Origin of the sequence: Streptococcus sp. 1343 (assembly GCF_013277355.1) — a bacterium.
GTDB lineage: Bacteria > Bacillota > Bacilli > Lactobacillales > Streptococcaceae > Streptococcus > Streptococcus pseudopneumoniae.
This window is the reverse complement of sequence record NZ_VMMT01000071.1, coordinates 1-45657: the sequence shown is the minus strand read 5'-3', so window position 1 is coordinate 45657 and position 45657 is coordinate 1. Positions and strand designations below refer to the sequence as shown.

General features: G+C 41.8%; 44 protein-coding genes, 2 pseudogenes and 1 riboswitch. Of the genes and pseudogenes, 29 read left to right on the top strand and 17 right to left on the bottom strand.

What is annotated here, in order from left to right:
• Together HT709_RS10000 and treR are read right to left on the bottom strand one after the other, a co-directional pair.
• A pseudogene (locus HT709_RS10000) lies at positions 1 to 564 on the bottom strand (transposase family protein); the annotation flags it as partial.
• A 154-nt stretch (positions 565 to 718) separates the two neighbouring features.
• The gene (gene treR / locus HT709_RS09995; protein WP_023936305.1) at positions 719 to 1429 is read right to left on the bottom strand and encodes a trehalose operon repressor; all 711 of its coding nucleotides are present in this window, start codon (positions 1427 to 1429) and stop codon (positions 719 to 721) included.
• 297 nt (positions 1430 to 1726) lie between these two features.
• Here treR and treP point away from each other — a divergent pair, with 297 nt between their 5' ends.
• Positions 1727 to 3694 carry a PTS system trehalose-specific EIIBC component gene (gene treP, locus HT709_RS09990; RefSeq protein WP_172925732.1) on the top strand — a complete coding sequence of 656 codons (1968 nt, stop codon included), beginning with the start codon at positions 1727 to 1729 and terminating at the stop codon, positions 3692 to 3694.
• Here treP and HT709_RS09985 read toward each other — a convergent pair.
• Positions 3691 to 3834: a hypothetical protein gene (locus HT709_RS09985; protein WP_078934280.1), complete on the bottom strand. Its 144-nt coding sequence runs from the start codon at positions 3832 to 3834 to the stop codon at positions 3691 to 3693. The two genes, treP and HT709_RS09985, sit on opposite strands and share 4 nt — an antisense overlap.
• Positions 3835 to 3906: 72 nt before the next feature.
• On the opposite strand from HT709_RS09985, the gene treC reads away from it, so the two are divergent.
• Positions 3907 to 5532 carry an alpha,alpha-phosphotrehalase gene (gene treC, locus HT709_RS09980; RefSeq protein ID WP_166731961.1) on the top strand — a complete coding sequence of 542 codons (1626 nt, stop codon included), beginning with the start codon at positions 3907 to 3909 and terminating at the stop codon, positions 5530 to 5532.
• Positions 5533 to 5968: 436 nt separating this feature from the next.
• Positions 5969 to 7252: a trigger factor gene (gene tig, locus HT709_RS09975; protein WP_166731962.1), complete on the top strand. Its 1284-nt coding sequence runs from the start codon at positions 5969 to 5971 to the stop codon at positions 7250 to 7252.
• Between the two features lie 47 nt (positions 7253 to 7299).
• Here the strand turns inward: tig and HT709_RS09970 are convergent, their stop codons facing one another.
• The 3 genes from HT709_RS09970 to rnhC form a co-directional block, all read right to left on the bottom strand.
• Positions 7300 to 9666: an ATP-dependent RecD-like DNA helicase gene (locus HT709_RS09970; protein ID WP_166731963.1), complete on the bottom strand. Its 2367-nt coding sequence runs from the start codon at positions 9664 to 9666 to the stop codon at positions 7300 to 7302.
• A gap of 295 nt (positions 9667 to 9961) precedes the next feature.
• Entirely contained in the window at positions 9962 to 10576 is a 615-nt protein-coding gene (gene lepB, locus HT709_RS09965) for a signal peptidase I (protein ID WP_001083986.1), read from the bottom strand.
• A 3-nt stretch (positions 10577 to 10579) separates the two neighbouring features.
• Positions 10580 to 11461: a ribonuclease HIII gene (gene rnhC / locus HT709_RS09960; protein ID WP_172925731.1), complete on the bottom strand. Its 882-nt coding sequence runs from the start codon at positions 11459 to 11461 to the stop codon at positions 10580 to 10582.
• Between the two features lie 86 nt (positions 11462 to 11547).
• On the opposite strand from rnhC, the gene zapA reads away from it, so the two are divergent.
• The 3 genes from zapA (at position 11548) to HT709_RS09945 (ending at position 14834) form a co-directional block, all read left to right on the top strand.
• Positions 11548 to 11850, top strand: a complete 303-nt coding sequence (zapA, locus tag HT709_RS09955; protein WP_000002019.1) for a cell division protein ZapA — start codon at positions 11548 to 11550, stop codon at positions 11848 to 11850.
• The gene (locus tag HT709_RS09950; protein ID WP_000624509.1) at positions 11847 to 12395 is read left to right on the top strand and encodes a CvpA family protein; all 549 of its coding nucleotides are present in this window, start codon (positions 11847 to 11849) and stop codon (positions 12393 to 12395) included. Before zapA ends, HT709_RS09950 begins: the two co-directional genes overlap by 4 nt.
• A gap of 102 nt (positions 12396 to 12497) precedes the next feature.
• Positions 12498 to 14834, top strand: coding sequence for an endonuclease MutS2 (locus HT709_RS09945; RefSeq protein ID WP_050261412.1), 2337 nt, complete (start codon positions 12498 to 12500; stop codon positions 14832 to 14834).
• Between the two features lie 48 nt (positions 14835 to 14882).
• Here the strand turns inward: HT709_RS09945 and HT709_RS09940 are convergent, their stop codons facing one another.
• Positions 14883 to 15812, bottom strand: a complete 930-nt coding sequence (locus tag HT709_RS09940) for a helix-turn-helix transcriptional regulator (RefSeq protein WP_050207992.1) — start codon at positions 15810 to 15812, stop codon at positions 14883 to 14885.
• Between the two features lie 159 nt (positions 15813 to 15971).
• On the opposite strand from HT709_RS09940, the gene HT709_RS09935 reads away from it, so the two are divergent.
• The 6 genes from HT709_RS09935 to HT709_RS09910 all read left to right on the top strand — a co-directional run bounded on the left by HT709_RS09935 (position 15972) and on the right by HT709_RS09910 (position 23526).
• Positions 15972 to 17210, top strand: coding sequence for an endo-beta-N-acetylglucosaminidase (locus HT709_RS09935; RefSeq protein WP_023936324.1), 1239 nt, complete (start codon positions 15972 to 15974; stop codon positions 17208 to 17210).
• A gap of 54 nt (positions 17211 to 17264) precedes the next feature.
• On the top strand, positions 17265 to 18326 hold the full coding sequence (locus tag HT709_RS09930) for a hypothetical protein (protein ID WP_023936326.1): 1062 nt from the start codon (positions 17265 to 17267) through the stop codon (positions 18324 to 18326).
• A 61-nt stretch (positions 18327 to 18387) separates the two neighbouring features.
• Complete coding sequence (locus HT709_RS09925) at positions 18388 to 19845, top strand: DUF6287 domain-containing protein (protein WP_023936328.1); 1458 nt, start codon at positions 18388 to 18390, stop codon at positions 19843 to 19845.
• Positions 19846 to 20142: 297 nt separating this feature from the next.
• A riboswitch (glycine riboswitch) is annotated at positions 20143 to 20231 on the top strand.
• A gap of 90 nt (positions 20232 to 20321) precedes the next feature.
• Positions 20322 to 21644: a sodium:alanine symporter family protein gene (locus HT709_RS09920; RefSeq protein ID WP_138700085.1), complete on the top strand. Its 1323-nt coding sequence runs from the start codon at positions 20322 to 20324 to the stop codon at positions 21642 to 21644.
• A gap of 323 nt (positions 21645 to 21967) precedes the next feature.
• Positions 21968 to 22516 carry a carboxymuconolactone decarboxylase family protein gene (locus HT709_RS09915; protein ID WP_172925730.1) on the top strand — a complete coding sequence of 183 codons (549 nt, stop codon included), beginning with the start codon at positions 21968 to 21970 and terminating at the stop codon, positions 22514 to 22516.
• A 110-nt stretch (positions 22517 to 22626) separates the two neighbouring features.
• Positions 22627 to 23526 (top strand): TDT family transporter, encoded by a 900-nt coding sequence (locus tag HT709_RS09910; protein ID WP_172925729.1) that lies wholly within the window; start codon positions 22627 to 22629, stop codon positions 23524 to 23526.
• A 24-nt stretch (positions 23527 to 23550) separates the two neighbouring features.
• Here HT709_RS09910 and serS read toward each other — a convergent pair whose 3' ends face one another.
• The 3 genes from serS to HT709_RS09895 all read right to left on the bottom strand — a co-directional run bounded on the left by serS (position 23551) and on the right by HT709_RS09895 (position 26777).
• A complete protein-coding gene (gene serS / locus HT709_RS09905) occupies positions 23551 to 24825 on the bottom strand; it encodes a serine--tRNA ligase (RefSeq protein ID WP_050207996.1) in 1275 nt (424 codons plus the stop codon).
• Positions 24826 to 25038: 213 nt separating this feature from the next.
• On the bottom strand, positions 25039 to 25410 hold the full coding sequence (locus HT709_RS09900) for a DUF956 family protein (protein WP_000079353.1): 372 nt from the start codon (positions 25408 to 25410) through the stop codon (positions 25039 to 25041).
• Between the two features lie 2 nt (positions 25411 to 25412).
• The gene (locus HT709_RS09895; protein WP_138702250.1) at positions 25413 to 26777 is read right to left on the bottom strand and encodes an aspartate kinase; all 1365 of its coding nucleotides are present in this window, start codon (positions 26775 to 26777) and stop codon (positions 25413 to 25415) included.
• Positions 26778 to 26964: 187 nt separating this feature from the next.
• Between HT709_RS09895 and HT709_RS12095 the strand changes: the two genes are divergently transcribed.
• The 14 genes from HT709_RS12095 to HT709_RS09830 all read left to right on the top strand — a co-directional run bounded on the left by HT709_RS12095 (position 26965) and on the right by HT709_RS09830 (position 37802).
• On the top strand, positions 26965 to 27087 hold the full coding sequence (locus tag HT709_RS12095; protein ID WP_264175810.1) for a hypothetical protein: 123 nt from the start codon (positions 26965 to 26967) through the stop codon (positions 27085 to 27087).
• Between the two features lie 59 nt (positions 27088 to 27146).
• The gene (locus HT709_RS09890; RefSeq protein WP_000400065.1) at positions 27147 to 27932 is read left to right on the top strand and encodes an enoyl-CoA hydratase; all 786 of its coding nucleotides are present in this window, start codon (positions 27147 to 27149) and stop codon (positions 27930 to 27932) included.
• Between the two features lie 93 nt (positions 27933 to 28025).
• Positions 28026 to 28460, top strand: a complete 435-nt coding sequence (locus HT709_RS09885) for a MarR family transcriptional regulator (protein WP_000386348.1) — start codon at positions 28026 to 28028, stop codon at positions 28458 to 28460.
• Positions 28460 to 29434, top strand: a complete 975-nt coding sequence (locus HT709_RS09880; RefSeq protein WP_000852944.1) for a beta-ketoacyl-ACP synthase III — start codon at positions 28460 to 28462, stop codon at positions 29432 to 29434. The genes HT709_RS09885 and HT709_RS09880 overlap by 1 nt, the downstream gene beginning before the upstream one ends.
• 58 nt (positions 29435 to 29492) lie before the next feature.
• Positions 29493 to 29717 (top strand): acyl carrier protein, encoded by a 225-nt coding sequence (locus HT709_RS09875; RefSeq protein ID WP_000257838.1) that lies wholly within the window; start codon positions 29493 to 29495, stop codon positions 29715 to 29717.
• 222 nt (positions 29718 to 29939) lie between these two features.
• Positions 29940 to 30914, top strand: a complete 975-nt coding sequence (gene fabK / locus HT709_RS09870) for an enoyl-[acyl-carrier-protein] reductase FabK (RefSeq protein ID WP_023936336.1) — start codon at positions 29940 to 29942, stop codon at positions 30912 to 30914.
• The gene (fabD, locus tag HT709_RS09865; RefSeq protein ID WP_023933124.1) at positions 30907 to 31827 is read left to right on the top strand and encodes an ACP S-malonyltransferase; all 921 of its coding nucleotides are present in this window, start codon (positions 30907 to 30909) and stop codon (positions 31825 to 31827) included. Before fabK ends, fabD begins: the two co-directional genes overlap by 8 nt.
• A 33-nt stretch (positions 31828 to 31860) precedes the next feature.
• Positions 31861 to 32592, top strand: coding sequence for a 3-oxoacyl-[acyl-carrier-protein] reductase (fabG, locus tag HT709_RS09860; RefSeq protein ID WP_050200973.1), 732 nt, complete (start codon positions 31861 to 31863; stop codon positions 32590 to 32592).
• 21 nt (positions 32593 to 32613) lie between these two features.
• Positions 32614 to 33849 (top strand): beta-ketoacyl-ACP synthase II, encoded by a 1236-nt coding sequence (fabF, locus tag HT709_RS09855; RefSeq protein WP_000774063.1) that lies wholly within the window; start codon positions 32614 to 32616, stop codon positions 33847 to 33849.
• A gap of 2 nt (positions 33850 to 33851) precedes the next feature.
• Complete coding sequence (gene accB / locus HT709_RS09850; protein ID WP_001052244.1) at positions 33852 to 34337, top strand: acetyl-CoA carboxylase biotin carboxyl carrier protein; 486 nt, start codon at positions 33852 to 33854, stop codon at positions 34335 to 34337.
• On the top strand, positions 34334 to 34756 hold the full coding sequence (gene fabZ, locus HT709_RS09845) for a 3-hydroxyacyl-ACP dehydratase FabZ (RefSeq protein ID WP_000565515.1): 423 nt from the start codon (positions 34334 to 34336) through the stop codon (positions 34754 to 34756). Before accB ends, fabZ begins: the two co-directional genes overlap by 4 nt.
• Positions 34757 to 34767: 11 nt before the next feature.
• Positions 34768 to 36135, top strand: a complete 1368-nt coding sequence (gene accC / locus HT709_RS09840; protein WP_000488675.1) for an acetyl-CoA carboxylase biotin carboxylase subunit — start codon at positions 34768 to 34770, stop codon at positions 36133 to 36135.
• Positions 36136 to 36171: 36 nt separating this feature from the next.
• Positions 36172 to 37038 (top strand): acetyl-CoA carboxylase, carboxyltransferase subunit beta, encoded by an 867-nt coding sequence (gene accD, locus HT709_RS09835; RefSeq protein WP_023933131.1) that lies wholly within the window; start codon positions 36172 to 36174, stop codon positions 37036 to 37038.
• Complete coding sequence (locus HT709_RS09830; RefSeq protein ID WP_172925728.1) at positions 37035 to 37802, top strand: acetyl-CoA carboxylase carboxyl transferase subunit alpha; 768 nt, start codon at positions 37035 to 37037, stop codon at positions 37800 to 37802. Before accD ends, HT709_RS09830 begins: the two co-directional genes overlap by 4 nt.
• Positions 37803 to 37915: 113 nt before the next feature.
• On the opposite strand, the gene nusB is transcribed toward HT709_RS09830, so the two are convergent.
• From nusB to gatC, 6 genes are all read right to left on the bottom strand, one after another.
• A complete protein-coding gene (gene nusB, locus HT709_RS09825) occupies positions 37916 to 38341 on the bottom strand; it encodes a transcription antitermination factor NusB (protein WP_000203649.1) in 426 nt (141 codons plus the stop codon).
• Positions 38334 to 38723, bottom strand: coding sequence for an Asp23/Gls24 family envelope stress response protein (locus HT709_RS09820; protein ID WP_172925727.1), 390 nt, complete (start codon positions 38721 to 38723; stop codon positions 38334 to 38336). The genes nusB and HT709_RS09820 overlap by 8 nt, the downstream gene beginning before the upstream one ends.
• Before the next feature lie 21 nt (positions 38724 to 38744).
• On the bottom strand, positions 38745 to 39305 hold the full coding sequence (efp, locus tag HT709_RS09815) for an elongation factor P (protein ID WP_000568643.1): 561 nt from the start codon (positions 39303 to 39305) through the stop codon (positions 38745 to 38747).
• A gap of 130 nt (positions 39306 to 39435) precedes the next feature.
• Positions 39436 to 40878, bottom strand: a complete 1443-nt coding sequence (gene gatB / locus HT709_RS09810; protein ID WP_001008686.1) for an Asp-tRNA(Asn)/Glu-tRNA(Gln) amidotransferase subunit GatB — start codon at positions 40876 to 40878, stop codon at positions 39436 to 39438.
• Positions 40878 to 42344, bottom strand: coding sequence for an Asp-tRNA(Asn)/Glu-tRNA(Gln) amidotransferase subunit GatA (gatA, locus tag HT709_RS09805; protein WP_000143716.1), 1467 nt, complete (start codon positions 42342 to 42344; stop codon positions 40878 to 40880). The genes gatB and gatA overlap by 1 nt, the downstream gene beginning before the upstream one ends.
• Positions 42344 to 42646: an Asp-tRNA(Asn)/Glu-tRNA(Gln) amidotransferase subunit GatC gene (gatC, locus tag HT709_RS09800; protein ID WP_000705411.1), complete on the bottom strand. Its 303-nt coding sequence runs from the start codon at positions 42644 to 42646 to the stop codon at positions 42344 to 42346. Before gatC ends, gatA begins: the two co-directional genes overlap by 1 nt.
• 212 nt (positions 42647 to 42858) lie before the next feature.
• Here gatC and HT709_RS09795 point away from each other — a divergent pair, with 212 nt between their 5' ends.
• The 3 genes from HT709_RS09795 (at position 42859) to HT709_RS12245 (ending at position 45484) form a co-directional block, all read left to right on the top strand.
• Positions 42859 to 44403 (top strand): peptide chain release factor 3, encoded by a 1545-nt coding sequence (locus HT709_RS09795; RefSeq protein ID WP_001025442.1) that lies wholly within the window; start codon positions 42859 to 42861, stop codon positions 44401 to 44403.
• Between the two features lie 595 nt (positions 44404 to 44998).
• A complete protein-coding gene (locus HT709_RS12250; RefSeq protein ID WP_001810144.1) occupies positions 44999 to 45097 on the top strand; it encodes a hypothetical protein in 99 nt (32 codons plus the stop codon).
• A 150-nt stretch (positions 45098 to 45247) separates the two neighbouring features.
• Complete coding sequence (locus HT709_RS12245) at positions 45248 to 45484, top strand: glycosyltransferase (protein ID WP_255209663.1); 237 nt, start codon at positions 45248 to 45250, stop codon at positions 45482 to 45484.
• Positions 45485 to 45510: 26 nt separating this feature from the next.
• Here HT709_RS12245 and HT709_RS09780 read toward each other — a convergent pair.
• A pseudogene (locus HT709_RS09780) lies at positions 45511 to 45650 on the bottom strand (ISNCY family transposase); the annotation flags it as partial.
• Positions 45651 to 45657: the final 7 nt, after the last annotated feature.

The following is a 45657-nucleotide window of genomic DNA, read 5'->3' as shown; positions in this document are numbered from 1 at the left end:
GAACAGTGATGATATTGAGCTTATCAAAATCTTGCGCAATAAAGCTCATCTCCATCTCCCGATTGAAACAGTCACTCCCCGGACTGTTTCAACGTCCCAAGACATAATCTTAGGCAGATTTCTAAAATTACACTCAAAGTGGAAGTCATTGAGCTTTCGAATGACAGTTGAAGTTGAGATGGAAAGCTGATGGGCAATATCGGTCATAGAAATCTTTTCAATTAACTTTTGAGCAATCTTTTGGTTGATGATACGAGGGATTTGGTGATTCTTCTTGACGATAGAAGTTTCAGCGATCATCATTTTTGAACAGTGATAGCACTTGAATCGACGCTTTCTAAGGAGAATTCTAGTAGGTATACCAGTCGTTTCAAGATAAGGAATTTTAGAAGGTTTTTGAAAGTCATATTTCTTCAATTGGTTTCCGCACTCAGGGCAAGATGGGGCGTCGTAGTCCAGTTTGGCGATGATTTCCTTGTGTGTATCCTTATTGATGATGTCTAAAATCTGGATATTAGGGTCTTTAATGTCTAGTAATTTTGTGATAAAATGTAATTGTTCCATATGATTCTTTCTAATGAGTTGTTTTGTCGCTTTTCATTATAGATCTTATGGGACTTTTTTTCTACAATAAAATAGGCTCCATAATATCTATAGGGGGGTACCCACTACAAATATTATAGAGCCGAAAAAGGCTGAGATCTAGTGTCTCAGTCTTTTATTTCTTGCGCTTTGCAAAATCTACAAAGTGAAATTTTTCTAATTTATGGCGACTTTCGGTAAACTGAAATTGGCGTCCGTCTTGGAGATAGACTTTTGATTTAATCGAAACGACATAAGGGTCTTTGCCAATGTCCATGAGAATCTTGTCTCTGTCATTTGAGTGGTCAATGGTTATTTCCTTTTGAGCATAATCAATAAGGAGTTTGAGGTCGTCCTCTATATAAGAATAGATGGACTGCTCAGCAATTTGGCGAGTGATATTTGGGATTAGTTCCATATCCAGATAGTCCGTATCCAGAACGGATACCAGATCATCCACCACACGCTGGCGGACCACCTTCCAAACCATACGAAATTCTGGGAAGCCAGTTATTAGTGAGGATTTTTTATCAATAATAATCTTGTCCAGACTGACCACGTTGGTTTTAGAGCGCAGTCCAAGTTCTTGAACTAGTTCTTGGTAGCTGGTTAGGTTGGATACAGGGAAATTGACGGTTTCTTCTTTGACGACTTGAGAACCTTGCCCTCTTATCTTTTTGATCAATCCTTCCTCTTGGAGGAGAGACAGAGCCTTTCGGACGGTATCACGACTCACTTGATATTGCTCCATGAGGTCATGCTCGCTAGGAAGGAACTCTCCGACAGCGTAAGTCTCGTTTTGAATGGTTTCGTTGATTTGCTTAAATAGTTGTTGATATTTCTTTATTTGGCTTCCTTATACTCTTCGAAAATCTCTTCAAACCACGTCAGCTCTATCTGCAACCTCAAAACAGTGTTTTGAGCAACCTACGGCTAGCTTCCTAGTTTGCTCTTTGATTTTCATTGAGTATTAAATGGCTTTTTAGTCTAGTTCAATGAACACCTGTATCTATTTTACCATACAAGTGCTAGAAAAATGACAAAAAATCCTCTTTTTACATCAAACAAGTTGCAGACAAGTTTGGTATCGTTTACAATATTCTTATCAAATCAAACTTGCTTTGACAAGTATAAGGAGAATCAAATGGGAAAATTTGAACAAGAAGCCAAGAATCTGCTTCAGGCAATTGGAGGCAAGGAAAATGTGACTGCCGTAACCCACTGTGCGACACGGATGCGGTTTGTTTTAGGAGATGATAAGAAGGCTAATGTCAAGGCTATCGAATCAATTCCAGCTGTTAAAGGAACTTTTACAAATGCAGGTCAATTTCAGGTGATTATTGGGAATGACGTGCCCATTTTTTATAATGATTTTACAGCTGTTTCAGGCATTGAGGGTGTTTCCAAAGAAGCAGCCAAGTCTGCAGCTAAGAGTAATCAAAACGTGGTCCAACGTGTCATGACCACTCTGGCGGAAATCTTTACTCCGATTATTCCAGCCTTGATTGTTGGTGGATTGATTCTTGGTTTTCGTAATGTCTTGGAAGGTGTGCATTGGTCTATGTTGGATGGCAAGACCATCACGGAATCCTCTCAGTTTTGGGCAGGGGTTAATCACTTCCTCTGGTTGCCGGGTGAAGCTATCTTCCAGTTCTTACCAGTAGGGATTACCTGGTCTGTCTCTCGTAAGATGGGAACCAGCCAAATCTTGGGAATTGTTCTCGGAATCTGTTTGGTATCGCCTCAGTTGCTCAATGCCTATGCGGTTGCTTCAACGCCAGCAGCTGATATTGCGGCAAACTGGGTTTGGAATTTTGGTTACTTTACTGTTAATCGTATCGGTTACCAAGCCCAAGTTATTCCAGCCTTGCTTGCAGGTTTGAGTCTGTCTTATCTTGAAATTTTCTGGCGCAAGCATATTCCAGAAGTGATTTCCATGATTTTTGTGCCTTTCTTGTCATTGATTCCAGCTTTGATTTTGGCTCATACTGTTTTGGGACCAATTGGTTGGACAATTGGTCAAGGACTTTCATCAGTTGTATTGGCAGGTTTGACGGGTCCAGTTAAATGGCTCTTCGGTGCGATTTTTGGTGCCCTCTACGCTCCATTTGTCATCACAGGTCTACATCATATGACCAATGCTATTGATACACAATTGATTGCGGATGCTGGTGGAACTGCCCTCTGGCCTATGATTGCTCTTTCTAATATTGCCCAAGGTTCGGCCGTATTTGCTTACTATTTCATGCACCGTCATGATGAGCGTGAGGCTCAGGTTTCACTTCCTGCCACTATTTCAGCCTATCTTGGTGTTACAGAACCAGCCCTCTTTGGGGTCAATGTCAAATACATCTATCCATTTGTAGCTGGAATGACTGGTTCAGCTCTTGCAGGCATGTTATCCGTTACTTTTAATGTAACTGCGGCTTCTATTGGTATCGGTGGTTTGCCAGGTATCCTCTCTATTCAACCTCAATACATGTTGCCATTTGCAGGAACTATGCTAGTCGCTATTCTTGTTCCAATGCTCTTGACTTTCTTCTTCCGCAAGGCCGGTCTCTTTACAAAAACAGAGGACGATACGGACTTGCAGGCAGAATTCGTTGCTCAAGAAGAAGCAGAATTTGTGAGCCATGAACCAGTAGAAAATACTCCAGTAGAAATTGTTAGCCCACTTGAAGGACAAGTAAAAGAACTAAGTCAAGCAACTGATCCAGTCTTTGCTTCAGGTGTCATGGGGCAAGGTCTGGTCATTGAACCAAGTCAAGGTGAGTTGACTTCTCCAGTCAATGGGACAGTTACGGTTCTTTTCCCTACCAAGCATGCCATCGGTATTGTCTCTGACGAGGGGGTGGAATTACTCATTCACATCGGTATGGATACAGTAGGTCTTGATGGCAAAGGATTTGAGAGTCTTGTAGCCCAAGGAGATCATGTCAAAGTTGGTCAGAAACTGATTCGTTTTGATATGGATGTCATTAAGGCTGCAGGTCTCGTAACAGAAACTCCTGTCATTATTACCAACCAAGATGCTTATACAGCGACCATCATTGGAATTTATCCGACAACTATCCAAGCTGGAGAAGCTCTCATGGTCGCAACACGAATCTAATACTCTTCGAAAATCTCTTCAAACCACGTCAGCGTCGCCTTACCGTAGGTATGGTTACTGACTTCGTCAGTTCTATCCGCAACCTCAAAACAGTGTTTTGAGGTTGCGGATAGCTTCCTAGTTTGCTCTTTGCTTTTCATTGAGTATAATTGAAATAAAACAAACAGGGACGGAAGACAGCTTCCTCCCTTTTATCAGAAAAGGAGAAACAGATGACTCTTGATAAAGGAAAAGTAGTCTATCAAATCTATCCAAAATCTTACAAAGACACCACTGGCAATGGTATTGGGGACTTACGTGGGATTATCGAAAAAATCCCTTATCTAGCCAGGTTGGGCGTGGATATGGTCTGGCTCAATCCGTTTTACCCAAGCCCTCAACGGGATAATGGTTACGATATTTCAGATTATATGGCAGTAGATCCTCTTTTTGGTGATATGACTGATTTTGAGGAAATGGTGCGTGTTGGTAAAGAACACAAGATTGACTTTATGCTGGACATGGTCCTCAATCATTGTTCGACAGAGCATGAATGGTTTCAGAAAGCCTTAGCTGGGGACAAGTATTATCAAGACTTTTTCTTCATCCAAGACCAACCAACAGATTGGCAGTCTAAGTTTGGTGGCTCTGCATGGGCGCCCTTTGGGAATACAGGGAAATACTACCTTCACCTCTTTGATGAGACCCAGGCTGACCTTAACTGGCGCAATCCCAATGTCCGTAAGGAGCTTTTCAAGGTTGTTAATTTCTGGCGCGACAAGGGTGTCAAAGGTTTCCGATTTGATGTAGTCAATTTGATCGGTAAGGACGAGGTTTTAGTGGACTGTCCTGAAAATGAAGGGAAGCCAGCTTATACAGACAAGCCCATCGTTCATGACTATTTGCGTATGATGAACCAAGCCACTTTTGGATCCGACGATAGCTTTATGACAGTTGGAGAAATGTCTTCTACCACCATGGAAAACTGTGTCCTCTATTCGTCGCCTGACCGTCAGGAATTATCCATGACCTTTAATTTTCATCATCTAAAGGTGGACTACAAGGATGGACAAAAGTGGACCTTGGCTCCCTTTGATTTTGAAGAGTTGAAAAGACTTTACCATAGCTGGGGCAAGGAGATGAGTGATAAAGATGGGTGGAGCGCCCTCTTTTGGAACAATCACGACCAACCACGCGCTTTGAACCGTTTTGTTGATATTCAAAACTTCCGCAAGGAAGGAGCCACCATGCTGGCAGCCAGCATTCACCTGTCACGTGGAACACCTTATATCTATATGGGTGAGGAAATCGGGATGATTGACCCAGACTATGATTCTATGGCTGATTATGTGGATGTCGAATCGCTCAATGCTTATCAGATGCTCTTAGAAGAAGGAAAGAGTCAGGAAGAATCCTTCCAGATTATTCAAGCTAAGTCGCGCGATAATTCACGAATTCCCATGCAGTGGGATGCTTCTGAAAATGCAGGCTTCACAGTAAGTACTCCTTGGCTCAAGGCAGGAAAATCCTACCCTCACATCAACGTTGAAAATGAAATCCAAGGCCCGATTTTCACCTTCTATCAAGACTTGATTCGACTTCGCAAAGAAATGCCTATCATCTCAGAAGGAAGTTACAAACCAGCCTTTGAAGATAGCAAACAAGTCTATGCTTTTGAACGCCAGTATGAGGATCAAAAGTTACTAGTGCTCAATAACTTTTATGCTACAGAAGTGGAAATTGACTTACCTCTAGCCTACCAAAATGGACAGATTTTACTTTCAAACTATAAAGATGCAGAAGTGTATGAAAAAATTCTACTCAAACCTTGTCAAACACTGGCTATCTATGTAAATTAAACTTAGCAAGGAGACCTCTTTTTCAGAAAAGCAGGGTTCTTTTTGCTGTCTATTCCATCCTTGAAAGTGTAGAACAAACTGTCAATCGAAAGTGATTATGTCCCAAAAAAAATGGTGAGATTGAGGGCAATTATTTTGCTTTCATTTGACAAGAGGAACCCTTGAAGCAGTTTTGTCAGCTAAACCAAGGCTAATCTTAGCCTTGGCTTGTCAGCCTAACAGCATCAAGCCTCTTATCAAATGAAATCGAGGGCTAGCTATCAGCTAGTTAAAACATCTAATTTTTAGGAGGGCTGGGTGACTAACTTCATTATAGAACTTTCATTTAGTTAGCAAAAAGGCTTGTTGTCTATAATTGTCTGCATTAGTCTAGATTTTATTTATAGAAAATGTTATAATAGACTGTATTTAAAAAATTTTAAGGAGAAATGACAGAATGTCTGTATCATTTGAAAACAAAGAAACAAACCGTGGTGTCTTGACTTTCACTATCTCTCAAGACCAAATCAAACCAGAATTGGATCGTGTCTTCAACTCAGTTAAGAAATCTCTTAATGTTCCAGGTTTCCGTAAAGGTCACCTTCCACGTCCTATCTTCGACAAAAAATTTGGTGAAGAGTCACTTTACCAAGATGTTATGAACGCTCTTTTGCCAAATGCTTATGAAGCAGCTGTAAAAGAAGCTGGTCTTGAAGTCGTTGCTCAACCAAAAATTGATGTAACTTCAATGGAAAAAGGTCAAGACTGGGTTATCACAGCTGAAGTCGTGACAAAACCTGAAGTTAAATTGGGTGACTACAAAAACCTTGAAGTATCAGTTGATCTAGAAAAAGAAGTAACTGACGCTGACGTTGAAGAGCGTATTGAACGCGAACGCAACAACTTGGCTGAATTGGTTATCAAAGAAGCTGCTGCTGAAAACGGCGATACTGTTGTGATTGACTTTGTTGGTTCTATCGATGGTGTTGAATTTGATGGCGGAAAAGGTGAAAACTTCTCACTTGGACTTGGTTCAGGTCAATTCATCCCTGGTTTCGAAGACCAATTGGTAGGTCACTCAGCTGGCGAAACTGTTGATGTTATCGTAACATTCCCAGAAGACTACCAAGCAGAAGACCTTGCAGGTAAAGAAGCTAAATTCGTAACAACTATCCACGAAGTAAAAGCTAAAGAAGTTCCAGCTCTTGATGATGAGCTTGCAAAAGACATCGACGAAGAAGTTGAAACACTTGCTGAATTGAAAGAAAAATACCGCAAGGAATTGGCTGCTGCTAAAGAAGAAGCATACAAAGATGCAGTTGAAGGTGCAGCAATCGATAAAGCTGTAGAAAACGCTGAAATCGTAGAACTTCCAGAAGAAATGATTCACGAAGAAGTTCACCGCTCAGTAAACGAATTCCTTGGAAACTTGCAACGTCAAGGTATCAACCCTGACATGTACTTCCAAATCACTGGAACTACTCAAGAAGACCTTCACAAACAATACCAAGCAGAAGCTGAGTCACGTACTAAGACTAACCTTGTTATCGAAGCAGTTGCCAAAGCTGAAGGATTTGACGCTTCAGAAGAAGAAATCCAAAAAGAAATCGAGCAATTGGCAACAGACTACAACATGGAAGTTGCTCAAGTACAAAGCTTGCTTTCAGCTGATATGTTGAAACATGATATCACAATCAAAAAAGCTGTTGAATTGATCACAAGCACAGCAACAGTTAAATAATCTTAATAAACAAAAATCCCACCTGAATTGGTGGGTTTTCTGATGCACTATTTTTCAAAAATCTCTTTGAGGTCTGTGTCTGTAATCCCAATCATAGCTGGAATACTGGTCCAGTTTTCTTCGGTTAGGATGTAGGATTTTTCAGAGTTACTTGATGTGACTGTTTCAGAGACCGCTGGTTGCTTTTCTTCAACATTCTCCAATAAATCACTGAAGCGTTTAATCAGATAGGTTTTTCGGGCAGTTCCAATGTGTTGGGTGGCATAATCGAAGGCCTGTAATTCGCCTAGTAAGATAAGCTTGCTTTTGGCGCGTGTAATGGCTGTATAGATGAGATTGCGCTCCAGCATACGCCTACTAGCACTGGTGATCGGTAGGATGACAACAGGGAACTCACTTCCCTGTGATTTATGGATGCTCATGGCATAGGCCAGGCGAATCTTGTACCATTCGTTACGTGGGTAAGAGACTTCATTGCCATCAAAATCAATAACAATCTCGTCTTGTTTCGACTCGGTGTATTTACCAGGAATCAGGTCTGTGATGGCTCCTAAATCTCCATTAAAGACATTGATTTCAGCATCGTTGACCAAGTGAATGACCTTATCTCCCTTACGATAGTGGCACTGGGGAGCTTCAAAACTGAGTTGGTCTTTTTGTGGTGGGTTCAGGAGGTCTTGCATGAGTTGGTTGATGGCATCAATCCCTGCCGTCCCTCGGTACATGGGAGCCAGAACTTGGATATCACGGGCAGGAATGCCACTTCTGAGGGCAGCGCCTAAGATTTTCTCAATCGTAGCAGGAATATGGCCACTAGCAATTTCAAAGTAGGAACGGTCAGCTTTTTTCTGGGTGAAATCGGCTGGCAAGATGCCCTGTCGGATTTGACTAGCTAGGGTGACGATGGTTGATTCTTCGCTTTGCCGATAAATTTTTTCCAAGCGAGTCTGAGGAATTAAAGGAATATGAAGGAGGTCAGCTAGAACTTGTCCAGGGCTGACAGACGGTAGCTGATCGCTATCTCCCACGATGAGAATCTTACTGTTAGAAGAGATGTTGGAGAAGAGTTGATTGGCCAGCCAAGTATCCACCATGGAAAATTCATCCACGATAATAAAGTCAGCATCCAGATAATCTTCCAGATGACTAGTATCATCGTCACCTGTCATTCCCAAGTGGCGATGTATGGTCGCGCTAGGCAAACCTGTCAATTCATTCATGCGACGAGCAGCTCGACCAGTTGGAGCAGCAAGAAGAATGGGCAGATTGCTTTTCTTCCTGAAGTCAAGTCCTTCTAAAAGGGCATAAACAGCGATGATTCCATTGATAACAGTTGTCTTACCAGTACCAGGCCCACCTGTCAGGATAAAGACCTTGTTCTGGATAGCGTCACAAATAGCTTGTTTTTGAATGTTATCATACTCAATCCCCAGTTCTTGCTCGACAGTAGTGATATGCTTTTGAATAGTTTCTAAATCTTGTCTCTTCTGTTCTCCTTTTTCAAGGATACGAATCAAGTGACTGCGGATACCTTCCTCAGCGAAAAAGAGGCTGTTGTCAAAGATCTTGGTATCAATCTGCTGAACCTTGTCTTCTTCGATCAGGTAGGAGAGCTCTTGGGCAACTTGGCTGGGGTCTAGTTCCACGGGACGGGAAGACTCAAGGAGAGTAAGGGTTTGTTCCAGCAAATCCCGTGCTTCAACATAGGTGTCCCCTGTTTCCATACAGGCCTGAAAAAGACTGTGAACTAGACCGGCGCGGAAGCGTTCAGGAGCCTGACTTTCGATGCCTAGTTCCTCAGCTAGTTGGTCAGCAATGGTAAAGCCCAAACCCTTGATATCCTCAACTAGCTGGTAGGGATAATTTTCAACCACATCAAGGGTTTCTTCCTTGTAAAAGTCTTGAATCTGAAAGGCTAGTTTGTTGGGAATGCCGTAGTTGGCTAGTTTGGCCAAAACCATCTCCGTTCCGTAGTTGAGACGGAGAGTGGAGACGAAAGCCTCGCGATTTTTGGCAGAGAGCCCTGCGATGCCTTCTAACTTTTCTGGGTGTTGCAAAATTTCGTCAATGGTATTGTCGCCATAGGTGTCCACTATTTTCTGAGCTGTCTTGAGACCAATTCCCTTGAAATGGCTACTTGAAAAGTACTTGACCAAGCCCTTGCTAGTTGGTTTTGCACGTTCATAACGGTTGATTTGCAGTTGTTCCCCATACTTGGAGTGCTGGACAATTTGCCCCCAAAAAGTGTAGTCTTCGCCCCCAATCACATCAGCCATGGTGCCGGTGACAATAATTTCAAAATCATCAAAATCCTCTGCGTCTGTATCGTCGATTTCTAGGAGGAGGATACGATAAAAATTACTGGGATTTTCAAAAATAATCCGTTCAATGGTTCCTGAAAAATAAACTTCCATAAGATTCCTTTGCATAAATAGGTGAGAGTTAACTTTGTATCTATTTTATACTCAATGAAAATCTCTTCAAACCACGTCAGCTTCGCCTTGCCGTATATATGTTACTGACTTCGTCAGTTCTATCTACAACCTCAAAGCAGTGCTTTGAGCAACCTGCGGCTAGCTTCCTAGTTTGCTCTTTGATTTTCATTGAGTATAACTTTGTTTCTATCTTAATCAAACTGGATAGTGAATAATCATATTCTCACGATAGAAGAAGAGGCTGAGATTGCTGACTCTCGGCCTCTTCGATTTCTTAAAATGTTCCGATACGGGTGATTGGCCAGAAGCGGAATTTAGCTTCCCCTGTGATATCTTTTGCTTTGAAGGTACCTACGTGGCGGCTGTCGCTCGAAACCAAGCGGTCGTCTCCGAGGAGAAGGTATTCTCCTTCTGGAACTGTAAAGCTAAAGTTGGTGTTGTAGTTGACATCAACTGTGAAGGCTTGAGCTTTTTGAGCGATACTTCTAAAGAAAGTTCCTTTATTTCCTTCAAATCCCTTGCCTGAGTAGGTGCTTTGGAGTTTGTCATCCTTGAAGCGTTTGATATAGTCAGCTAGATAAGGTTCATCTGTCTCTTTGTCATTGATGTAAAGTTTATCATTTTCGTAACGGATGGTATCGCCAGGCATTCCGATGACGCGCTTGACGATGTCCTTATTGCCATCTTCCTCATGGGCCACCACGATATCAAAACGGTCAATAGGGAGGTGCTTAACGACAAAGAGAATTTCGCCATCCGCTAGGGTAGGATCCATGGAGTGTCCTTCTACGCGGACATTACTCCAAAAAAAGATACGACTTAAAGCTAGTAATGACAGAATCAGGAGGAATAATCCCCACTCTTTTAGGAAATTTTTAAATGAATTCATAACTTACCTTTCTAAGCGTTTTTTCGCTTTTTCAGTATTTTTAAAGTGCAATTTGGCGCAGAAGTTGAGTCCCTGCATACCATAGGCTTGTAAAATCTGGCTAGCTACCTTATCAGAAGCTGTTCCAGCTCCACTTGGAAGTTGATAACCCAGTTCTCGTCCTAGATTTTCTAGATTTTCCAGAAAGAGATCACGCGCAATGATAGAAGAAACTGCGACAGCCAAGTATTCGCCCTCAGCCTTTTCTTCTAAGCTGATAGGATTGCTGAAACGATTGGCCTCTTGTGCCAAGTACTTGTCATAATTTTTAGCACTGGTAAAGGCATCAATCACAATTTTCTCAGGTTGAACGCCTTTTTGAAGAAGGAGATAGATAGCCTGGTTATGGAGGGCAACCTTAACCGAAACAGCATTGTAGCGGTCTCCGATGACCTCGTTGTACTTGCTTGGTGAGAGAAGCAGTGCCTGGTGCTGGATTTTGTCCTTGAGGATAGGGGCAATCTGACGAATCTTTTGGTCGGTCAGAGTTTTAGAATCCCCCACACCGAGTTTTCGCAAGAAAGCATGCTGGTCAGGTGTGACAAAGGAAGCCACAACTGCAAGTCCACCAAAGTAGGAACCATTTCCCACCTCATCTGTCCCAATCAAAGGAAGATTTTGTCCGCTGGTTTCCTCTACAACTTGATAGCCAAAGAAACGAGCATATTTCTCAGCTCTTTCACCCTGAAGCAAGACCTTTCCAGAAGTATAGATAGAAACCGTTGCCTGAGGCAGTCTCAAAAAGTAGCGGATATAGGGATTCTTACTAGGAGCCAGACTGGTTTGATAGTGTTCAAGAAAAGCCTGAATCTTCTTTTCACTTGGTGTGAGTGTTATACTTGCCATAGTTTCTATTGTACCATAAAAGCAGGCAAATTTGTAAAAACTGACAAAATTAGCGAATTTTGGTATAATATCGTGAGGTGAATTTTATGGCAAATCTAAATCGATTCAAATTTACATTCGGGAAAAAATCATTAACCTTGACAAGCGAGCATGATAACCTTTTTATGGAGGAAATCGCCAAGGTTGCGACAGAAAAATACCAAGCAATTAAAGAACAAATGCCTAGTGCAGACGATGAAACCATCGCTCTTTTGTTGGCAGTCAACTGTTTATCAACTCAGCTCAGCCGTGAGATTGAATTTGACGATAAGGAGCAAGAGCTAGAAGAACTCCGTCACAAGCTTGTGACTTGCAAGCAAGAACAGAGCAAGATTGAGGACTCCTTATGATTTCACTCCTTCTTCTATTGGTCTTGGCTTGGGGATTTTATATCGGCTATCGGAGAGGCCTGCTCTTACAGGTTTATTACCTGATTTCAGCTATGGCATCTGCTTTTATGGCTGGTCAGTTTTACAAGGGGCTTGGCGAGCAGTTTCACTTATTGCTCCCTTATGCAAATCCGCAGGAAGGTCAGGGAACTTTCTTTTTCCCATCGGATCAACTCTTTCAGTTGGATAAGGTCTTTTATGCAGGGATCGGCTACTTGCTTGTATTTGGGATTGTCTATAGCATCGGTCGTTTGCTTGGTCTCCTATTACACTTGATCCCTAGTAAAAAATTGGGTGGTAAGTTGTTCCAAGTTTCAGCAGGTATCTTGTCCATGTTGGTGACCTTATTTGTCTTGCAAATGGCCTTGACCATCTTGGCGACCATCCCCATGGCAGCTATACAAAATCCTCTTGAAAAGAGTATCGTCGCAAAACACATCATCCAGAGCATACCAGTAACAACCAGTTGGCTCAAACAAATCTGGGTGACAAATTTAATCGGATAAAAAGGGCAGGAGTTTTCCTAGCCCTTTGTTTACAGATTGACTAGAATCTATCAGAATGTAAAAAGCTACCACACCTAGACATTCAAAGATAAGGAAATAAAGATGAATAAGAAAATATTAGAAACATTAGAGTTTAATAAGGTCAAGGCCTTGTTTGAGCCCCATTTGTTGACCGAGCAGGGCTTGGAGGAATTGAGACAGCTAGCTCCAACTGCCAAAGCAGATAAAATCAAACAGGCTTTTGCTGAGATGAAGGAAATGCAGGCTCTTTTCGTTGAGCAACCGCATTTTACCATTCTCGCAACTAAGGAAATTGCAGGAGTCTGCAAGCGGCTGGAGATGGGGGCAGACCTCAATATTGAGGAGTTCCTACTCTTGAAGCGCGTGCTTCTGTCTAGCCGAGAGCTGCAAAGTTTTTATGCCAATCTGGAAAATGTCAGCTTGGAAGAATTAGCCCTTTGGTTTGAGAAATTACATGATTTTCCGCAATTACAAGGAAATCTCCAAGCCTTTAATGATGCAGGTTTCATTGAAAATTTTGCCAGTGAAGAATTGGCGCGAATCCGCAGAAAAATCCATGATAGCGAGAGTCAGGTACGCGATGTTTTACAGGACCTGCTCAAGCAAAAAGCGCAGATGTTGACAGAAGGGATTGTTGCTAGCAGAAATGGCCGTCAGGTTTTACCAGTCAAAAATACCTACCGCAATAAGATTGCAGGTGTCGTTCATGATATTTCTGCTAGTGGAAATACCGTCTATATCGAACCCCGTGAGGTGGTCAAACTGAGCGAAGAAATTGCCAGTTTGCGAGCAGATGAGCGCTATGAAATGCTTCGCATTCTCCAAGAAATTTCTGAGCGTGTTCGCCCTCATGCGGCTGAGATTGCTAATGACGCTTGGATTATCGGTCATCTGGACTTGATTCGTGCTAAGGTTCGCTTTATCCAAGAAAGGCAAGCAGTCGTTCCTCAGATATCAGAAAATCAAGAAATTCAACTGCTCCATGTCTGCCATCCTTTGGTCAAAAATGCCGTTGCAAATGATGTCCATTTTGGACAAGATTTAACAGCTATTGTCATTACAGGTCCCAATACAGGTGGGAAGACCATCATGCTTAAAACTCTGGGCTTGACACAGGTGATGGCCCAGTCCGGTCTGCCGATTTTAGCAGACAAGGGAAGTCGTGTTGGTATTTTTGAAGAAATTTTTGCTGATATTGGCGATGAGCAATCTATTGAGCAGAGCTTGTCTACCTTCTCTAGCCACATGACCAATATTGTGGATATTCTTGGCAAGGTCAACCAGCATTCGCTCTTGCTCTTAGATGAGTTGGGGGCTGGTACAGATCCCCAAGAGGGAGCCGCTCTTGCCATGGCTATTCTGGAGGACCTTCGCCTGCGTCAAGTCAAGACTATGGCGACGACCCACTATCCAGAACTCAAGGCCTACGGTATTGAGACAGCCTTTGTGCAAAATGCCAGCATGGAGTTTGATACTGCAACTCTACGCCCGACCTATTGCTTTATGCAAGGAGTTCCTGGTCGAAGCAATGCCTTTGAGATTGCCAAACGTCTAGGCCTATCTGAAGTTATCGTAGGGGATGCCAGTCAGCAGGTCGATCAGGACAATGATGTCAATCGTATCATTGAGCAACTGGAAGAGCAGACGCTGGAAAGCCGTAAACGCTTGGACAATATCCGTGAGGTGGAGCAAGAAAATCTCAAGATGAATCGTGCTCTTAAAAAACTTTACAACGAGCTCAATCGTGAAAAGGAAACTGAGCTTAACAAAGCGCGTGAACAAGCTGCTGAGATTGTGGACATGGCCCTCAGTGAGAGTGACCAGATTCTCAAAAATCTCCATAGTAAATCTCAACTTAAACCCCACGAAATCATTGAAGCCAAGGCCAAGCTGAAAAAATTGGCTCCTGAAAAAGTAGATCTATCTAAAAACAAGGTCCTTCAAAAGGCCAAGAAAAAACGAGCTCCCAAGGTGGGAGATGATATCGTGGTTCTCAGTTATGGACAGCGTGGTACCTTGACTAGTCAACTCAAGGATGGCCGTTGGGAAGCCCAAGTCGGTTTGATTAAGATGACCTTGGAAGAGAAAGAGTTTGGCCTTGTTCAAGCCCAGCAAGAAAAACCAGTCAAGAAGAAACAGGTCAATGTTGTGAAACGAACTTCTGGGCGAGGACCTCAAGCTAGACTGGACCTTCGAGGCAAGCGCTATGAAGAAGCCATGAATGAGCTAGATGCCTTTATAGACCAAGCTTTGCTTAATAATATGGCTCAAGTAGATATCATCCATGGTATCGGAACAGGTGTTATCCGTGAAGGTGTCACCAAATATCTACAAAGAAACAAACATGTCAAGAGTTTCGGCTATGCCCCACAAAATGCTGGAGGCAGTGGTGCGACTATTGTTACCTTTAAAGGATAAGAAAAGCCTGAGGAAATATGTGATTCCTCAAGCTTTTTGATTTCTAGCCTAGACATCTAAAGGTTGTCCAGTGTGATTGAGTTGTGTGACAGTGACGAAGAAGTCCTCTCTCATTCGAGTCAGAAGTTGATTTGGATAAATTTTTTCAAAGTTATCAAGACTAGCAAAGATATGCTTAGCTAGTTCTAGACCTCTGACATCATCTTGTCTGAGAAAATTATTAGCCCGTTCCATGGAAAGATTAATCATCTCTGTCATCTTGGTACTCAATAGAGGGAAGGCATTAATTACTTCCAGAGTCTTCATTGCTAAATTCTCAGCCTTATCATAGTAGCCATTGACAGAATAATGCTTGATAGCAGTTCTTAAGCAGGCAATGTAGTAGTCAGCAGTACGGATTGAATGGTATTCAGTCTGTTTTTTTAGAGTATCTAATAAGTGGTAGAGCCTGTAATCTAAAAATTCGATTGAAAAGTGAGGAAGGATAGATGAAAAGATATTCACCTCAATTTTATTCCAATCATCTAGTTCACTAAGATAGCTCTTGATATATTCTAGTTCTTGATAGTCTTTTGGAGTCAGAAAAGAATCACCAATAATATTCGCAATAGCAAATTTATTGACTACACGATTGGCAATCACATAGTGTTCAGCGATTCCAGGATTTTCCAGAGGCTGATTAATCAAGCTAAGGATCTTTTTAAATTCACGCTTATAGGCCAAATCAGCAACTTGAGCCTGTAATTTATGAAATTTAGTTGGAAACATCTGCGTTTTGAGACTATCAAAGGTCTCCTTATCAATTCCAATATTAGACAGAATCTCTTCAAATTTTTGAATGGTTATTCGAGATTTCCCTTGCTCAAACTGACGTAAAAAATGTGGAGTCACTGTAGTTCCAGCAGCTTCCTTCTGAGTAAACCCTCTCTCCTCACGGATGGCCTTATAAACTAATCCATAAACACTTTCATCTTGCATCCTAAATCTCCTCAAGTCCTTTTTTCCATTCTATCATAATTCTACCAATTTTTAAGGTAATTGTTCAATAAAGGTAAATATAGATACGCTTTTCGTAAATAAGGTAAATAGCATGCTATACTGTAACCGTAAACAATAAAATTTTAAAGGAGATTTTTGATGATGAAGTCAAAAACAGTTTTAGTAATTAGCCTAGCGGCTGCAACATTTGGATTGGTCTCTCTTGTGGACACAGCAGGAGTTCTACCTTTTTCAGCGCAAACAGTGCAGGCTGACACACAAACGCTGACTCCAACTGCTAAATATTATATTCTTGTTCCAAAAGGTTCAGAAGTATTTAAAGGATGGAAGGGAACTGCTAATCGTCCCATTATTTGGGCTACAAAAACCACTCCAGAATTATCTTATTTCGAAGAAACTGCTCGAAATTATATAGCTCTTGAAAATAAGTCTGGTGCCAATTACATAGAGTGGAAGGGGACTGTAGAAGAGTTTAAAGAGGCTGTTAAGAAGTTGACTGGTAAAACAACAGCTTCCTCAACTCCAAAGACTTTTAACCAATCAACAACGAGTCAAAAAGATGGCTGGTCAGGTTCGTCCTACTACCAAAATGGTAGCAAAGTTACCAGTAAGTGGATTTTTGATAAGAACTATAATTCCTACTTCTACCTAGATGCTTCAGGTAATTATGTTCAAAATGCTTGGGTAGGAAACTACTACCTCAAGTCAGGTGGATATATGGCTAAAAGCGAGTGGATTTATGATAAGAATTATGGTTCATATTACTACCTAACGTCGGAAGGAAGTTACGCCCGTAATACTTGGGTGGGTAACTATTATCTCAAGTCAAACGGCAAGATGGCTAAAGGTGAATGGATTTATGACAGTAACTACAGCTCTTACTATTACTTAACATCAGAAGGAAGCTATGCTCGTAACACATGGGTGGGTAACTATTATCTCAAGTCAAATGGTAAGATGGCAGTGAATGAGCGTACACCAGATGGTTATCAAGTTGATGGATCAGGTAAGTGGATCCGCTCTAAGGGAACTCATACAGCCAGCAGTTCACAAGCAACATCATTAGGAATAAGCCTTTACCATGTCAATGATGCTATGACCTATATCGATATTGCTCTACCTAGTACTCCATCTTCATCTTATCAAGTAGCCTATGATTTTGCCTTAATTGATGTAAATACAGGTAAGGTTTCTACAGATGCTCATTTTACTGCTACTTACAGTCCAAGTCTACGTGTTTTTCAAACTCGTCACTTCTTTAGTGCAACTCCAGATGGAAGTTATCTCTTTGTTATCAAAGGAAAAGGACAAGATGGTAAGGTATATGATGGACAATCTGTTGTCTTTCGTGTAAAGAATCATCGTTTTGTCGGATAGATAAATGTTGCACTTTAAACAAATAAAGACTAAAAAATAAAGGAAATTAAAAACATGAACAAAAAGAAATTATTAGTATGTGCTTTGGCACTTTCAACAGTCGGAGTATTGTCAACTATTGACACAGCGGGAGTTCTACCTTTTTCAGCAAAAACAGTGCATGCTGATGACATTGTTGCAGTTGGTAATGTTGATCACAAGGTCAATCTAAGTTTGGTTGGTTATGATAAAAATCGTGGCGTTTCTGTCACTTTTTCAACTGATAGTGTTAATCCTAATTTTGTTAATAATTGGAATAGTAAGCAAGATTCTATTATTGTAAGAACGAAGCTTGTTAATGCTAAAACAAAAGAGGTTGTGGATAATGACACCGGAGCAAGTGTTAGATTGAGATCCTATGATTTAACAAAAAGCAGCATTGACTCTTATTCATATGAATCGATTCCTGATGGTGAATACAAATATGAAGCCTATGTAAGTGAATTTTATATTGATTCTCAGACTAAGCTTCGTCATCAATACAAAGGAGAATCTCCTATTTTTAGTATTAAAGACGGTAAATTTGCTGGTCTAGTATCTTCAACACAATCATCTACAACACCAACAACTACTGAAACTCCAAAACAATCTACTAACTCTACCTCAGGTCAGACTGGTTGGTCAGGTTCTTCTTACTATAAAGCTGGTGTTAAAGTAGTCAATCAATGGATTTTTGATGTTCAGTACAATTCTTACTTCTACCTAAATGCTTCAGGTAACTTTGTTCAAAATGCTTGGTCAGGAAGTTATTACCTCAAATCAGGTGGCTACATGGCTAAGAGCGAATGGATTTATGACAATAACTATAAATCATACTATTACTTGACAGCAGAGGGCAGATATGCGCGTAATGCTTGGGCTGGAAGTTACTACCTCAAATCAGATGGTAAAATGGCTAAGAGTGAGTGGATTTATGATAGTAGCTACAAATCTTACTATTACCTAACATCAGAAGGAAGCTATGCTCGTAACACATGGGTAGGTGACTACTATCTCAAGTCAAATGGTAAGATGGCAGTCAACGAACGTACCCCAGATGGCTACAAAGTAGATGGCTCAGGTAAGTGGGTTAAATAGAATAAAAGTAGTGAAAGGAATTAGCACAGGCTGGTTCCTTTCTCTTAGATAAGGGAGAAATATGAAAAAGTTACTATTAACCACAACACTTTCACTGACACTAGTTCTAGGAGGTTGTCAGTATCTACCTTGGAATAAAAGCGCGGAACCAGCATCCGAGGAAGTAGCAACTCCAGAGATAGATTACAGCAAATATAACAAGGTTTTGGATGACTACGAAAAAGTAGCGAAAGGCACCTTCCCGAAAGGTATAGATGTCAATCCCCTAGCTAGTCAAGTGAAGTCTTCTCAAGGCTTTTATACAGATGTAGTTTATCACAAGACGGATTTGAATAATGATGGAGTCGATGAACTCTTGCTTGCTCTTGAAATGAAGAGTGGCGAAAAGAGTTTACTTGATATTCGTACGCTGAAAGACGAAAAGGTGATTCGTTTGACTGATCAAGAAAATCGTTTAGACCAGATTGGTGAGAGAATGACAGTCGGTATCTTGCCAGATAATTCTCTGCTCTATCGTGGAGCTGGTACAGCAACGAGTCACATCTATGCTCACTACCAATTTAGTGAAGACGGACAGTCTTTGGTAAAGGGTAAGGAGGCTCAAGAAGTAGCAGATCTTGGGGTCGGTTCTCCCATTTCTTTAGATACTTTAAGCTGGAAGTCAGTTTCAGATAAGATTCTTGGCGGAAGCAGTGAAGACAAGAGTACAGATGAAGCCAAACCAAGCGTAGATTACAGTTCTTATAACAGCATTTTGAAGGATTATGAATTTATTTTAGACCATAAGGCAGAGGTTAAGGATAATATCAATCTAACTGCTAATATCTATGCAGGGATGGCAGAACGCAGTCAAGCCTTCACCTATGCAATGGTTGATATGGATAAAAATGGCATTGATGAATTGATTGTCTTTTCGAAAAATGGTAGTGAGATTTTAGATATTTTTACACTCAAAGATCAGAAAGTTATTCGCCTCACCAATGCTGAAAATAAAATGCAGATGCTTGGAACACGCTTTAAGGCCTATCTCCTAGAAGATGGGAAGCATTATACCCAGTGGAATCCGTTCGCAGGAGATCCACAGACCATTCATACCATTTGGAAATTGAATAGTAGTGGGGACAAACTAGAGAAGGTTAAAGAAGCTAAGACAGAGGATGAAGTCAGTCCTGGTGCTCGAATGAATCTATCTAGTCTGACTTGGAAATCTGTAACAGAAAAATTTGCTGCAACAGCATCTTCATCAAATCAAAATACTTCTGGGAAAATGGACATTAATGCCATAAAAAATGGAGATTTCTCTAGTATTGAGGGAAAATGGAGTAATGGTCATGGAGGAGAAGATTTAGTCTTTAGTAAAGATGGCTTGATAGCGCCAGAGAAATTTAAGGTTGACCTTGCAGAATCAGAAATAGTCAATGATTTTTTACGAGCTCGCTACTCAGGTCCATCTTTTGGAGTCTTTATTCAATTCATACCAGCAGGTGTTAGAATACCTGATGAGACATCAATGGATTAATATCAGACGCTTCGGATATTAGTAAAGATAGAATTCTCTATCGCGCTTCATTTCCAGTACATAATAAACCAGAACAATTCTTATATCGTGTAGACTAGGAGTGAAACAGATTGATTTAATTAACAGCACCTCACGCACATGGAAATGCTCAATCTTTTTATACTGAGTCAAATAAGATTTTCCCAAAATCCATTGACAAAAGCCAACATTTTTTGTAAAATAAGAATCAATTAAATACCAACACCGAATGAAGTTTAATAGAAGTGGGGAATCGTTTGATTTTCCATGACTGTAAATGGACGGAACTCTGGAGAGACCGTAAAGGCACCGAAGGGGCAAGGCAGGCAACTGCTCAAACTCTCAGGTAAAAGGACAGAGCTAGGATAGACCGCTTTTTAGCATTTATCTAAGCATTCCAGAGTACATGTATCTTGCATGTGCTCTTTCTTTTGGGGTTGAAACGATAGGAGAAGGAAATGTTAGAATTGCTTAAATCAATCGATGCTTTTGCTTGGGGACCGCCCCTCTTGATTTTATTGGTCGGAACAGGGCTTTACCTAACTATTCGGCTAGGACTCTTGCAGGTTTTGCGTCTGCCCAAGGCCTTTCAGCTTATTTTTATCCAGGATAAGGGACATGGGGATGTATCCAGTTTTGCAGCTCTGTGTACAGCCTTGGCATCAACCGTTGGAACAGGAAATATCATAGGAGTTGCGACGGCTATCAAGGTTGGTGGACCAGGAGCCCTCTTTTGGATGTGGATGGCGGCTTTCTTTGGAATGGCTACAAAGTATGCGGAAGGACTCTTGGCCATTAAATACCGCACCAAGGACGACCATGGTGCAGTGGCGGGAGGTCCCATGCACTATATCCTTCTAGGAATGGGGGAGAAGTGGCGACCACTTGCTGTTTTGTTTGCAGTAGCAGGAGTACTGGTTGCTCTCTTGGGAATCGGAACCTTCACCCAAGTCAACTCGATTACAGAATCTATCCAAAATACAACGGCGATTTCGCCAACCATCACAGCTCTCGTCTTGTCTGTCTTTGTAGCGATTGCAGTCTTTGGCGGACTCAAGTCCATTTCAAAGGTTTCAACTACTGTTGTTCCTTTTATGGCTATCATTTATATCTTAGGAACTCTTACAGTTATTTTCTTTAATATCGGAAAAATCCCTGGCACAATCGATTTAGTCTTTACCTCAGCTTTTAGTCCCCTTGCTGCGGTAGGTGGATTTGCTGGTGCTAGCGTTCGGATGGCTATTCAAAATGGTGTGGCGCGTGGTGTGTTCTCAAACGAATCTGGTCTGGGTTCTGCTCCTATTGCAGCTGCAGCTGCCAAGACAAATGAACCAGTAGAGCAAGGTTTGATTTCCATGACAGGAACCTTTATTGATACCCTCATCATTTGTACTCTAACTGGTTTGACCATCTTGGTAACTGGAGTTTGGAGTGGTGACTTGAATGGGGTTGCCTTGACTCAGTCAGCTTTCTCAACAGTCTTTTCACACTTTGGGCCTGCCCTCTTGACCATCTTCCTTGTACTTTTTGCCTTTACAACGATTCTAGGTTGGAACTATTACGGAGAACGCTGTTTTGAGTTCCTCTTTGGGGTTCGCTTTATCTGGCTCTACCGTGTGGTTTTTGTGCTCATGGTCTTGTTAGGAGGATTTATCGAGTTGGATATGGTCTGGATTATCGCAGATATCGTCAACGCCTTGATGGCTCTGCCAAACTTGATTGCCCTCTTGGTCTTGTCGCCAGTCGTTATTGCTGAAACTAAAAAGTATTTTGACAAATAATGGAATCACACAGCTCGTGTGATTTTTTTGCCTATAAATAATTTTTATCAGCCTGATATATAATATATATTATGCAAGTGATTGGAAGTGTGATAAACTAATACTCAATGAAAATCAAAGAGCAAACTAGGAAGCTAGCCGAAAGCTGTACTTGAGTACGGTAAGGCGACGCTGACGCGGTTTGAATTTGATTTTCGAAGAGTATAATATACAACGAAAATCTTATGAGAGGAATAAACCTTTATCTTAAATAAACTTAGGAATCAGGATTTTATAAGATTTTCCAATAATATTAGTGTCAATAACAAGAAAAGAGGTATCTTATGACAACATTTACCATCCATACAGTAGAATCAGCACCAGCAGAAGTGAAAGAGGTTCTTGAAACAGTAGAAAAAGATAACAATGGCTATATTCCCAACCTAATCGGTCTCTTGGCCAATGCACCGACTGCTTTAGAAGCCTACCAAACTGTCGCATCTATCAACCGTCGCAACAGCCTGACACCCGTTGAGCGTGAAGTGGTGCAAATCACGGCAGCCGTGACCAATGGTTGTGCCTTCTGTGTCGCAGGTCACACAGCCTTTTCCATCAAACAAATCCAGATGAATGATGACTTGATTCAAGCTCTTCGCAATCGTACTCCAATTGAAACAAATCCTAAATTGGATACCCTAGCTAAGTTTACTTTGGCAGTTATCAATACCAAGGGTCGTGTAGGAGATGAAGCCTTGTCTGAGTTTTTAGAAGCTGGCTACACCCAACAAAATGCCTTGGATGTGGTTCTTGGTGTCAGCCTAGCAAGCCTCTGTAACTATGCCAACAACCTAGCCAATACCCCAATTAACCCAGAATTGCAACCTTATGCTTAATTCATATCTGAGTAAAAAATGAAGTCTGAAATCAACGGACTTCGTTTTTTATCCCCTCATTTAAGCGCTTTTATGCTATACTGAAACTAACATGATTATTGGAGGTTAGGATGAAAAAACTCCCCTTGGTATTTTCTGGTTGTTTGCTAGGTTTAGCAGGATCTGGAAATCTTATTTTAGATACGTTGCCGGTTCTGTCACATCTTTTTAGTCTGACAGGTTTGATTTTGTGGATTTACTTTCTGCTTCTGCATCTTTTTAATTGGAAAGAAACCAAGCAAGAGTTGACCAAGCCCCCTCTTTTATCAGGAATGGCCACCTTTCCCATGGCTGGGATGATTTTATCGACCTATGTCTTTCGCGTATTCCCTCATCTTCCTTTGGTTGCGCAAGGACTCTGGTGGTGTTCATTTCTCTTGGATTTGGCCTTGATTGCTGGTTTCACCATCAAGTTTGCTTGTCCAGGTAAGAGAGTCAATGCGACTCCAAGTTGGACTGTTCTCTATGTAGGGATAGCAGTGGCTGCTTTAACCTATCCTCTTGTAGGTATCATCGAAATTGCCTATGCGACCTTGAGTTTTGGTTTTCTCCTAACCTTCTATCTCTATCCGCTTATTTATAGCGATTTAAAGAAAAATCCACTCCCATTAGCCTTGCTTGGGCAAGAAGGTATCTACTGTGCTCCCTTTTCTTTGCTTTTGGCTTCTCTGGTTCGAGTTGGAGGAGCTAGCCTACCGACTTGGGTCTTGATTTTCATGCTTTTGGCTTCCCAATCCTTCTTTTTCTTTGTTTTGACTCGCCTACCCAATATTTTAAAACAAGGTTTTCAACCAGCCTTCTCAGCCCTCACCTTCCCGACTATTATCACAGCTACTTCGCTTAAGATGGCTCAGGGAATCTTGAAACTTCCATTTTTGGATTATTTGGTACTGGCTGAAACTGTTATTTGCCTAATCATTTTGCTTTTTGTATTAGGCGCATATCTGAATTGGTTACGAAAAAAGGTCTAGCTAGAAATAGCTAAACTTTATTTTTTATGGTTTGATAACCTCAGCTCCACCCATGTATGGACGAAGTGCTTCTGGGATGGTCACAGAACCATCTTCATTTTGGTAGTTTTCAAGAATAGCAGCCACTGTACGTCCAACTGCAAGTCCAGAACCGTTTAAGGTGTGGAGCAATTTTACTTTGCCATCTGCTTCATCACGGTAACGGATTTGGGCACGACGGGCTTGGAAATCTTCTGTGTTTGAACAGCTTGAAATTTCACGGTAGGTATTTTGTGCTGGAATCCACACTTCCAAGTCGTAAGTCTTCGCAGCTGAGAAGCCCATATCTCCAGTAGAGAGCGCAACGACACGGTATGGAAGGTTGAGTTTTTGAAGAATGTTTTCAGCGTTGGCTGTCATTTTTTCCAATTCTTCGTAAGATTCTTCTGGTTTGGCAAATTTAACCATTTCAACTTTGTGGAATTGGTGCAAACGAATCAAGCCACGAGTATCACGGCCAGCTGAACCAGCCTCAGAACGGAATGATGGGCTCATAGCAGTAAAGTAGATTGGTAGGTCTTTACCGTCAAGGATTTCATCACGGTAGTAGTTTGTCAGAGGAACTTCGGCTGTAGGAATAAGGACATAATTGCTGTCGCTCAATTCAAAAGTATCTTCCTTGAATTTTGGATATTGACCAGTCCCAAACATAGAGTCATGGTTAACCATGTAAGGTGTGATGACTTCCGTATAGCCTTCCTTGCCATGCTCATCCAACATAAAGTTGTAGATAGCACGTTCCAAACGAGCACCGAGACCTTCATAGAAGAGGAAGCGAGCACCCGTTACTTTACCACCGCGTTCCCAGTCAAGGATACCAAGGTCTTCACCGAGATCCCAGTGAGCTTTTGGCTCAAAGTCAAACTCGCGTGGAGTCCCCCAACGGCGAACTTCCACATTGTCATCTTCGTCAGCCCCAACAGGAACACTGTCAGCTGGAATGTTTGGAAGAGTAGTGGTAAATTCTGTCAATTTAGCATCGATGTCTGCCAATTCAGCATCCAAGGCTTTAACCTCAGCAGATAGGTTTTGCATGGCAGCAATCTTGTCATCTGCATTTTCCTTGTTGCGTTTGGCTTGGGCAATCTCAGCAGAAACTGTGTTGCGTTCTGCTTTGAGAGTTTCAACCTTGACCAAAATGTCACGACGTTTAGCATCGATTTCTTTCATCTCATTCAAGACAGTAGCATCTACACCACGTGTAGCCAATTTTTCTGCGACAGCATCAAAGTCTGTACGAATACGTTTGATATCTAACATAAGAACTCCTTTATGAAAAAAGCACACCTGACAAAGCGTTGGAGTGGCAGGGCCACGGTTCCATCCAACTTCACAGGTGTGCACTTGATTGTGTATGTAATTGTTACTAACGGTAGAATTTCACCTATCCCTCCTATCTGCTCGCAGCACCCGCAGACTTTCTGAAAGAAGAAGATAACCTACTTATCCGTTGCTATGATTATACTAAAGTTTCTACTTTTTTGCAAATAGATTTTTAAATTTTTGGCTAATTGTCTGAATCAGGGTCGGAAGTTTGACGACCTTGTCATTACCCAGTTTTTCGCGTGCAATTTTGAGAATAGCACCTGAGTCTTTTGAAGCAAAAAGGAATTTTCCTTTGTCTGTAAAGACTTCGAAGTGGCGACTGATTTTTCGTCCAGTGACATTGGCTCCAATCTGATTGATATGCCCCCAAGGAATCTGGATAAATTGTTCGACATTGACGTCTGGGTAAAATTCTAAGGCCTGATCTCCGACAAGGAATTTCCCAACTTTTCCAGCGATAGAGAGGTAGGAAGTGCCTGTCGTGCTGAGAAGCACTGTTTTATTAAGTGATTGGGCCATGATTAGTCTTCCTTACTTTCTCCGAAAAAGGCATTGTAGAGGGCTTTGATTGCTGCTTTCTCTTGGTCTTTATTGACAACAAACATAATAGAAACTTCACTAGAACCTTGAGACATCATCTGGATGTTGATCTTGTTTTCAGATAGAGCGCGAGTTGCAGTAGCAGTGACACCAATATGGCTCTTCATTTTTTCTCCAACAATCATAATGATTGAAAGGTCGTGTTCGATTTCTGCATGGTCTACTTCAGCCTTTTGAACCAACTGACGCAGGATTTCTTCTTCCTTGATAGGAGTTAGTTCGCGAGAACGGAGGATAATCGAAAGATCGTCGATACCAGTTGGCATATGTTCCCAACCGATGTTAAGATCTTCAAGGATTTGCAGAACCTTGCGTCCAAATCCAACCTCACGGTTCATAAGGTATTTCGACATGTTGATGCTGACAAAGCCTGAGTCACCAGCAATTCCCACAACTGGAAATTCATCACTACTGTGTTTTAGAACGATACGAGTACCTGGGTGGTCAGGGTTATTGGTATTCTTGATAACCAGAGGGATTTTTCCACGGTAGGCAGGAAGAAGAGCTTCGTCATGAAGAACTGAGAATCCTGCATAGGCCAACTCACGCATTTCACGGTAGGTCAACTCAGGGATCGAGTGTGGTTGGTGGATAATACCAGGGTGGGCTGCAAAGATACCATCAACGTCCGTAAAGTTTTCATAGAGGTCGGCTTTTACACCTGCAGCAATGATAGAACCTGTAATATCAGAACCTCCACGTGAGAAAGTACAGATTTGATTTTCCTTGGTAACTCCAAAGAAACCAGGAATGACAAGAACTTCATTTGCATTTGTCAATTCTTCAATCTTGTCATAACTTGATGGAATGATGCGAGCGTGACCAGGTTCACTTGTGACCACAATCCCAGCTTCTCTAGGGTGCATATAGCGTGCATCGATACCATTTTGGTTAAAGTAGGCAGCAATCAATTTGGCATTGTTATTTTCACCGGCTGCTAGGAAAGTATCGTAGAGAAATTCATTTTCATCAATAGGAAGAGTGGCCAAGGCACGAATACTTTTTGAAATTTTTTCTAGCACAGCTGGTTTAAGACCTAGTTCACTAACCATAGCAGCATAGCGGTCGATAATCCAGTTTTGGCTCTTGCTAATATCGTTACCAGCAACATAATCGCGGTAGTATTTAATCAAGGCATCCGTAACCTTAGTATCTTCAGCATTGCGTTTTCCTGGTGCAGAAACAACTACAAAACGACGCTCTGGATCGCTTTTAACGATGTTTAAAACTTTTTCTAATTGACCAGCAGAGGCAAGAGAGCTACCTCCAAATTTAACAACTTTCATAAGAACTCCTAAAGTAAGTATTTTATACGATTATAGCAGAAAGAAAGGCTTTTTTCAATGAAGAAAATAAGATGCTTTATAGGATAAAGCGAGCCTTTCCAATCGGCTGAGACACTTTCAGTCAATTTTTTCTTGCTTTCTGCTCCTGAAAAAGATATACTTTGCAAATAAAATAATTCAATACTCAATGAAAATCAAAGAGCAAACTAGGAAGCTAGCCGTAGTCAGCTCAAAGCACTGCTTTGAGGTTGTGGATAGAACTGACGAAGTCAGCTCAAAATACTGTTTTGAGGATGCAGATGGAAGCTGACGCGGTTTGAAGAGATTTTCGAAGAGTATAAACTGCTTATAAAATAAAAAGGAGCCCTGATGGAACATATTATTTATCAGCTTGAAGAGGATTTGGCAATTATTACTTTAAACCGTCCTGATGTCGCTAATGGTTTCCATATTCCCATGTGTGAGGAGATCTTAGAAGCCTTGACTCTGGCAGAAGAAAATCCAGCTGTGCATTTTATCTTAATCAATGCCAATGGAAAGGTCTTCTCAGTTGGGGGAGATTTGGTAGAGATGAAGCGGGCAGTGGATGAGGATGATATTCCATCATTGACAAAAATCGCAGAGTTGGTCAATACGATTTCTTATAAAATCAAGCAAATAGCCAAACCTGTTTTAATGGAAGTTGACGGTGCTGTTGCAGGTGCCGCAGCGAATATGGCTGTTGCGGCAGATTTCTGTTTGGCGACGGATAAGGCTAAGTTTATCCAAGCCTTTGTTGGTGTTGGTTTGGCTCCAGATGCAGGGGGAATTCATCTCTTGAGCCGCAGTATCGGTGTGACGCGTGCTGCTCAATTAGCTATGACAGGAGAGGCTTTAACGGCAGAAAAAGCCCTAGAATGGGGGTTGGTTTACCGCGTTTCTGAAGCTGAAAAACTTGAAAAGACGAGAGAACAGCTTCTTAAAAAATTAAGACGTGCTTCAAGTAATTCCTATGCTGCCATTAAGAAGTTGGTTTGGGAGAGCCAGTTTAAAGACTGGCAGGGTTACGCTACTTTAGAACTGAACCTACAGAAATCCTTAGCTCAAACAGAGGATTTCAAAGAAGGAGTGCGAGCTCATTCGGAGAGAAGAAGACCTAAATTTACAGGAAAATAAAAAATACTTGCATCATTCTTTGAATTTTGATATAATTCTTTCTGTCAAATGTTTTGATTGTAAAAGTTTTTTGAAGAAGGAGGGATATGAAAAATGGACTACCAACGAATCAATGAATATTTAACATCTATATTTAACAATGTCCTTGTAATTGAGGAAGTGAACTTGAGAGGTAGTCGTTTTAAGGATATCTCCATCAAAGAAATGCATACGATTGATGTCATCGGTAAGGCTCCAGATGTGACTCCAAGTCAAGTGTCAAAAGAGTTGATGGTAACTCTTGGAACTGTTACGACAAGTTTGAACAATTTAGAGCGTAAGGGCTACATTGAGCGAGTTCGGTCAGAACAGGATCGTCGTGTGGTGCATCTGCATTTGACAAAGAAGGGGCGCTTGATCCATAGACTGCATAAACGCTTCCACAAGGCCATGGTAGAAAAAATTATTGATGGCATGAGCGAGGAAGAAATTGATGTTATGAGCAAAGGTTTGACTAATCTTTACCAATTTTTGGAGGATTTGAAATAATGGCTTTTGCAAAAATAAGCCAGGTTGCTCATTATGTGCCAGAGCAAGTGGTTACAAATCACGACTTGGCTCAGATTATGGATACCAATGATGAGTGGATTTCAAGTCGAACGGGAATACGACAAAGGCATATTTCAAGAACAGAATCTACCAGTGATTTGGCTACGGAAGTTGCTAAGAAACTGATGGCAAAAGCTGGAATAATAGGAGAGGAACTGGATTTTATCATCCTAGCTACCATTACTCCAGATTCGATGATGCCCTCTACAGCTGCTCGTGTTCAAGCTAATATTGGTGCTAATAAAGCCTTTGCTTTTGACTTAACCGCGGCTTGCAGTGGATTTGTATTTGCTCTTTCAACTGCTGAAAAGTTTATCGCTTCTGGTCGCTTTCAAAAAGGCTTGGTGATTGGTAGTGAAACCCTCTCTAAGGCAGTCGATTGGTCGGATCGATCAACAGCTGTGTTGTTTGGAGATGGTGCTGGTGGTGTCTTGTTAGAAGCTAGCGAGCAAGAGAATTTCTTAGCTGAGAGTCTCAATAGCGATGGAAGTCGCAGTGAGTGTTTAACTTATGGGCATTCAGGTTTGCATTCTCCATTTTCAGATCAAGAAAGTGCAGATTCATTTTTGAAGATGGATGGACGCGCAGTCTTTGATTTTGCCATTCGAGATGTAGCCAAGTCTATCAAGCAGACTATTGAAGAATCTCCTATAGAGGCGACAGACTTGGATTATCTGCTATTGCATCAGGCTAATATCCGTATTTTGGATAAGATGGCTAGAAAAATTGGTGTTGACCGAGACAAACTTCCAGCCAATATGATGGAATATGGCAATACCAGTGCAGCCAGTATCCCGATTTTACTTTCAGAGTGTGTAGAACAAGGTCTCATCCCTTTAGATGGTAGCCAGACTGTTCTTCTATCAGGCTTCGGTGGAGGCTTGACCTGGGGCACGCTCATTCTTACAATTTAGGTAATCATGTGGTGAACACATTGTTATAAAAAACTATTTATTTTAAAGGAGTCCTATCATGGCAGTATTTGAAAAAGTACAAGAAATTATCGTTGAAGAACTTGGAAAAGATGCATCAGAAGTAACACTTGAATCAACTTTTGATGATTTGGACGCTGATTCATTGGACTTGTTCCAAGTAATTTCAGAAATCGAAGATGCTTTTGATATCCAAATCGAAGCAGAAGATGACTTGAAAACAGTTGGTGACTTGGTTGCCTACGTTGAAGAGCAAACAAAATAATACTCAATGAAAATCAAAGAGCAAACTAGGAAGCTAGCCGCAGGCTGTACTTGAGTACGGCAAGGTGACGCTGACGTGGTTTGAATTTGATTTTCGAAGAGTATAAGCAGAATATAGATAGAAGGAGTAGGGAAACCCGCTCCCTCTTGTTTAGGCAATAGTTTGATTGTCAAATTATGACAGTATCGAACTATTACGTAAGCAAGAAACGATGGAGGCACTATGAAAACGCGTATTACAGAATTATTGAACATTGATTATCCTATCTTTCAAGGAGGAATGGCTTGGGTTGCTGATGGTGATTTGGCAGGGGCTGTTTCTAAAGCTGGAGGACTAGGGATTATCGGTGGGGGAAATGCCCCGAAAGAAGTTGTCAAGGCAAATATTGATAAGATCAAATCATTGACGGATAAACCCTTTGGTGTCAACATCATGCTCTTGTCTCCCTTTGTGGAAGATATTGTAGATCTCGTTATCGAGGAAGGTGTTAAGGTAGTGACAACAGGTGCAGGAAATCCTGGTAAATACATGGAACGTTTCCATGAAGCTGGGATAATCGTTATTCCTGTCGTTCCTAGTGTTGCTTTAGCTAAACGCATGGAAAAAATCGGTGCAGACGCTGTTATTGCAGAAGGAATGGAAGCTGGGGGGCATATCGGTAAATTAACAACCATGACCTTGGTGCGACAGGTAGCCACAGCTGTATCTATTCCTGTTATTGCTGCAGGAGGAATTGCGGATGGTGAAGGTGCTGCGGCTGGCTTTATGCTAGGCGCAGAGGCTGTACAGGTGGGGACACGGTTTGTAGTTGCAAAAGAGTCGAATGCCCATCCAAACTACAAGGAGAAAATTTTAAAAGCAAGGGATATTGATACTACGATTTCAGCTCAGCACTTTGGTCATGCTGTTCGTGCTATTAAAAATCAGTTGACTAGAGATTTTGAACTGGCTGAAAAAGATGCCTTTAAGCAGGAAGATCCTGATTTAGAAATCTTTGAACAAATGGGAGCAGGCGCCCTAGCCAAAGCAGTTGTTCACGGTGATGTGGATGGTGGCTCTGTCATGGCAGGTCAAATCGCAGGGCTTGTTTCTAAAGAAGAAACAGCTGAAGAAATCCTAAAAGATTTGTATTACGGAGCAGCTAAGAAAATTCAAGAAGAAGCCTCTCGCTGGGCAGGAGTTGTAAGAAATGACTAAAACAGCCTTTTTATTTGCTGGTCAAGGTGCCCAGTATCTAGGGGTGGGACGGGATCTCTATGATCACTACCCTATTGTCAAAGAAACGATTGATCGAGCGAGTCAGGTGCTCGGTTATGATTTGCGTTATCTCATCGATAGGGAAGAAGACAAACTCAATCAGACCCGCTATACGCAACCAGCCATTCTAGCGACTTCGGTTGCTATCTACCGTTTATTGCAAGAAAAGGGCTATCAGCCTGATATGGTTGCTGGTTTATCTCTTGGAGAATACTCTGCCTTGGTGGCAAGCGGCGCCTTGGATTTTGAAGATGCGGTTGCCTTGGTAGCTAAGCGTGGAGCCTATATGGAAGAAGCGGCTCCTGCTGACTCTGGCAAGATGGTAGCAGTTCTCAATACGCCAGTAGAGGTCATTGAAGAAGCCTGTCAAAAAGCTTCTGAACTTGGAGTGGTTACTCCAGCCAACTATAACACACCTGCACAAATCGTCATTGCTGGAGAAGTGGTTGCAGTTGATCGAGCGGTTGAACTTTTGCAAGAAGCAGGTGCCAAACGCTTGATTCCTCTCAAGGTGTCAGGTCCCTTTCACACCGCTCTCCTTGAACCTGCTAGCCAGAAACTAGCTGAAACTCTAGCTCAGGTAAGTTTTTCAGATTTTACTTGTCCCCTAGTCGGCAATACAGAAGCTGCTGTGATGCAAAAAGAGGACATTGCTCAGCTCTTGACGCGTCAGGTCAAGGAACCCGTTCGTTTCTATGAAAGTATTGGGGTCATGCAAGAAGCAGGCATAAGCAACTTTATCGAGATTGGACCGGGGAAAGTCTTGTCAGGTTTTGTAAAAAAAATTGATCAAACTGCTCACTTAGCTCATGTGGAAGATCAAGCGAGTTTAGTAGCACTTTTAGAGAAATAGGCTAAAATAAGTAGAAGTTTTGAAAGGAAAAAAATGAAACTAGAACATAAAAATATCTTTATTACAGGTTCGAGTCGTGGAATTGGTCTTGCCATCGCCCACAAGTTTGCTCAAGTAGGAGCCAACATTGTCTTAAACAGTCGTGGGGCAATCTCAGAAGAATTGCTTGCTGAGTTTTCAAACTATGGTATCAAGGTGGTTCCCATTTCAGGAGATGTATCAGATTTTGCAGACGCTAAGCGTATGATTGATCAAGCTATTGCAGAACTGGGTTCAGTAGATGTTTTGGTCAACAATGCAGGGATCACCCAAGATACTCTTATGCTTAAGATGACAGAAGCAGATTTTGAAAAAGTGCTCAAGGTCAATCTGACTGGTGCCTTTAATATGACACAATCAGTCTTGAAACCGATGATGAAAGCCAGAGAAGGTGCTATCATTAATATGTCTAGTGTTGTTGGTTTGATGGGGAATATTGGTCAAGCTAACTATGCTGCTTCTAAGGCTGGCTTGATTGGCTTTACCAAGTCTGTGGCACGCGAGGTCGCTAGTCGGAATATACGAGTCAATGTGATTGCTCCAGGAATGATTGAGTCTGATATGACAGCTATCTTATCAGATAAGATTAAGGAAGCTACACTAGCTCAGATTCCGATGAAAGAATTTGGGCAGGCAGAGCAGGTTGCAGATTTGACAGTATTTTTAGCAGGCCAAGATTATCTAACTGGTCAAGTGGTTGCCATTGATGGTGGCTTAAGTATGTAGCGAAAGCTAGAGGTGAAAAGAATGAAACTAAATCGAGTAGTGGTAACAGGTTATGGAGTAACATCTCCAATCGGAAATACACCAGAAGAATTTTGGAATAGTTTAGCAACTGGGAAAATCGGCATTGGTGGCATTACAAAATTTGATCATAGTGACTTTGATGTTCATAATGCGGCAGAAATCCAAGATTTTCCGTTCGATAAATACTTTGTAAAAAAAGATACCAACCGTTTTGATAACTATTCTTTATATGCCTTGTATGCAGCCCAAGAGGCTGTAAATCATGCCAATCTTGATGTAGAGGCTCTTAATAGGGATCGTTTTGGTGTTATCGTTGCATCTGGTATTGGTGGAATCAAGGAAATTGAAGATCAGGTACTTCGCCTTCATGAAAAAGGGCCCAAACGTGTCAAACCAATGACTCTTCCAAAAGCTTTACCAAATATGGCTTCTGGGAATGTAGCCATGCGTTTTGGTGCAAACGGTGTTTGTAAATCTATCAATACTGCCTGCTCTTCATCAAATGATGCGATTGGGGATGCCTTCCGCTCCATTAAGTTTGGTTTCCAAGATGTGATGTTGGTGGGAGGAACAGAAGCTTCTATCACACCTTTTGCCATCGCTGGTTTCCAAGCCTTAACAGCTCTCTCTACTACAGAGGATCCAACTCGTGCTTCGATCCCATTTGATAAGGATCGCAATGGGTTTGTTATGGGTGAAGGTTCAGGGATGTTGGTTCTAGAAAGTCTTGAACACGCTGAAAAACGTGGAGCTACTATCCTGGCTGAAGTGGTTGGTTACGGAAATACTTGTGATGCCTACCACATGACTTCTCCACATCCAGAAGGTCAGGGAGCTATCAAGGCCATCAAACTAGCCTTGGAAGAAGCTGAGATTTCTCCAGAGCAAGTAGCCTATGTCAATGCTCACGGAACGTCAACTCCTGCCAATGAAAAAGGAGAAAGTGGTGCTATCGTAGCTGTTCTTGGTAAGGAAGTACCTGTATCATCAACCAAGTCTTTTACAGGACATTTGCTGGGGGCTGCGGGTGCAGTAGAAGCTATCGTCACCATCGAAGCTATGCGTCATAACTTTGTACCAATGACAGCTGGGACAAGTGAAGTATCAGATTATATCGAAGCTAATGTCGTTTATGGACAAGGCTTGGAGAAAGAAATTCCATACGCTATTTCAAATACTTTTGGTTTTGGAGGCCACAATGCAGTTCTTGCTTTCAAACGTTGGGAGAATAGATAAGTATGAATTTAAACGATATTAAAGACTTGATGACTCAATTTGACCAGTCAAGTTTGAGAGAATTTTCTTATAAAAATGGGACGGATGAGTTGCAGTTTAGCAAGAATGAAGCAAGACCTGTGCCTGAAGTTGCAACTCAAGTCGCTCCAGCACCCGTTCTAGCAACACCGAGTCCAGTAGCTCCTACATCTGCTCCAGCAGAGACTGTAGCAGAAGAAGTTCCAGCTCCAGCTGAAGCAAGTGTGGCTACTGAGGGAAATCTTGTAGAGAGTCCACTTGTTGGAGTGGTTTACTTGGCTGCTGGACCAGATAAACCTGCCTTCGTTACAGTTGGTGATAGTGTCAAAAAAGGTCAAACATTGGTAATTATCGAAGCCATGAAAGTCATGAATGAAATCCCAGCTCCTAAGGATGGTGTGGTAACGGAAATTCTCGTCTCTAACGAAGAAATGGTTGAGTTTGGTAAAGGATTGGTACGTATCAAATGATCGATATTCAAGGAATCAAAGAAGCCCTTCCCCACCGTTATCCTATGCTTCTAGTGGACCGTGTCTTGGAAGTGAGCGAGGATACCATTGTTGCTATCAAAAATGTGACCATCAACGAGCCTTTCTTTAACGGTCATTTTCCTCAATACCCAGTTATGCCAGGTGTCCTGATTATGGAAGCCTTGGCGCAAACTGCTGGTGTGTTGGAGTTATCAAAACCTGAAAATAAAGGAAAACTGGTCTTTTACGCTGGTATGGACAAGGTTAAGTTCAAGAAGCAAGTTGTACCAGGCGACCAATTGGTTATGACAGCGACTTTTGTAAAACGTCGTGGCACCATAGCTGTGGTTGAAGCAAAGGCTGAAGTGGATGGCAAGCTTGCAGCCAGTGGTACCCTTACTTTTGCAATTGGGAACTAAGGAGGTTCTCCATGTTTCGAAAAATTTTAATTGCCAATCGTGGTGAAATTGCGGTTCGTATTATCCGTGCGGCACGTGAATTGGGGATTGCGACGGTAGCGGTTTATTCAACTGCTGATAAGGAAGCTCTTCATACGCTTTTGGCAGATGAAGCAGTTTGTATTGGTCCTGGCAAGGCAACAGAGTCTTATCTCAATATTAATGCAGTTCTATCAGCTGCAGTCTTGACTGAGGCAGAAGCTATTCACCCTGGTTTTGGATTTCTCAGTGAAAATTCCAAATTTGCGACCATGTGTGAAGAAGTAGGTATCAAGTTTATCGGTCCATCTGGTCATGTTATGGATATGATGGGGGATAAGATCAATGCGCGTGCTCAGATGATTAAAGCAGGTGTGCCTGTTATACCAGGTTCAGATGGAGAAGTGCATAACTCTGAAGAAGCTTTAATTGTTGCTGAAAAAATTGGCTATCCTGTTATGCTCAAGGCTTCAGCAGGTGGAGGTGGTAAAGGGATTCGTAAGGTTGAAAAACCAGATGACCTCGTTTCTGCCTTTGAAACTGCCTCTAGTGAGGCCAAGGCCAATTATGGCAATGGTGCCATGTACATAGAACGGGTTATCTATCCAGCTCGGCACATTGAGGTTCAAATCCTAGGTGATGAGCATGGACATGTGATTCACTTGGGTGAACGGGATTGTTCTCTTCAAAGGAATAACCAAAAGGTTTTGGAAGAAAGTCCCTCGATTGCAATCGGAAAAACGCTGCGTCATGAAATAGGTGCTGCTGCTGTTCGAGCGGCAGAGTTTGTTGGCTATGAGAATGCAGGAACCATTGAATTTCTTCTTGATGAAGCAAGTAGCAATTTCTATTTCATGGAGATGAATACTCGTGTTCAGGTAGAACATCCAGTAACAGAGTTTGTTTCAGGTGTTGATATCGTTAAGGAACAGATTTGCATTGCGGCAGGTCAGCCTTTGTCTGTTAAGCAAGAAGATATTGTCCTACGCGGTCATGCCATCGAGTGTCGTATCAATGCAGAAAACCCAGCCTTTAACTTTGCTCCAAGTCCAGGTAAGATTACTAATCTCTATCTGCCAAGTGGTGGAGTTGGCTTGCGCGTGGATTCAGCAGTTTATCCAGGTTATACCATTCCGCCTTATTATGATAGTATGATTGCCAAAATCATAGTACACGGCGAAAATCGTTTTGACGCCTTGATGAAAATGCAACGTGCCCTCTATGAATTAGAAATTGAAGGAGTGCAGACCAATGCAGATTTCCAGCTTGACCTCATTTCAGATCGCAATGTCATTGCTGGGGATTATGATACTTCCTTCTTGATGGAAACCTTCTTACCTAAATATCAAGAAAAAGAATAAAATGACTTTAAGAGTTTAAACCGAAAAGGGGAATCAATGGCTCTATTTAGTAAAAAAGATAAGTATATTCGAATCAATCCCAATCGTTCGGTTAGGGAAAAACCTCAAGCTAAGCCAGAGGTTCCAGATGAATTATTTTCCCAGTGTCCAGGCTGTAAGCATACCATTTATCAGAAGGATCTGGGAAGTGAGCGTATCTGTCCGCACTGTAGCTATACCTTTCGTATTTCTGCCCAAGAACGCTTGGCTTTGATGATTGATATGGGAACCTTCAAGGAATTGTTTACAGGGATTGAAAGCAAGGATCCCTTGCATTTCCCTGGTTATCAAAAGAAACTAGCAACTATGCGTGAAAAAACAGGTCTGGATGAAGCCGTTGTGACAGGAACAGCTCTTATAAAAGGTCAGACTGTGGCTCTTGGGATTATGGATTCTAACTTTATCATGGCTTCTATGGGTACGGTTGTAGGTGAAAAAATCACTCGTTTGTTTGAGTATGCGACTGTCGAAAAATTGCCAGTTGTCCTATTCACAGCCTCTGGTGGAGCCCGTATGCAGGAAGGAATCATGAGTCTCATGCAGATGGCTAAGATCTCTGCGGCGGTTAAACGCCATTCAAATGCTGGTCTCTTTTACCTGACCATTTTGACAGATCCAACGACTGGTGGTGTGACAGCTTCTTTCGCTATGGAAGGCGATATCATTCTGGCTGAACCACAGAGCTTGGTTGGTTTTGCTGGGCGTCGTGTGATTGAAAATACGGTTCGTGAAAGCTTGCCTGAGGATTTCCAAAAGGCAGAATTCCTATTAGAACATGGCTTTGTGGATGCTATTGTCAAAAGAAGAGACTTACCAGATATGATTGCTAGCCTAGTCAGATTGCATGGAGGGAGTCCTAGATGAATATTGCAAAAATAGTCAGAGAAGCGCGTGAGCAGAGTCGCTTGACAACCTTGGACTTTGCGACAGGCATTTTTGATGAATTTATCCAATTACATGGTGACCGTTCTTTTCGTGATGATGGTGCAGTTGTTGGTGGTATTGGTTGGCTTGGAGACCAAGCTGTAACAGTGGTTGGTATCCAAAAAGGCAAGAGTTTGCAAGACAACCTCAAACGGAATTTTGGCCAACCACATCCAGAAGGCTACCGAAAGGCACTGCGGTTGATGAAACAGGCTGAGAAATTTGGCCGTCCAGTTGTGACCTTTATCAATACAGCAGGTGCTTATCCTGGTGTCGGAGCGGAAGAACGTGGACAGGGAGAAGCTATTGCTCGCAATCTCATGGAAATGAGTGATTTGAAAGTTCCTATTATTGCCATCATTATCGGTGAAGGTGGTTCAGGTGGAGCTCTGGCTCTAGCTGTCGCGGATCGTGTCTGGATGCTGGAAAATTCTATCTATGCCATTCTCAGTCCAGAAGGCTTTGCTTCCATTTTATGGAAGGACGGTACTCGCGCCATGGAAGCAGCAGAACTGATGAAAATCACTTCACACGAGCTACTAGAAATGGACGTGGTGGACAAGGTGATTTCTGAAGCAGGACTTTCTAGTAAAGAACTGATTAATAATGTCAAAAAAGAACTTCAAGCTGAGCTGGCTAGACTTTCACAAAAACCGCTAGAAGAGTTGCTGGAAGAACGCTATCAACGATTTAGAAAATACTAATACCTCAGAATACGCAAAAACTAGAACTGGCAGTTAGTTCTAGTTTTTATGTGGTTCTTACTCTGTATCAAGGACGAAGTAAAAGGTGCTTGGAAGACCAAACACCTTTTCGATTATTCATTTTTTTCTGTTACAAACTGGCTGAGCAGTCCGTTGATAAAGCGGGCTGATTTTTGATCTGAAAAATTCTTAGCGAGTTCAATAGCTTCATTGACTGCTACCAGCTGAGGTGTATCAAATGATGTGATTTCAAAGATACCCAAGCGTAGTAAGTTTTTTTCGACCAAAGTCAAACGTTCAACTGTCCAGCCTGACTTGAGGTGCTGGTTAATTTGTGTATCCAACTCGTCTTTTTGTGCTTGAACACCAGAAACCAAATTTAGAAGAAAGGCTGGGATTTGCACATCTGCATCTTCACGGTCATGTGTGTAGGCAAAGCGACAAGCTGTTTCCATATCTGTGTCGAATTCAAGGCTCATAAGAGCTTGAAAAGCGCCTTTACGAAGTTCGCGTCTAGATTCTAATAATGGACTAGTCATTGAGGAAGTCCTCGTTAAATAGATCTTTCAACTCTGGTTTAGGTGTTTTGTCTGGAACAATTCCTGTAACATGGATATTGACAGCAGAAAGTTCCACATCAGCCATATCATGGACAGCATCTTTGACTGCTTTTTGAATAGCAATAGCTACTTTTGGTACTTTCACACCGTACTCAAGATAGAGATAGATGTCAGCAGTTAGCTCTTCATTGTTTTCTTTTAAGTAGACGCCGCGACCAAGAGAGAGTTTTGATAGGGTGTCAGATACGGATTTATTTGAAAATGAGTGGACACCATCAACTTTAGCAGTTGCGATGGCAATGATTTTTTCAAGTACACGTGGAACGATAACGATTTCGCCAAATTGTTCTTCAATTCCCATAGAATGACCTCTTTCTAGAGATTAGGCACGAGAAACGTAAGTTCCTTCTGCAGTGTTGATGATCAATTTTTGTCCAGCTTCTATGAAGTCTGGAACGTTGACAACAAGTCCAGTTTCCATGGTTGCTGGTTTACCAGAACCTGTAACAGTAGCACCTTTGATAGATGGTTGTGTTTCAGCAACTGTCAATTCAACAGTAGTTGGTACAGTTACACCGATTACTTCAGTTCCGTAGAATTGGATTTTCACATCAGAGTTTTCAAGGATGTAAAGCAACTCATTTTCAACATTTACGACTGGTATTTCGTATTGGTCGTAAGTTTCAGTGTTCATGAAGTAGGCAGTTTCATCCATTTTGTACAAGTATTGAGCTGGAACAGTTTCGATAATAGCTTGTTCGAATTTTTCTTCTGGACGGTAGCTTGTATCAAATGTAGAACCAGTACGGACATCACGCAATTTCATACGCATGATTGTGTTCCCTTTACCTGGTTTGTGGTGGCTAGCTTCCAAAACGCGGATCAATTTTCCGTCTGCAGTTTCAAATGTCATACCAGCTTTCAATTTGCTTGCTTCAATCATGTTTTTACCTCTTTAATAAATATTATTACTCTTCATTTTACCATAAAATCTTCTGGAAATAAAGCCAAAATAGTTATTGGGATTTGGTAGGGGAGAAAAAACCAACCCCAGGGCTGGTTTCTTTCAAATTTTAATCTTCTTTCAACTTCGCCAATTCCTGTGCAAGTAGTTTAAGGGCAACTTGTGGGTTGGCTTGGCCTTTGGTTGCCTTCATAAGGAATCCTGTAAAGGCCTTGTCGGCGTTACGTTTGCCTGACTTGAAGTCGGCAACTGCGGCTTCGTTATCCGCAAAGACTTGGTGGATAATTGGAATCAAGACAGCTGGATCTGAGATTTGAACCATACCTGCTTTTTCCACATATTCACGCGCGCCACCGCCATTTTTAGCCAGGTGGACAAAGACTTTCTTGGCAATCTTAGAAGAGATAGTACCGTCTTCGATGATGGCAATCATTTCAACCAAGTTTTCTGGTGTCAATTCGATTTGTTCCAGCGTCTTGCTTTCAGCATTCAAGAACTGAGCGACTTCCCCTTGGAGCCAGTTAGAGACTTGTTTGGCATCACCACCTAGGGCAACAGCTTTTTCAAAGAAGTCAGAAGTGACTTTATTAGCAGTCAACTGACTAGCATCGTAGTCTGATAAACCAAGGTCAGATACATAACGCGCACGACGTTCTTTTGGAAACTCTGGCAACTCAGTCCGCATTTCCTCAATCCACTCGTCAGAAATTTCAAAGAGGGGTAGGTCTGGTTCTGGGAAGTAGCGGTAGTCAGCAGCCCCTTCCTTGACACGCATGAGGATGGTTGCTTTATTCGCTTCATCGTAACGGCGTGTTTCTTGGCGGATTTGACCACCTGAGCGAAGAATTTCAGCCTGGCGTCGGACTTCGTATTCAAGACCTTTACGAACGTTTGAGAAGGAGTTGAGGTTCTTCAATTCAGTCTTGGTACCGAATTTCTCTTGACCATAAGGACGAAGGGAGATGTTGGCATCCACACGCATCGAACCTTCCTCCATCTTAACGTCAGAAATGCCAGCGTACTGGATAACTTCCTTGAGGGCTGTCAGATAAGCATAGGCTTCTTCAGGAGAACGCATATCTGCCTCAGATACAATCTCAATCAAGGGAACCCCTTGGCGGTTGAGGTCAACATAAGAGTAGCCATCTGTACCATGGGTGTTTTTACCAGCGTCTTCCTCTAGGTGGGCACGTTCGATACCGATTTTCTTGGTCGTACCGTCTTCTAGTTCGACTTCAATCCAGCCATTATATCCGATTGGTTCATCAAATTGAGAAATTTGGTAGGCTTTGGGGTTATCAGGATAGAAGTAGCTCTTGCGGTCAAAGTGCATCTTTTTGTGGATGTCCATGTTGAGGGCAAGAGCAGCCTTGATTCCGGCATCGACAACCCCTTTATTGAGAACTGGCAGAACTCCTGGGAAAGACCAGTCAATCACGTTAGTGTTGGCATTTTGATCATTTCCGAAGTGGGCAGAAGTAGGTGAGAAGATTTTTGAATTGGTGTTGAGCTCTACGTGGACTTCAAGTCCGATGACTGTTTCAAAGTTCATTAGTTGTCACCTCCAAAAATCTCGGGTTGTTGTTTGTGGTAGTCTGTTGTTGCTTCAAAAGCAGCAGCAGCTTGGTAAATGGTTTCCTCAGAGTACTTGGGACCAATCAATTGGAGTCCGACAGGTAGACCTTGAGAGAATCCAGCAGGAATCGAAATTCCAGGCAGTCCTGCCAAGTTTACAGGTATGGTCAATAGGTCGGCTAAGTACATGGCAACTGGGTCATGGTTGAGAGAATTCAAGTCATAGGCAACACTTGGAGCAGTTGGACCCAAAATCAAATCATAATCCACGAAGACTTTTTCGAAATCTTGAATGATAAGTGTACGAACCTGTCCAGCTTTCTTATAGTAAGCATCGTAGTAACCTGATGAAAGGCTGAAAGTACCTAGCATGATACGACGTTTCACCTCTTCACCAAAACCTTGGCTACGGCTGTTTACATAGATTTCATCAAGATTTGTCGCATCCTCTGCGCGGTAGCCGTAACGGATACCGTCAAAGCGTTGCAAGTTTGATGAAGCTTCTGATGAAGCGATGATGTAGTATACGGCAACTCCGTATTTAGAGTGAGGAAGGCTGACTTCTTCGACGATAGCACCCAATTTTTCAAAGTGTTTGGCTGCATTCAGAATGGTTTCCTTAACCTCTGGGTCAATCCCTTCGCCTAGATATTCCTTAGGTAAAGCAATTTTCATGCCCTTGATGTCTTGACCAATTTTTGAAGTAAAGTCGGCAATGCGGACAGGGGCAGAAGTAGAGTCTTTGGCATCTTCGCAGGCAATAGCGTTGAGCAAGAGGGCATTTTCCTTAACAGTTGGTGCGAAAGGTCCGATTTGGTCTAATGAGCTACCGAAGGCAATGAGACCGAAACGAGAAACTGTTCCGTAGGTTGGTTTGAGACCAACGATCCCGTTGAAGGCAGCAGGTTGGCGGATGGAACCACCCGTATCAGAACCAAGTGACAAGCGGACTTGTCCTGAGGCTACAGCTGCAGCTGAACCACTTGATGAACCACCAGGAACCTTGCTGTGGTCCCAAGCATTTTTAGTTGCTCCGTAGTGAGAAGTCTCACCAGAACCACCCATGGCAAATTCGTCCATGTTAGTTTTTCCTACGACAATCATGCCCTTGGCTTTTGCATTAGCAACAGCTGTCGCATCAAAGATCGGCTCGTAGTTGTAGAGCATTTTTGAGGCAGCGGTTGTGAGAATACCGTCTGTAGAGATGTTATCCTTTACTGCAAGCGGAATTCCTGAAAGGACATTATCAGTGTCAATTCCAGCTTCATCAATGGCTTTAGCTTGAACAAGAGCTTGCTCTTCAGCGATGGTAACAAAAGCGTTGATAGCTGTCTCGCGAGACTTGATATCTTCAAGCGTAGCTTGTGTTAATTCTGTTGCAGAAATTTCCTTAGAGACAAGGAGATTGTGCAAGTCTTCAATGGTTTTATTGTTGAAAGTCATTAGGCATCTCCTCCATCGTCTAGGATAGCTGGTACCTTGATATAGTAGTTGTCTTTTTCAGGTACGTTTTTAAACAAGCGATCACGGTCTGTTCCTTCTTCAGCCACATCAGGGCGGAGTACGGTCTTGCGGTCAGCCATGGTCGTAGTAGGTGCGACACCAGTTGTGTCAACTTCGCCCAGCAATTCAACCATGTCAACAATTTTAGACAAGGTCGTTGCAAAGGCAGCAGTTTCTTCTTCAGAGAATTTTAATTTTGAAAGATTGGCAACGTGTGTTACCTCTTCTTGCGTAATTTTCATCTTGCATCCTTTCGTGAAATGATGATTTTTAGTCTGTTCTATTTTACCATATTTTCCTATAAATAAGGGAGGGGGAAGTGAAAAGAAATAGAAATTGAAAAAAATGCTAAAATCCGATATAATGGAGTGTTGAAAGGAATGGTAAAATCCAATGTAAAAATCATTCTTAGCTATTGAAACAAGAAAAATAGAGAATCAAAGAAAGAGAACTTATGAATATTCAAGAAGAAATTAAGAAACGTCGTACCTTTGCCATCATCTCTCACCCAGACGCGGGGAAAACAACCATCACTGAGCAGTTGCTCTACTTTGGGGGCGAGATTCGTGAGGCTGGTACCGTAAAAGGAAAGAAAACAGGGACTTTTGCCAAGTCTGACTGGATGGATATCGAGAAGCAACGTGGGATTTCGGTTACTTCATCTGTGATGCAGTTTGACTACGATGGCAAGCGCGTGAATATCCTTGACACACCAGGGCATGAGGATTTCTCAGAAGATACCTATCGTACCTTGATGGCGGTGGATGCTGCGGTCATGGTCGTGGACTCTGCCAAGGGTATCGAGGCGCAGACAAAGAAATTGTTTGAAGTTGTCAAACACCGTGGTATTCCAGTCTTTACCTTTATGAACAAGCTAGACCGTGACGGTCGTGAGCCACTGGACCTCTTGCAAGAATTGGAAGAAGTCTTGGGTATTGCGAGCTATCCGATGAACTGGCCAATCGGGATGGGGAAAGCTTTTGAAGGGCTCTATGACCTCTATAACCAACGCTTGGAGCTCTATAAGGGGGATGAGCGTTTTGCCAGTTTAGAAGATGGGGACAAGCTTTTTAGCAGCAATCCTTTCTACGAGCAGGTAAAAGATGATATTGAACTTTTAAATGAAGCTGGAAATGAGTTTTCAGAGGAAGCTATCCTTGCTGGAGAATTGACACCTGTCTTCTTCGGTTCGGCTTTGACAAATTTTGGTGTGCAGACCTTCCTTGAGACTTTCCTTAAGTTTGCTCCAGAACCACATGGACACAAGAAAACAGATGGCGAAATTGTGGATCCTTACGACAAGGATTTTTCAGGATTTGTCTTTAAAATCCAAGCCAATATGGACCCTCGTCACCGTGACCGCATTGCCTTTGTCCGTATCGTATCTGGTGAATTTGAGCGCGGTATGAGTGTTAACCTGCCTCGTACTGGTAAGGGGGCTAAACTGTCGAATGTGACTCAGTTTATGGCGGAAAGTCGTGAGAATGTAACCAATGCCGTGGCAGGTGATATCATCGGGGTTTACGATACAGGTACTTATCAGGTTGGTGACACTTTGACAGTTGGAAAAAACAAGTTTGAGTTTGAACCGCTGCCAACCTTTACTCCTGAAATTTTCATGAAAGTATCTGCTAAGAACGTTATGAAACAAAAATCTTTCCACAAGGGAATCGAGCAATTGGTGCAAGAAGGAGCTATTCAGCTTTATAAGAATTACCAAACAGGCGAGTACATGCTGGGAGCTGTTGGTCAACTTCAGTTTGAAGTCTTTAAGCACCGTATGGAAGGCGAGTACAATGCAGAAGTGGTCATGAGCCCAATGGGTAAAAAGACCGTTCGTTGGATTAAACCTGAGGACTTGGATGAACGCATGTCATCAAGCCGCAATATCTTGGCTAAAGACCGTTTCGACCAATCAGTCTTTCTCTTTGAAAATGACTTTGCTCTCCGTTGGTTTGCGGACAAGTATCCAGATGTAGAGTTGGAAGAGAAGATGTGACTCAGTACCAACAATTGGAACTAAAGTTCCTAATTGTTGGACGCTAGTCGCTATTTGGCGAACTAGCTAATTGCCTCACTAACTGAGTTTTACAAATGGAATTGATTTGTAAAACTCAGTGTCGTAGTTCAGTAAATTTATTTGATTGTGTAACAATCTAAGTAACTAACGAGTCTGGGACAAAAGTCTAACCTTAAATATAAAAAGCGAACAAAACAAGTTATCTGACACTCAGAATTCTGTTTTGTTTGCTTTTTTGTCTAATCTATCGATTTTAAAAACTTATAATAAAGAATTCATAAAATCAAAATCTTTTTGTCCCAGACTCTAGGCGCTCCACTAGTAAAGTTTTACGAATAATATCGATTCGTAAAACTTTACGTCGTAACTGGTAGTGAGCGGTCTAGCTAACTGCCTTACTAACTACGTTTGGCAAATGAAATCGATTTGTAAAACTCCGTGTCGTAATGTAAAAATTGTAAACCGTAATGGGACTTCATCTAAAATCTCCACTGGTATGGTTTTACGAACGAATAGGCGAAAATAATGGTTACGTAGAAACATATGATGGGAATAAAAAGAAATGAGATAAAGAGTGAAAGAAGAGAAAAAAGCGATTGTCTTAGGTGCAGATAATGCTTATATGGATAAAGTTGAAACAACAATAAAATCTCTTTGTGTTCATCTATTATAATCTTAAGTTTTATGTTTTTAATGATGACCTTCCGCGAGAATGGTTCCAATTGATGGAAAAAAGACTAGAGACTTTGAATAGTGAGATTGTGAATGTTTAGATTGACAGTAGTATTCTGAAAGGTTATCGTCTCCCCTTTGAGGGACTTTCATATGCGGCTTTTTTAGGTATTTTATTCCAAAGTATGTAAGCGAGTCTCGTGTACTGTATTTGGATTTAGATATTGTTGTAAGAAAATCGATAGATGAGCTGTGGGATTTGGACTTGACGGATATACCCTTAGCTGCAGTTAGAGATGATTTTTATACACATAATTTTAATTCTGGTGTTCTGTTAATCAACAATGGTATGTGGAGAGCAGAAAATGTCACGCAAGACCTGATTTAAGACACAAATAAAAAATCTTCCAATTCTCTGTTTCCGTGTCTGAAGGTTTCTTTTCCTTTCTGTTGATAGACTAGTAGCAGATGATTGATTTGTCTTTCAGAAAGATTAAGTTCGACAAGGCTTGTTTCTTTGTTTTCTTTCCTTGGGCAATAGCTGTTATAGTCATTTAGTTT

What these genes read in the sequence shown, in the direction of transcription:
- treP (WP_172925732.1), top strand. Translation starts at nt 1,727, where the DNA reads ATGGGAAAATTTGAACAAGAAGCCAAGAATCTGCTTCAGGCAATTGGA.
- HT709_RS09985 (WP_078934280.1), bottom strand. Translation starts at nt 3,834, where the DNA reads ATGAAAAGCAAAGAGCAAACTAGGAAGCTATCCGCAACCTCAAAACAC.
- treC (WP_166731961.1), top strand. Translation starts at nt 3,907, where the DNA reads ATGACTCTTGATAAAGGAAAAGTAGTCTATCAAATCTATCCAAAATCT.
- tig (WP_166731962.1), top strand. Translation starts at nt 5,969, where the DNA reads ATGTCTGTATCATTTGAAAACAAAGAAACAAACCGTGGTGTCTTGACT.
- HT709_RS09970 (WP_166731963.1), bottom strand. Translation starts at nt 9,666, where the DNA reads ATGGAAGTTTATTTTTCAGGAACCATTGAACGGATTATTTTTGAAAAT.
- lepB (WP_001083986.1), bottom strand. Translation starts at nt 10,576, where the DNA reads ATGAATTCATTTAAAAATTTCCTAAAAGAGTGGGGATTATTCCTCCTG.
- rnhC (WP_172925731.1), bottom strand. Translation starts at nt 11,461, where the DNA reads ATGGCAAGTATAACACTCACACCAAGTGAAAAGAAGATTCAGGCTTTT.
- zapA (WP_000002019.1), top strand. Translation starts at nt 11,548, where the DNA reads ATGGCAAATCTAAATCGATTCAAATTTACATTCGGGAAAAAATCATTA.
- HT709_RS09950 (WP_000624509.1), top strand. Translation starts at nt 11,847, where the DNA reads ATGATTTCACTCCTTCTTCTATTGGTCTTGGCTTGGGGATTTTATATC.
- HT709_RS09945 (WP_050261412.1), top strand. Translation starts at nt 12,498, where the DNA reads ATGAATAAGAAAATATTAGAAACATTAGAGTTTAATAAGGTCAAGGCC.
- HT709_RS09940 (WP_050207992.1), bottom strand. Translation starts at nt 15,812, where the DNA reads ATGCAAGATGAAAGTGTTTATGGATTAGTTTATAAGGCCATCCGTGAG.
- HT709_RS09935 (WP_023936324.1), top strand. Translation starts at nt 15,972, where the DNA reads ATGATGAAGTCAAAAACAGTTTTAGTAATTAGCCTAGCGGCTGCAACA.
- HT709_RS09930 (WP_023936326.1), top strand. Translation starts at nt 17,265, where the DNA reads ATGAACAAAAAGAAATTATTAGTATGTGCTTTGGCACTTTCAACAGTC.
- HT709_RS09925 (WP_023936328.1), top strand. Translation starts at nt 18,388, where the DNA reads ATGAAAAAGTTACTATTAACCACAACACTTTCACTGACACTAGTTCTA.
- HT709_RS09920 (WP_138700085.1), top strand. Translation starts at nt 20,322, where the DNA reads ATGTTAGAATTGCTTAAATCAATCGATGCTTTTGCTTGGGGACCGCCC.
- HT709_RS09915 (WP_172925730.1), top strand. Translation starts at nt 21,968, where the DNA reads ATGACAACATTTACCATCCATACAGTAGAATCAGCACCAGCAGAAGTG.
- HT709_RS09910 (WP_172925729.1), top strand. Translation starts at nt 22,627, where the DNA reads ATGAAAAAACTCCCCTTGGTATTTTCTGGTTGTTTGCTAGGTTTAGCA.
- serS (WP_050207996.1), bottom strand. Translation starts at nt 24,825, where the DNA reads ATGTTAGATATCAAACGTATTCGTACAGACTTTGATGCTGTCGCAGAA.
- HT709_RS09900 (WP_000079353.1), bottom strand. Translation starts at nt 25,410, where the DNA reads ATGGCCCAATCACTTAATAAAACAGTGCTTCTCAGCACGACAGGCACT.
- HT709_RS09895 (WP_138702250.1), bottom strand. Translation starts at nt 26,777, where the DNA reads ATGAAAGTTGTTAAATTTGGAGGTAGCTCTCTTGCCTCTGCTGGTCAA.
- HT709_RS12095 (WP_264175810.1), top strand. Translation starts at nt 26,965, where the DNA reads ATGAAAATCAAAGAGCAAACTAGGAAGCTAGCCGTAGTCAGCTCAAAG.
- HT709_RS09890 (WP_000400065.1), top strand. Translation starts at nt 27,147, where the DNA reads ATGGAACATATTATTTATCAGCTTGAAGAGGATTTGGCAATTATTACT.
- HT709_RS09885 (WP_000386348.1), top strand. Translation starts at nt 28,026, where the DNA reads ATGGACTACCAACGAATCAATGAATATTTAACATCTATATTTAACAAT.
- HT709_RS09880 (WP_000852944.1), top strand. Translation starts at nt 28,460, where the DNA reads ATGGCTTTTGCAAAAATAAGCCAGGTTGCTCATTATGTGCCAGAGCAA.
- HT709_RS09875 (WP_000257838.1), top strand. Translation starts at nt 29,493, where the DNA reads ATGGCAGTATTTGAAAAAGTACAAGAAATTATCGTTGAAGAACTTGGA.
- fabK (WP_023936336.1), top strand. Translation starts at nt 29,940, where the DNA reads ATGAAAACGCGTATTACAGAATTATTGAACATTGATTATCCTATCTTT.
- fabD (WP_023933124.1), top strand. Translation starts at nt 30,907, where the DNA reads ATGACTAAAACAGCCTTTTTATTTGCTGGTCAAGGTGCCCAGTATCTA.
- fabG (WP_050200973.1), top strand. Translation starts at nt 31,861, where the DNA reads ATGAAACTAGAACATAAAAATATCTTTATTACAGGTTCGAGTCGTGGA.
- fabF (WP_000774063.1), top strand. Translation starts at nt 32,614, where the DNA reads ATGAAACTAAATCGAGTAGTGGTAACAGGTTATGGAGTAACATCTCCA.
- accB (WP_001052244.1), top strand. Translation starts at nt 33,852, where the DNA reads ATGAATTTAAACGATATTAAAGACTTGATGACTCAATTTGACCAGTCA.
- fabZ (WP_000565515.1), top strand. Translation starts at nt 34,334, where the DNA reads ATGATCGATATTCAAGGAATCAAAGAAGCCCTTCCCCACCGTTATCCT.
- accC (WP_000488675.1), top strand. Translation starts at nt 34,768, where the DNA reads ATGTTTCGAAAAATTTTAATTGCCAATCGTGGTGAAATTGCGGTTCGT.
- accD (WP_023933131.1), top strand. Translation starts at nt 36,172, where the DNA reads ATGGCTCTATTTAGTAAAAAAGATAAGTATATTCGAATCAATCCCAAT.
- HT709_RS09830 (WP_172925728.1), top strand. Translation starts at nt 37,035, where the DNA reads ATGAATATTGCAAAAATAGTCAGAGAAGCGCGTGAGCAGAGTCGCTTG.
- nusB (WP_000203649.1), bottom strand. Translation starts at nt 38,341, where the DNA reads ATGACTAGTCCATTATTAGAATCTAGACGCGAACTTCGTAAAGGCGCT.
- HT709_RS09820 (WP_172925727.1), bottom strand. Translation starts at nt 38,723, where the DNA reads ATGGGAATTGAAGAACAATTTGGCGAAATCGTTATCGTTCCACGTGTA.
- efp (WP_000568643.1), bottom strand. Translation starts at nt 39,305, where the DNA reads ATGATTGAAGCAAGCAAATTGAAAGCTGGTATGACATTTGAAACTGCA.
- gatB (WP_001008686.1), bottom strand. Translation starts at nt 40,878, where the DNA reads ATGAACTTTGAAACAGTCATCGGACTTGAAGTCCACGTAGAGCTCAAC.
- gatA (WP_000143716.1), bottom strand. Translation starts at nt 42,344, where the DNA reads ATGACTTTCAACAATAAAACCATTGAAGACTTGCACAATCTCCTTGTC.
- gatC (WP_000705411.1), bottom strand. Translation starts at nt 42,646, where the DNA reads ATGAAAATTACGCAAGAAGAGGTAACACACGTTGCCAATCTTTCAAAA.
- HT709_RS09795 (WP_001025442.1), top strand. Translation starts at nt 42,859, where the DNA reads ATGAATATTCAAGAAGAAATTAAGAAACGTCGTACCTTTGCCATCATC.